Consider the following 57,671-nt stretch of genomic DNA (forward strand, 5'->3'; position numbering starts at 1 on the left):
TCATCGGAGTCGGGATCGACGTCGCCGAGATCGAGCGGTTCGCCGCGTCGCTGGAACGCACGCCCGGACTGGCGCAGCGGCTCTTCGTGGAGAGCGAGCTGCTGCTGCCCAGCGGGGAGCGGCGCGGCATCGCCTCCCTGGCGGCGCGGTTCGCCGCCAAGGAGGCGCTCGCCAAGGCGCTCGGTGCGCCCGCGGGGCTGTACTGGACCGACGCCGAGGTGTGGTGCGAGGACAGCGGGCAGCCGCGGCTGCGGGTCAAGGGGACCGTCGCCGCGCGCGCTGCTGAGCTGGGCGTCCGCTCCTGGCACGTCTCGCTCAGCCACGACGCCGGAGTGGCCTCCGCGGTCGTGGTCGCGGAGGGGTGACCCACGTCTCCGCCGAAATTCTTTAGGCCAAGTGCGTGTAACCCGGAAGTGGGGGTACAGGCAGGGAGCCGGTATCGGAGCGGGGGCACCAATGAGGGAGGGCTTTACTGTGACGTCGACAATGGCGCGGACGGACCAGGCGCAGAGTGTGACCGAGCTGCCGGAGGTCGCGAATCCCGGCCAGGTCGCGCCGCAGGACGCGCGGGAACTGTCCCGGCAGTTCTTCCGGCGGCTGACGGAGCTGGAGGAAGGTACCCACGAGTACCAGTACGCGCGCAACACGCTGATCGAGATGAACATGTCCCTGGTCCGCTACGCGGCCGGCCGGTTCCGCAGCCGCGGCCCGGAGGAGATGGAGGACATCGTCCAGGTCGGCATGATCGGTCTGATCAAGGCCATCGACCGGTTCGAGCTGTCCCGCGAGGTCGAGTTCACCTCCTTCGCGATCCCCTACATCGTCGGCGAGATCAAGCGCTTCTTCCGTGACACCTCGTGGTCCGTGCACGTGCCGCGCCGTCTCCAGGAGGCCCGGGTGCAGCTCGCCCGCGCCACCGAGGAGCTGCGCAGCCGGCTGGGCCGTACGCCGACGACCGCCGAGCTGGCCACGCTGATGAGCCTCACCGAGGCCGAGGTCAACGAGGCCCGGCTGGCCGCCAACGGCTACAACTCCGCCTCCCTCGACGCCGCCATCGGCAGCGAGCCCGACGGCGAGTCCGTCCTCGCCGACTTCATCGGTGCCGAGGACGCGGCCCTGGGCCTGGTCGAGGACTTCCACGCCCTCGCCCCGATGATCGCCGACCTGGACGAGCGTGAGCGGAAGATCGTCCACTGGCGGTTCGTGGAGGAGCTGACCCAGGCCGAGATCGGTGAGCGGCTGGGGTGCTCGCAGATGCACGTGTCGCGACTGCTGTCGCGGACGCTCAAGCGGCTGCGGGCGGGGATGCTCAGCACCAGCTGAGGTGCGGGGCGGTTTTGCTCTGACAGCGGGTTGAGCGGGGTGCGGTGCCTTCGGGTGCCGCACCCCGCTGTGGTGTGCGGGTGTTCAGCAGATGGACTGCGCGCTGTTCACCAGGCGGTTGTTGCGGAAGGTGATGTTCTCGCCGCAGGGGCTCTCGCGGATCGACGAGTTCGTCACCGTCAGGTTCTGGACCGTGATGTCCCTGTTGTTGGCGAACTCCGAACGGGCCGCCAGGCGGATCTCGCCGCCGCCCGTGACCGTGCCGCTCTGCGCCGCGAGGTTCACGTTGTAGCAGTTCTCGATCAGGATCGCGTTGTTGCCGGTGTTCGAGAGCGTGATCCGGTCGATCGTCGCCCCGCCGCTCTCCGACACGCAGAACACGCCCCGGCCGCCGCCCCGTGCGATCACCTCGCCCACGCGGATGTTCGTCGCGTAGCTGCTGCCGATCCGGCCGTTGCGGTTGGCCATGCGGAACGCCGCGTAGCCGGTGCCGGTGCCGGCATTCTCCGCGTCCACCTTCGTCACCGTCGCGTTGACGGTCTGGTTGAGGAGGAGACCGGACTCGCCCACGTTGCGGGCGGTCACGGTGCCGACGGTCAGGCCGTCCACGCCGTACGTCTCCACGGCGTGGCTCGACGCGCCGGACACGTACACGTCGTCGATACGGACGTTGCGCGTCCACCGGCTGGTGTCGCCGCGGTTGTCGATGCGGACGCCGAGGCCTCGGGAGAGGCGCATGTCGATCTGGCCCAGGACCACGTTCTCCACGTTGCGCAGGAAGATGCCGTAGAGCGGGGCGCCGGTGACGTCGAGGTGCTGCACCTCGATGTCGTGGGTGCCGCGCGAGTAGACCGGCGCCTGGTCGCCCGAGCCGCTGCCCGTGACGTCGATCGTGCCGCAGACGTCCAGGACCGTGTAGCTCGGCAGCGAGATGCGGGAGCCGGCCGAGACGGAGCCGGAGCCGCGGACCACCACGCGTTCCTTGCTGGTGCGGTTCGCCGTGAGGGCGCCGATCGCCGCCTGGACGGCGGCGCGCATGTCCGTCCCCGTGTACACCGTGCTGCTGCCTCGGCGGGCGGTCCAGGTGGAGCCGTTCTGGACGGCCTCGGCGTGGAAGGTGCCGTCGCCGCAGGCTGCTGCGTGGGCGTGGGCGTGGGCGTGGGCGTGGGCGTGGGCGTGGGCGGGGGCGTGGGCGTGGGCGGGGGCGTGGGCGTGGGCGGGGGTGGCGGGGGCGGAGACAGTGGCCAGCGCTGCGAGGAGGGCGGTGGCTGCTGCTGAGGCTGGTAACGCGGCTCTGCGTCGCATGGGGGTCCTCGTCCTCGGGTTGTCGGTTGGGGGTGTCGGTCGGGGGTGTCGGTTAGGGGTGTCGGTCGTCGAACCGGTTCGAGTGAATCGATTCACCCTGGTGGGGGCGGGAGTGTGGCAACGGTGGCGGGAGGAGTCAAGGGGGCGGTGGGGGCGGGTGAGGAGAGGGGCGAGGGGGTGGGTCTTGCGGGAAACTCGGAGGCATGCGGACTGCTTACAGCGTGGAGACGGTCAGGGCGGCGGAGCGGGAACTGATGGCGCGGTTGCCTGAGGGGGCGCTGATGCAGCGCGCGGCCGCGGGGCTGGCTGTGGTGTGCGCCGATGTGCTGGGGCGGGTGTACGGCAGCCGGGTGGTGCTGCTGGTGGGCAGCGGGGACAACGGGGGCGATGCCTTGTACGCCGGGGCCCGGCTGGCTCGGCGGGGGGCCGGGGTGCGGGCCGTTCTGCTGGCGCCGGGGCGGGCCCATACGGGTGGGCTGGCCGCGTTGCGGCGCGCGGGGGGTCTTGTGGTCGAGGCGGGGGACGCGGGGGCGGTCGCGCTTGTCGAGGGCGCTGATCTCGTGGTGGACGGGATCGTGGGGATCGGGGGGAAGGGCGGGCTGCGGGAGGCGGCTGTGCCGTTGGCGGAGGCTGCTCGGCGGGGGCGGGGGGTTGTCGTCGCCGTTGATCTGCCCAGTGGGGTCGACGCGGATACGGGGGAGGTGCGGGGGGCCGCGGTTCGGGCGGATGTGACGGTGACGTTCGGGGCGTACAAGCCGGGGTTGCTGATCGATCCGGGGCGGGAGTACGCGGGGGTGGTGCGGTTCGTCGACATCGGGTTGTCGATGCGGGGTTGGGGTTCGGAGTCGGGTTCTGGTTCTGGTTCGGGTTCGGGTTCTGGTTCGGGTTCTGGGGCCGGGGAGGCGGCTGCGGAGGCGTTGCAGCATGCGGATGTGGCGCGGTTGCTGCCGGTGCCGAGGGCTGAGAGTGACAAGTACCGGCGGGGGGTGGTCGGGGTTGCGGCCGGGTCCGCCCGGTATCCGGGGGCCGCTGTGCTGGCGGTGGGGGGTGCCTTGAGGGGTGGGGCCGGGGCCGTGCGGTACGTGGGGCCGGCGAGCGGTGCGGTGTTGGCTCGGTATCCCGAGACGCTGGTGTCCGAGCGGGGACCTTCGCGGGCCGGGCGGGTGCAGGCGTGGGTCGTCGGACCTGGAGCGGGGGACGACGCGGCGACGGTGGGGGAGGTGCTGGCTGCTGATGTGCCGGTGCTGATCGACGCGGACGGGTTGCGGCTGGCGGAGGTCGGGGATGTGCGGGGGCGGGGCTCGAGGGGCGTACCTACGTTGATGACTCCGCACGCGGGGGAGGCGGCCGCGTTGCTGGGGGTCGAGCGGGAGGAAGTGGAGTCGGGGCGGTTGGCGGCTGCGCGGGAGCTGGCGGCGCGGTACGGGGCGGCTGTGCTGCTGAAGGGGTCGACGACCGTGGTGGCTGAGGCGGGGGGTGGGGGTGCGGTGCGGGTGAACCCGACGGGGACGCCGTGGCTGGCCACGGCGGGGAGTGGGGATGTGCTGTCGGGGCTCGGGGGGTCGTTGCTGGCGGCGGGGTTGTCGGCGGTGGACGCGGGGAGTGTGGCGGCGTATCTGCATGGGCTGGCGGGGCGGTTCGCGGCGGAGGGGGCGCCGGTGAGTGCGGAGGGTGTGGCGGGGCGGATTCCGGAGGCTTGGCGGAGTGTGGTGAGGGGGTGAGGGGGTGAGGGGCGTGTGCCTGCGGCGGGGTTCCGGCCGGTGGGGCTGGGGCTTGGGGCGTGTGCCTGCGGCGGGGGTGGTGGTTGCGGTCTGATGCCTGCGGCGCATTCACCTGTCCGGTGGGGGTTGCTGTAGCGCCCAGGGTGGGGTGGTGGTGCGGGGCCGCGGTGGGGGCGGTCGTCCTCGGTCTGGCGCGAGAGTGCGAGCTGATAAGCGGAGGGCGCGGACGCGCCAGCCGCTGCGGGCGCCCACCCCACCCGTTCCCCCCCCCGCCGCGGGCGGCCGCAACCCACCGCCAAGCGCGGGCGCGCGGCCAGCCGACGGCCGTAAGCTGCCGCCCACGCGGGCATTCGTGCCGCTGGGGCGGCACGGGTGGGCGCGGCGGCACCCTGCGGGCGCCAGGTGCGCGAACACCCCCGGCCCGCACCTACCCCGGTGCGACTCACAACACCCCGTGGGCCGCCAACCCCCACGTGACCTGCCCCAACGCCAGTTGACCCGCACCCCGCCCCGGTGCACCCTCCGGACGGAAACCCGCACGGAGGGCAAAAGGTACGCACCCCGGTGCAAGGGCACCCCACGCCCCCTCTGAGAGACTGTCCGGGATGAAAGAGACAGCTGACCCGCACGGCGCCCAGCTCCGCGCCCGCGCTGTGATCGACCTGGCCGCCGTGCGGGCCAACGTCCGCACCCTCCGCGAGCGTGCCCCCAGCGCCGCCCTGATGGCCGTCGTGAAGGCCGACGGATACGGGCACGGCGCAGCCGAATGCGCCCGCGCGGCCGTGCAGGCCGGCGCCACCTGGCTGGGCACCGCCACGCCCCAGGAGGCGCTCGCGCTGAGGGCGCCCGGGTCGGGTGTGCCGGACGGCGTCCGGGTGATGTGCTGGCTGTGGACGCCCGGAGGGCCCTGGCGGGAGGCGATCGAGGCCGACGTCGACGTCTCCGTGAGCGGCTTCTGGGCGCTGGACGAGGTCGTCGCGGCGGCGAGGGCGGCCGGCCGGCCCGCGCGCGTGCAGCTCAAGGCGGACACCGGGCTCGGCCGCGGCGGGTGCCAGCCCGGCGACTGGCCCGAGCTGGTCGCGGGCGCGCTGCGTGCCGAGGCCGAGGGGCTGCTCAAGGTCACCGGACTGTGGTCGCACTTCGCCTGCGCCGACGAGCCCGGGCACCCGTCCATCGCCGCCCAGCTGCTCACCTTCCGCGAGATGGTCGCGTACGCCGAGGCGCAGGGCGTCGAGCCCGAGGTGCGGCACATCGCCAACTCGCCCGCGACGCTGACGTTGCCCGAGAGCCATTTCGACCTGGTGCGGCCCGGCATCGCCCTGTACGGCGTCTCGCCCAGCCCCGAGATCGGCACGTCCACGGAGCTGGGTCTGCGGCCCGCGATGACGCTGGCGGCGTCGCTGGCGCTGGTGAAGAACGTTCCGGGCGGGCACGGCGTCAGCTACGGGCACCATTACGTGACCGCCGGGGCCACGACCCTGGGGCTCGTGCCCCTCGGGTACGCCGACGGGATTCCCCGGCATGCCTCAGGCGGCGGGCCTGTGCTGGTCGAGGGGAAGTGGCGGACCGTCGCCGGGCGGGTTGCCATGGATCAGTTCGTGGTGGATCTGGGGGGTGACGAGCCCGGGCCCGGTGCCGAGGCCGTGCTGTTCGGGCCCGGGGACCGTGGTGAGCCCACCGCGGAGGACTGGGCGCAGGCGTCCGGGACCATCGCGTACGAGATCGTGACCCGGATCGGCAGCCGAGTCCCGCGTGTTCATGTGAACGGGGAACAGAGCGGGTAAGCGCCCTGCGTGGGGTCCGGGGAAGAGGAGCGGTACGTGAGCGAGAGCAGTGCGCCCGGATGGCGTAGGGCGACCGGTGTCGCGGGCCTCGCGATCGGCGTGCTGGCCACCGGCGCCGCCGCCGGCGTGGCCATCGAGCGGATGACCGTCGGCCGGGGCATGCGCCGCAAGGCCCGGCTCGTTCTCGACTCGGCGGGGCCCTATGGGGCTTTGCGGGGGACGCCCGGCAAGGCGTACGCCGACGACGGGACCGAGCTGTACTACGAGGTCGACGAGGTCGAGGCGGACGCCGAGAGCGGCAGGCGGCGGCGGTTGTTCGGGCGGCGGGCGCCCGCGCCCGTGACCGTGGTGTTCAGCCACGGGTACTGCCTCAATCAGGATTCCTGGCATTTCCAGCGGGCCGCCCTGCGCGGTGTCGTGCGGACCGTGCACTGGGACCAGCGCAGTCATGGGCGTTCCGCGCGGGGCGCCGCGCAGGTGGAGCGTGGGGAGCCCGTCAGTATTGAGCAGCTCGGCAGGGATCTGAAGGCCGTCGTTGATGCCGCTGCTCCTGAGGGGCCGCTGGTGCTTGTCGGGCATTCCATGGGTGGGATGACCGTCATGGCGCTCGCCGATCAGTTCCCGGAGTTGGTCCGGGAGCGGTGTGTCGGCGTGGCTCTGGTGGGGACCTCGTCGGGGCGGCTGGGGGAGGTCAACTTCGGGCTGCCGGTCGCCGGGGTCAACGCCGTGCGGCGGGTGCTGCCCGGGGTGCTGAAGGCGCTGGGGCAGCGGGCCGAGCTGGTGGAGAAGGGGCGGCGGGCCACCGCCGATCTGTTCGCCGGGGTCATCAAGCGGTATTCGTTCGCCTCGAGGGATGTCGATCCCGCTGTCGCGCGGTTCGCCGAGCGGATGATCGAGTCGACGCCGATCGATGTCGTCGCCGAGTACTATCCCGCGTTCGACGGGCATGACAAGGCTGAGGCGTTGGCGCACTTCGGTGAGCTGCCTGTGCTGGTGCTGGCGGGCGTGGAGGATCTTGTCACCCCGAGTGAGCACAGTGAGGCCATCGCCGATCTGCTGCCGGGGGCCGAGCTGGTGCTCGTGCCTGATGCCGGGCACCTGGTGATGCTGGAGCATCCCGAGCAGGTGACCGACCGCCTCGCCGACCTGCTCGTCCGCGCGGGCGCGGTGCCCGCAGGGGCTACCGTGGGTGGCTATGGAAGCAGCAGTACCGCACAGCCTCGCTGAACTGACCGTCACCTCCCCCGAGCAGATGCGCGACCTCGGCCGGCGTCTCGCCAAGCTGCTGCGCGCGGGCGACCTCGTGCTGCTCTCCGGTGAGCTGGGGGCCGGCAAGACGACCCTGACGCGCGGGCTCGGCGAAGGGCTCGGCGTGCGGGGCGCGGTGACCTCGCCGACGTTTGTCATCGCCCGGGTGCACCCCTCGCTGGGGGACGGCCCGCCGCTCGTGCACGTCGACGCCTACCGGCTGGCGGGCGGCCTCGACGAGATGGAGGACCTGGACCTCGACGTCTCGCTGCCCGAGTCGGTGGTCGTCGTCGAGTGGGGCGAGGGCAAGGTCGAGGAGCTGGCCGAGGACCGCTTGCACGTTCTCATCCACCGGGCCGTCGGTGACACCACCGACGAGGTGCGGCACGTGACCGTGCGGGGGCTGGGGGCGCGCTGGGCCGGGGCCGAGCTGGGGTCGCTGTCCGCCTGAGCGTTTCCGACAAGCTGTCGGCAAGGTGTTGCGTACGCGGCGTCCCGCGTGGTCACATGGTATCCAGCTCGCGGTTAGGTATACCTAACCGCGTCCCGCCCCCGACGTACAGGAGGCGCCATGCCGGCCGTCCCGAGCACGCGTGAGTCCACGCCGCGACCGGTGCCCATGCGTGACCTGCTCGCCGCGTGCGCCGCGGCCGCCGCCGTCTCCACCCCGCCGCGCGCACCCGAGCCGCCGCGGCAGGAGAAGGCTGCGGAGGGGCGGCGGGAGGCCGCGTAGGGGCTACGGCACCACGACGACCGTGCGGCCGATGGTCGCGAACTTCCACATCGCCGCGCCGTCCGCCCGGGTCTCCCGGATCCCGCCCGTGCGTTCCGTCGGGTCGAGGACGGGCGCCGAGCCGTCGACCGCCGCGCTGAACCCGATCACCGTGCCGTCCACGCTCGCGAAGCGCACCACGTGTTCCACCGGGACGCCGTCCGAGCCGGTGACCTCCCCCGAGCGGGACGTCACCCGGTAGGTGCCCGGGGCCGGGTCGACCGTGCTGGGGCTGACGCCGAACGTGCGGCGCACCGTGTCGCCCTGGTCCACCAGCCACACCCGGTCGCGGCCCAGCGAGTACACGACCCGCTGTCCCAGGCCCGTGCGCGGCGGCAGCGCGGCCGGGTGGTTGCTGCGGGGCGCCTTCGGTGCGGGCGCCGGGGAGCCGGACGCCTGCCGCTTCAGGTCCGGGGGGACCGTCTCCGCCGCCCGGTGGCCGAGGTAGCCGACCGTCGCGAGGGCCGCCGCGGTCAGCCCCGCCACGATCGCCGAGCTGGTCCCCGCCATCGCCGTCACCCCTGTCCTGCTTTGCCCCGCACTGTACGGATGTGACGCGACCGTAGCAGTCCGTGACCGTCCGGCCCGTGCGGCCGTGGCCGGGGCGCGGGAGCCGTAGGCTGTTTGCGTGCTCTTGCTCGCTCTGGATACCGCCACCCCCGCCGTCACCGTCGCGCTGCACGACGGCGACGACGTCATCGCCTCGTCGAGCCAGGTGGACGCCCGGCGCCACGGCGAACTGCTGCTCCCGGCCGTCGACCGGGTGCTCGCCGAGGCCGGTCTGCGGCTCGACGCCGTCACCGGGATCGTGGCCGGCATCGGCCCCGGTCCCTACACCGGCCTGCGCGTCGGCCTGATGACCGCCGACACCTTCGGGCTCGCCCTCGGCGTGCCCGTGCACGGTGTGTGCACGCTGGACGGCCTGGCCTACGCGGCCGACCTGGACGGCCCCTTCGTCGTGGCGACCGACGCCCGCCGCAAGGAGGTCTACTGGGCGCGGTACGCCGACTCGCGCACCCGGCTCACCGAACCGGCCGTCGACCGGCCCGCCGACATCGCCGACCAGGTCGCCGGGCTGCCCGCGGTCGGCGCGGGCGCGCTGCTCTACCCGGACACCTTCCCCCGGGCGCACGAGCCGGAGCACGTGAGCGCCGCCGCCCTCGCCCGGCTGGCCGTGGAGAGGCTGAAGGCGGGCGAGGAACTGCCCGCCCCCCGGCCGCTGTACCTGCGGCGGCCCGATGCCCAGGTCCCCAAGAACTACAAGGTGGTCACCCCCAAGTGACGGGAACCGAGACGGTCGTCCTGCGTGAGATGCGCTGGTGGGACATCGACCCCGTGCTGGAGCTGGAGCGCGACCTCTTCCCCGAGGACGCGTGGTCGCGCGGCATGTTCTGGTCCGAGCTGGCCCACTCCCGCGGGCCCGGGGCGACCCGGCGCTACGTCGTCGCCGAGGAGGGCGGCCGGATCGTCGGCTACGCCGGCCTCACCACCTCCGGCGCGGAGGGCGACGACGGCGCCGCCCCGGCGGCCGACGTCCAGACCATCGCGGTCTCCCGCGACCACTGGGGCACCGGGCTCGGCTCGCGGCTGCTGACCGAGCTGCTGCGCGCGGCCACGGCGTTCGAGTGCGCCGAGGTCATGCTGGAGTGCCGCGTCGACAACGTCCGCGCCCAGAAGCTCTACGAGCGCTTCGGCTTCGAGGTCATCGGAGTCAGGCGCGGCTACTACCAGCCGGGCAACGTGGACGCGCTGGTCATGCGCTTGACCGGCCCGTCCTCCTCCGTGACCCCGGGCCACCCCGTGAACGGCGTACAAGGAACCGAGATCCATGGCTGACGAACCCCTGGTACTGGGGATCGAGACCTCCTGCGACGAGACCGGCGTCGGCATCGTCCGCGGCACCACCCTGCTCGCGGACGCCGTCGCCTCCAGCGTCGACGAGCACGCCCGCTTCGGCGGCGTCGTCCCCGAGGTGGCGAGCCGCGCCCACCTCGAGGCGATGGTCCCCACCATCGAGCGGGCCTTGAAGGAGGCCGGGGTGAGCGCCCGGGACCTCGACGGGATCGCCGTGACCGCCGGTCCCGGCCTCGCAGGCGCGCTGCTCGTCGGCGTCTCGGCGGCGAAGGCGTACGCCTACGCCCTAGGCAAGCCGCTGTACGGGGTGAACCACCTCGCCTCGCACATCTGCGTCGACCAGCTGGAGCACGGGCCGCTGCCCGAGCCGACGATGGCGCTGCTGGTCTCCGGCGGCCACTCCTCGCTGCTGCTGTCCGCCGACATCACCTCCGACGTGCGCCCGCTCGGCGCGACCATCGACGACGCGGCCGGCGAGGCCTTCGACAAGATCGCCCGGGTGCTGAACCTCGGCTTCCCCGGCGGCCCCGTCATCGACCGGTACGCCCGGGAGGGCGACCCTCAGGCCATCGCCTTCCCGCGTGGTCTGACCGGGCCCCGCGACCCGGCGTACGACTTCTCCTTCTCCGGGCTGAAGACGGCCGTGGCGCGCTGGATCGAGGCCAAGCGGGCGGCGGGCGAGGAGGTGCCGGTGCGGGACGTGTCGGCGTCCTTCCAGGAGGCCGTCGTGGACGTGCTCACCCGCAAGGCCGTCCGCGCCTGCAAGGACGAGGGCGTCGACCATCTGATGATCGGCGGCGGCGTCGCGGCCAACTCCCGGCTCCGCGCCCTCGCCCAGGAGCGCTGCGAGGCCGCCGGCATCCGGCTGCGGGTGCCGCGCCCCAAGCTGTGCACGGACAACGGCGCGATGGTGGCCGCCCTCGGCGCGGAGATGGTCGCCCGCAACCGCGCGGCCTCCGACTGGGACCTCTCCGCGGACTCGTCGCTTCCGGTCACCGACCCGCACGTGCCGGGCAGCGCCCACTCCCACGACCACGTCCACGAGACCGCCGGGGAGAACCTCTACACATGACCGTCGCGCTGATGTGGGAGGCCCGCGCGGTGCCCGGCCGCGGCCCCGACCTGCTGGCCTGGGCCGAGGAGCGGGCCCGCGTCCTGCCCCGCCGTCCGGTGCGCCGGGAGGTCTTCCGCGCGCCGCAGGACCGCGTCCTCGTCATCACCTGGTGGAACGCCCCCCTCGACGCCGACCTCCCCGAGCTCCCCGAGCCGGAGAGCACGCTGGTCACGCGGGCGGTGCACCGGTGGCGGTTCGAGTCGCTGGGGAGTGTGTGATCCGACTCGTTTAACACCTCAGTACCGGGATCGACTGAATGGTGTGCTTTTGAGATCCGGAAGCGCCTATGGCGCCGGCGGGGGCCAAGTTCCGTAGTCCAGCCGGCCTGACGTGGCTAAGCTGAGCGCTCGCCGTCATCGGCGCCGGCCACGTCGAGTCCGGGGGGACACGCGCGCATGGACGAACAGCTCCGCCGCCTGCACGAGTTGGCGAAAGCCTCGCCGAACTTCGGAATGCTGTACGGGCATGAGCCGCTGCTCGCACTCTACGGCTCACAGTCCGAGTTGAACGTCTTCACCAACCCCAATGCGGCCTCCGTCAGCGCGCGCCAGTTCGGTGAGGTCCTGGCCGAGGAACTGGTGCGCCGCACGGGCCTCCGCGTCACCGGCACCCGCCAGATCGACCGCCTGCGCGCGCTGACCAGCATCGGTGCGCTCACCGCCCCCGTGCGCGAGGCGTTCGACACGCTCCGCCGAAGCGGCAACGAGGCCGTGCACGCTCACGTCTTCGACACGACCGCCGCCCTCGCCAACGTCCGGCTCTGCTGGGACCTGGGTGTCTTCTTCGACCGCGCGCTGACCGGCTCCCGCACCGTGCGGGCCTTCGTGCCGCCCGCCATTCCCGATGACCTGAGCGACCCGGCCGAGGCGCGGGCACTGCGGGAGGCGCTGGACCGGCACCGGGCGACGCTCGCCGAGTCGCGCGTCCGGCTCAGCGAGACGGAGAACCGCCTGGAGGCGGAGCGCAGGGCCCGGGAGGAAGCCCAAGCGCTGATGACCAGCGCGCAGCAGTCGCAGGCCGCGCTGGCCGAGCAATTGCAGCAGCTCCAGTCGCAGATTGCCGAGTTGCGCAAGGCACAGCAGGCCGATTACGAGAAGGAGCGCCGGCAGCCCCGCAAGGTAGCCGTGTCCGCCCGGCAGGCGATCGTCGAGCGGGCGCAGCGCCCGGCGCCGCTCAACGAGGTACAGGCCCGCGTCCGTATCGACGCGCTCCTCGAGGCCGCGGGCTGGGTCGTCCAGGACCGCGACCAGCTCAACCCGCTGGCCGGACGGGGCGTCGCTGTGCGGGAGTTCACGCTGGCGACCGGCCGCGCCGACTACGTTCTGTACGTAGACCAAAGGATCGTCGGCGTCATCGAGGCCAAGCGCGAGGGCACCCCTCTCAGTAGCGCCCTCTCGCAGAACGAGCGGTACGCGCGTGGCGTGCACCGGGACTACGCGCTCAGCGTGTGGCGCCGGGACGAGCCGTTCGCGTTCCGGTACGCCACCACCGGCACCGAGACGTATTTCGTCAACCGCCTTGATCCGGATGCCCGTTCCCGCGCGGTTTTCGCCTTCCACCGACCCGAGACAATCGCCGAGTGGATGCGCCGTGCCGAGAACGTGGAGGCGGAGGGTGCGACGTTCCGCGCGGCGCTGCGTGAGCGGATGCCGGAGTTGGAGCGGCATGGCCTGCGGGATGCCCAGTTCGAGGCGATCAACAAGCTGGAGGCGTCCCTCGCGCAGGATCACCCGCGCGCCCTGATCCAGATGGCGACGGGTGCCGGAAAGACATTTACCGCGGTGACCGCCACGCACCGGCTGCTGCGGCACGCGGGCGCTGGGCGTGTGCTGTTCCTCGTCGACCGGAACAACCTAGGCCGCCAGGCCCTCGGCGAGTTCCGCCGCTACAAGACGCCCGACGAGGGCCGCACCTTCACCGACCTCTACAACGTGGACCGTCTAGGCTCCGCCGGGATCCAGCGGACGTCCGCGGTGGTTGTCTGCACGATTCAGAAGATGTACAGCCTACTCAAGGGCGAGCCGCTCATGGACGACGACGCGACGGCGGACGCCCAGGACGAGCAGGCCGATAAGGACCGCGACAAGGCGTACGCGCTGGACCACCCTGCGTCGGTCGAGTACCAGCCCAGCGTGCCCATCGAGTCGTTCGACGTAATCATCGTCGATGAGTGCCACCGCTCGATCTACGGCCTGTGGCGTGCCGTCCTGGAGTACTTCGACGCCCACCTCGTCGGCCTCACCGCCACCCCCACCCCGCAGACCCGCGGCTTCTTCGACAACAACCTGGTCTCTGAGTACACCTTCGAGCAGGCGGTCGCCGACGGAGTCAACGTCGACTTCGACATCGCGCGCATCCACACGAACCTGCGGGACGACGGCGGCGCCACCATCGAGGCTGGCACGACCGTCCGCATCCGCGACCGCAAGACGCGCGCGCAGCGGTACGAGGAGCTTGAGAACGACTTCGAGTACAGCATCCGGGAACTCGGCCGATCGGTGATCAACGAGGACGAGATCCGGCAGGTCCTCACCCTCTACAAGAACACCTGGCCCCGCTGGTTCCCGGGCCGCGCCGAGGTGCCGAAGACGCTGATCTTCGCCGTGGGCGAGGATCACGCCGAGGAAGTCCTCAAGCAGGTCAAGGAGGTCTTCGGACGGGGCGACGAGTTCGCCAAAAAGATCACCTACAAGTCCCGGCAGAACGGTGAGAACCCCGATGAGCTGATCAGCGCCCTGCGTAACTCCCCGAGTCTCCGGGTCGCCATCACGGTCGACATGATCGCCACGGGCACGGACGTGAAGGCCCTGGAGTGCGTGATCTTCCTCCGGTCGGTGCGTAGCCCCGTGCTGTTCGAGCAGATGAAGGGCCGCGGCGCCCGTTCCATCGACCCGGACGAGCTGCGCGCGGTCACCCCAAAGGCGGCGAGGGATCTGGCTAAGGACAGGTTCGTCCTGGTGGACGCGGTCGGCGTCACGGACTCGCCCCTGGTCGACGCCCGGCCCCTGATCCCGGCCGGCGAGCGGCAGGTGTCCCTCAACAAGCTCCTGGACAAGACGGCGACGCTGGCCCTGACCACGGACGAGGCCGAGACACTGGCCCGCCGCCTTGCCCGCGTCGACCGCCAACTCACCGACGACGAGCGTCGGCGCATCGACGAGGTCGCGGGCGACGGCACCACGCTGACGTCGCTCGCCCGCAACCTCGCCGACGCCGTCGACGTCGACAGCCAGGACGCGGCACTGAGGTCGGGCGGCGAGCAGGCGGCACGCAAACTGGTCACGGACGCCATTGCGCCACTCACGGGCAACCCGGAGCTGCGCAAGCTGATCGTCGAGATCCGTCACCAGCAGGACCTGACGTACGACGAGACCACGGCCGTGACCGTCACCGACGTGGTCGAGGTGGACCGTGCCGAGCGTGCCCGTGAGGAGCTGGAGGACTGGCGCGAGGTGCTGACCAAGGCCGAGCGGGACCGTCACGCCGCCGTCCAGGTCGCCCTGGGCTCAGGCAGCGGCAACCGTTCGATCGCGGAGAAGCGGGCGGCACTGCGTGAGCTGGAAGGCAAGATCAAAAGCGGCCCGCGTGCGTGGACGCCGACGGTACTGTGGGGTCACTATGAGCAGCTGGGCCGCGCTGCCGCGCATCCGGGGCGCGAGGCGGGCCTCGGTGACCTGATCGCGCTGATCCGCTACGAGCTCGGAGCGGATGATCAGCTTCAGCCATACCGTAACGTTGTCGAGGAGCGCTTCCAGGGCTGGCTGCTGCGTCAGAGGCAGGCAGGCGTGGAGTTCACCGCCGAACAGATGTGGTGGCTGGAACGGATACGCGACGTAATCGCAGACGACGTGGGCATCGAGTCACCCGAGCTGAACATCGAGCCGTTCACCGCACAGGGCGGCCGCGGCGGGTTCGCGGCCACGTTCGGCGGCAGAACGAGAGCGCAAGAACTGTTGGGCGAACTGAACCGGGAACTGGGTTGAGCTGCACGGACTTCTCCGAGGGAGCTGGGCTTCCGGACGGGTGGGTTTCCGTTCGTCTGGCAGACGTACTTTCCGAGCCCCTGAGTAACGGACGTTCCGTTCGCGATCATGTAGGGGGCTTCCCGGTCCTGCGTCTGACCTCGATCAAGGATGGGTGGATCGACCTATCTGAAAGTAAACGGGGTGCGTGGACGGCCGATGAGGCAGCGCCCTTTTATGTGACTGAAGGGGACTTTCTGCTCAGTCGCGGAAACGGATCACTAAACCTCGTCGGGCGCGGTGGAGTCGTCGGGGCCGTTCCGACGCCGGTGGCTTTTCCGGACACGATGATCCGAGTCCGTCCTGATAGACGAGTTCTTGACCCGGCGTTCCTCAGGCTCCTTTGGCAGTCACCCATAATTCGATCCCAGATCGAATCGCGAGTGCGTACCACGGCCGGAATTTACAAGCTCAACCAGAAGATCCTTGAGGATATTCGCCTGTTGCTTCCGCCGCTGAGTGAGCAGGAGCGGATTGTTGAGGCTCTGGACGCCCAACTGTCGCGTCTCCATGCTGCGGTCACTACAGCTCAGCGGGCGCGCCGCAGGCTCGAAGGTCTCCGGAAGACGGTGTTTCTTAAGCTTGTCCCTGAGGAGCCGCCAGGCGACTGGCGTGTGGTCACCGTCGAAGAAGCCGGCACGGTGGAACTCGGCCGCGCTCGACACCCCGACTGGCACAACGGTCCCGAGATGCACCCGTACCTGCGCGTCGCAAACGTCTTTGAGGACCGCATCGACACGTCGGACATCATGGAGATGGATTTCTCCGGGATCTTCGAGAAGTACAAGCTTTATAACGGTGATGTGCTCCTCAATGAAGGGCAAAGCCCTCACTTGGTCGGCCGACCGGCCCTGTATCGAGGTGTTCCCGAAAGTGTGGCATTCACCAACAGCCTTCTGCGCTTTCAGGCCAACGAGGATGTTCTTCCCGAATGGGCTTTGATGGTCTTCCGTCGGCACCTGCATGCCAAGCGCTTCATGCGTGAGGTTCGTATTACGACGAACATCGCGCATCTCTCGGCGAAGCGTCTGAAAGCAGTCGAGTTCCCCATCCCTCCTCTGTCTGTCCAGAAGCAGTTGGTGACGAGATGCGACGAGCTGCTCACCGGTATCGCCGCCGTCGATACCGAGGCTGAGCGAAGCCTCCGTCGAGCTAATGCTCTGCGCAAGGCGCTGCTCCGCAAGGCATTTTCGGGCTGTCTGGCGCCCCAAAAACCCGACGACGAGTCGGCCGCCGCCGTACTCGATCGCATCCGCACTGAGCGGGCCGCTCACCCCAAGCCGAAGCGCACGCGGAAGGTTTCAGCCGCCCGCAAAGCCGCCGAGACCAACCCGGTGCCCGAACCCACCGAAGCCCCCCGTACCTCCGTCCAGCAGGAGAATTCCCTGTGACCGCCGTCGAAGAGACCACCACCGAACCGGCGCCCGAGGTACGGGCCAAGGCGGCCGCGCAGACCAACACCCTCGTCGCGAAGCTCTGGAACTACTGCAACGTCCTCCGCGACAACGGTATGTCCACCATCGAGTACGTCGAGCAGCTCTCCTATCTCCTCTTCCTCAAGATGGTCGACGAGATGGTCGAGGAGGCTTGGGAGGACGACGAGATCACCCAGGTCATCCCGCCGGAGTACGACTGGAAGTCTCTGGTCACCAAGCGTGGTGTGGAACTGGAGCGTCACTACCGAGACGTCTTGGACGAACTCGGCCGCCGCCCGGGCACCACCATCGGCACGATCTTCGCCGAAGCGCAGAACCGCATCACCAAGCCCGCCCTCCTCGAAAAGCTCGTCGTTGAACTGATCGGCCGCGAGCAGTGGATGATCCAGGGCACCGACCTCAAGGGCGACGCCTACGAAGGCCTCCTCAATAAGGGCGCCTCCGACACGAAGACCGGCGCCGGCCAGTACTTCACCCCCCGCGCCCTGATCGACGCCATCGTCGAGGTCACCCGACCCACGCCGGACGACATCATCGCCGACCCTGCCTGCGGCACCGGTGGCTTCCTCATCGCCGCGCACTCCTACCTGCGCAAGCACCACATAAAGGGCCTGAGCAGAGAGAAGCGCACCGCGCTCCAACGGGGCGACCACATCCGTGGCAACGAACTCGTCACCGGCACCGCCCGTCTCGCCGCGATGAACATGCTGCTCCACGGCATCGGCACCAGCGACGGCCCCAGCCTCGTCACGGTCGGAGACGCCCTTGCTAAGAAGCCCAGCGGACGTCACGCCACGCTCGTCCTCGCGAACCCGCCCTTCGGTCGAAAGTCCGCGATCAACGTGATCGGCCAGGATGGGACGGTGGAGAAGGAGGACGTCGAGTATGACCGCGACGACTTCACCGTGACCACGTCCAACAAGCAGCTCAACTTCCTGCAACACATCATGTCGCTGACGGCGGTTGACGGACGAGCCGCAGTCGTCCTCCCCGACAACATCCTCTTCGAGGGCGGCGCCGGCGAGAAGATCCGGCGCCGACTGCTGAACGAGTTCGACCTGCACACGATCCTGCGCCTGCCCACCGGTATCTTCTACGCGGGCGGCGTCAAGGCCAACGTCCTCTTCTTCGACAAGAAGCCCCCGCGAGCGGACGGCAAGCCACAGACCACCAAGACGTGGATCTACGACTTCCGCACGGGCCAGCACTTCACCCTGAAGCAGCGCCCGATGACCCGCGCCCACCTGGACGACTTCGTCGCCGCCTACCGCCCGGGTGAGCGCGAGAACCGCAAGCCCTCCGATTCACCGGACGGTCCCTGGCAGGTCTTCACCTACGACGAGCTGATCAAGCGCGACAAGGTGAACCTGGACATCACCTGGATGAAGGACCCAGCGCTGGAGGACGCGGACAGTGACCTGGAGCCCGAGGTCATCGCCCAGGAAATCGTCCAGGACCTGCAAGCGGCCCTGGACGAGTTCAAGGCGATCGCCGAGGCGCTCGGCGGTGAAGTGATCGAGGACGAGGCCGAGCTGGCCTAACTCGACGAGGTCACCGCCCCCTTCCGTACGCCCTCGCACCGGATGTGGGCAGGACCGCCCACATCCGGGTACCGCCGCTGGGCTGCCGCGCCGCGTCGAACCCCCACGTTCCGCCGCAGGCCCGGACGACCGCCGCGAGGACTCGCAGAGTCCCCTTACGCCGCGCGTCGCAGACCGCGGAGAGACGGGGGTGGGTGTGCCGAGGGTGGCTGTCGTAGGCGATCACCCGGACCGTTCCGTCGCGGTGTCGTAGGGACACATAGATGTCGTCAGCGGCGCTGAAACGGCAGGCGCAGGCGACCAGTTCGCTCACCGTCTGCACCACGGCCTCGGTCGCGTCCCCGAGTCCGTGCAGGTCAAGGGCGGCGCGAGTCGCCGCACGGGCCATCGCCGCGCTGGCCGGGGCGGCGGGCAGGGTGAGGCTGTAGGAGAGGGTGTCGGACGTGGGCTCGATCGCCGGAAGCGAGTCCGACGAGATGGGGCACAGAGTGACGGCTGTCATCGCAGACATGGCGGATCCCCTTACGGCAGAGGGCAGATGAGGGTCAGGTTGCGCGCAGCCGGTGGCCTGTCTCCCTGACGCGAGCCCGCCCCTCCCAGGGCAGGAGGACGCGGGCAGGCTCGCGTGATGCACTTCCAGCTACATAACTGCACGTTGCTTATGCGCTACTAAACGTAGCGCACTATGGAGGTACATGTAACTCCTTGGATGAAATGGCCGGGTGGACCTCCCTGGCCGTGTCCGGGCAGACTGACCCCGTCAAACACCTGAAACGGAGCCGGCTTTGGTAGCGAGAAGTGCCCCGACTGAGCGTCAGCGGCGCCTTGGTGCCGAGTTGCGGAAGATGCGCCAGGCGGCCGGTATGACGACGGAGCATGCGGCCGGATTGCTCGGCGTCCCGCGCACGAACATTCCGAATATGGAGTCCGGACGGGCACCTGTCAGTGGTGCCCGCGTACGGACCCTCGCCAGCAATTACGGTTGTACGGATCAGGACTACGTCGAGGCGTTGGCCGCCATGGCTGGCGATCGCACCAAGGGCTGGTGGAAGGGCTATCGAGGCCAACTCCCCGCAGGCTTGCTGGACATCGCGGAGCTGGAGTGGCATGCGCGGGGCCTGCGCTTCATCCTCAGCGTCCATCTTCCCGGCCTGCTTCAGACCGAGGACCACGCTCGCGCCGTATTCGAGGCGGTCATTCCTCCGCTGCCGGAGGCCGACATAGAGGTGCGTCTCGCCCACCGCGTCGACCGTCAGCGCATCCTCGACCGTACCGACCCGCCGCAGCTCGACGTCATCGTCCATGAGGCGGCACTGCGCATGCAGTTCGGCGGCCCGGCCGTTGCACGTCGGCAGTTGGGAGAGTTGCTGCTTGCTTCCGAGCGGGAGAACGTCACTCTGCGGGTGATTACGTTCAAGGCCGGCGCCTTTCCTGGCGCAGGCCAATCGGTGACCTACCTCCAGGCCGACGTTCCCCAGCTCGACACGGTCGAGTTGGACAGCACGCATGGGCCGGAGTTCATCGACTCGGAGATGCAACTGCGCAAATACCGCGCGCACTTGGTCGCTGCGGAGTCAGTTGCCCTCGCTCCTGGCACATCACGCGATTTCATCCGCTCCCTCGTTAACGATCTCTAGGAGGCGCCATGCCGGACATCCAGTGGGAGGATCCCTTCTGCGGTGAAGGTGCCAACTGCTTCCGTCTAGGCACCGACGCTGAAGGCAACGCCTACATCGCCATAGCCGGCCAGGAGGACCACCCCCTCACCGACACCCGGGAAGCCCTCGTGCAGCTCATCCGGGGCATCAAGGCAGGCAAGGCCGACCACCTCCTCTAGCTTCAGCGGCCTGCCCGGTGCAAGCTTGGTACGGGGGAAACGATCACGAAGGCCCGGGGGGCGCGTTGCTGGAGAACCTGATCCAGAGCAAGGCAATGACGATCGAAGAGGTGTTCACCGGCCGTCGCTACCAGTTAGACACCTATCAGCGCGACTTCACTTGGGGACGTACAGATGTGCGTCGCCTCATCGAAGACCTGCGCAAAAAGTTCATGCAGAACTGGAAGCTCGAGCACGACCGGGAGCAGGTCGCCCACTACCAGCCTTACTTTATGGGCCCGTATGTCTATCACGAGGATGCGTCCGTCACCTACCTCGTGGACGGACAGCAGCGCATCACGACACTGCACCTGATGCTGGTCTATCTCCGCGAACTACTGCGGGCCCAGGATCTCGACCACGATGCGGACGGACTGACCAGCCTGATCGAGACTCGTAAGTACGGGAAATCCGTCCACACCCTCGACATCCCGGAGCGCCGGCAGTTCCTGGACGAAGTCTTCAAGGACCACGACTACGTACTCCCCGAAGGCGCTTCCGGCGCCCTGCGCAGGCTGTGGGACGCGTCCCGGGTTCTCCGGGAGGAGTTCCCTGACGACCTGCGCGGTGACGCGCTGCCCTACTTCGTCGACTGGCTCCTCGACGGCGTCTGCATGGTGGGCATCCGGGCCGCCACCTCTGAGCAGGGGTGGGAGATGTACGAGTCGATGAACGACCGGGGGGTGCGGCTCGGCCCGATCGACCTGCTGAAGAGCTTCCTGCTGTCCGAGGTCGGCCCCGAGCACGCGAGCGGCGCCGCGAACGTCTGGCGTCAGATGATCTCTGAGCTGGCCGGCGTCGACGTGAACGCTCCCAGCGAGTTCATCAAAACCTATCTAATTGGCCGCTGTGCGAACGTCGGCACAGGTAAGGGCTCGGACGAACTCTCCCCGGACGTGGAGAGAATCAACGGTCCGTTCCACACCTGGGTCAAGGACAACGCCGCGCGCCTGGAACTGACACGCGCGTCGGATCACCGCAGGCTTATCGACGATCTCGCGGAGAACGCCAGGCGGTACCTCGCGCTCGCAGCGGCAGCCACCAGCTACGTTCCTGAGCTCAGCAGCGTCTACTTCAACGCCTACAACGGCATCTCCATGCAAGCTGCACCCATCCTTGCTGCAGTCAGTCCCGGCGACGACATCAGCACTTTCAAGGCGAAGGCGAAGATCATCGCCGACTACCTCGACCTCGTGTTCGTACGCCGCCTCGTCAACGACCTGCCGGCCTCGAGCACCGACCTCGACCGCGAGGCCGTCAGGCTGGTCGGCCTCCTGCGCGGTGGCACCGACGTGGACAGGCTTCGCGATGTGCTCGCCCGCGAAGTCGCTTCCCTGGATTACGACTTCACCAGCATGAGCACCTACGGTCTGCGCTCCAACAACCGCCGTCAGGTGCGCTACCTCCTGGCCCGCCTTACCGGCTACGTCGAGACAGGCTGTGGTCGGGGCGACGACATGAGCAGGTACCTCGACAGTCGACGCCCCTTCGAGATCGAGCACATCTGGGCCAACCACTTCGACCGGTATCAGCCCGAGACGCCTACTCGAGCCGAGTTCGACTCCTACCGCAACCGTCTCGGCGCGCTGCTGCTGCTCCAGAAGTCGGACAACGCCAGCTATCAGGATCTTCCCTACGAAGAGAAGCTCGACTACTACCAGCGGCAGAACCACCTCGCCGGCGCGCTGCACCCCAAGCACCGGGAACGGAACGCCCCCTTCAACAAGTTTGTGAAGCAGCACAAGCTCGACCGGCCGCTCCGCGCCTTCACCAAGTTCGACAAGGCGGCAATCCGCACGCGCCAGGAACTCTACCGACGCCTGTGCGAGATCATCTGGAATCCGGCGGCCTCCTTCGGCGCGTCAGTCGTCCCCGCGCAGCGTCCTGACCGCTCCCGCACACGCACCCGAGCGCGGTACGACGTCGCGGTCACCGACCTCATCGCCAAGGGCCTGCTTCCGGAGCGTGCCCAGCTCGTGGGACGGCGTCGCGAGGAAGAGTTTTATGCCCAGGTGCTCGACGACGGCCGTATTCAGGTGGCCTCCGGCGAGAGCTTCGGGTCCCTGTCCGCAGCCGGGGAGTTCGTCCTCCAGACAAAAGCGTGCCCCGGATGGAACTTCTGGCGCGCCCGGATCGGCGGCCGAGAGGTGCGACTCGTCGAGGTCAGGCGTGAGGCGCTGGAGAAGGGACTCGTCTGAGGGTTGGCTCATGCCCGTGGCCCCCTTGGTGGGGGCCACGCCCTGACTCTCAGGGCGACGAGCGTGTCCTGGGTGCGACGGTTCCCTTAAAGCCCAGCCAGACCCTCATGCGCCTGGATTCAGCGAACATTTCGATGTCGAACTCGAATGTTCCGAAGGCGTAGGACCGTCTGGAGGGTTCGCCATGTGAGCTCGCGGAGATACGATCGCCGCCATGACTTCCCCGCAGCCCGCTGACACCCGGACCCACGGGCGCAGCACGCAGACCGCGACGCTCGCCGAGATCGCCCGCGAGGCGGGTGTCTCCGCGCCGACTGTTTCGAAGGTGCTCAACGGCCGCGCCGACGTCGCCCCCGGCACCCGTTCCCGGGTCGAGGAGCTGCTGCGCACCCACGGCTACCGGCGCCGCCGCGCCGAGGCCAGCCGTTCGCCGCTGATCGACCTGGTCTTCCACGAGCTGGAGAGCGCCTGGGCGATGGAGGTCATCCGGGGCGTGGAGAACGTCGCCCGGGACGCGGGGCTGAGTGTCGTGCTGTCCGAGAGCGCGGGGCGGCTCACACCCGGCCGCACCTGGGCCGATCAGGTCGCCGCCCGCCGCCCGCACGGCGTGATCCTGGTGCTGTCCGGCCTCGACGAGTCCGGGCGCGCGCTGCTGACCAGCCGTTCCATCCCGTTCGTGGTGATGGACCCGGCCGGCGACCCGGGCACCGACGTGCCCTCCATCGGCGCGACCAACTGGCAGGGCGGGCTCGCCGCGACCCGGCACCTGATCGAGCTGGGGCACACCCGGATCGGTGCGATCAGCGGACCCTCTCGGATGATGTGCAGCCGCGCCCGCGTCGACGGCTACCGGGCGGCCCTGGAGACCGCCGGGCTGCCGGTGGACCCGTCCCTGATCGTGTCCGGCGACTTCCACCACGACGCCGGCTACCGGCAGGGGCTCGCCCTGCTGCGCCGCGAGGACCGGCCCACCGCCGTGTTCGCCGGCAACGACCTCCAGGCGCTCGGGCTGTACGAGGCCGCGCGCGAACTGGGGCTGCGGATTCCGGAGGACCTGAGCGTGGTCGGCTTCGACGACCTGCCGGTGGCCCGCTGGGTCGGCCCGCCGCTGACGACCGTACGGCAGCCGCTGACGGAGATGGCGGAGGCGGCGGCCAAGCTGGTGCTCGACCTCGGCAAGGGCGAGGACTCGGCGTCGGCGACGCGCGTGGAGCTGGCGACCAGCCTGGTGGTGCGGAGCAGTACGGCGGCACCGGCGGGGCGCTGAGCTCTCCGGCGGGCAGGTCGTCGCGAATCTGAGAATTTCGCGAGAAAGACGTCCGGGGAACGCCTCCCGTCATGATTCGGACGTAAGTTCCCGTCTGTGACGGGACATCGGGGGGCAAGCGGGGACAACGGCACGGGGGACGCCGGGGGCGCGGACATACCGCCCGGCCGGCGGAGGAGACGCACGCTGAAGGCCGTCGGGGGTGTGCTGGCCGGGCTGCTCGTGCTCGGCGCGGGCGCGGCGGCCTGGGCGTATCTGCGGCTGGACGGGAACATCCGGGGCGTCGACATCGACCAGGCCCTGGGCGACGACCGCCCCGCCCGTGCCACGGCCACCCCTGCCCCGTCGACGTACGGGGACGCCTCGCCGCTGCCGTCCGGGGCGCTGAACGCGCTGGTGCTCGGCTCCGACTCGCGCACCGGAGCGGAGAACCGGGAGCTGGGCGGCGGGCCGGAGGGCGGCGCGCGGTCCGACACCGCGATGGTCGTGCACCTCGACGCCGGGCGGACCTCCGCGACGGTGGTCAGCATCCCCCGCGACACCCTCGTCGACCGGCCGTCCTGCCCGCTGGAGGACGGGGGCGCGACGACGCCGGCGTCCGGGGTCATGTTCAACACGGCCTACGAGGTGGGCGGTCCGGTGTGCGCGGTGAAGACCGTCGAGGCGCTCACCGGTGTGCGTATGGATCACTACGTCGAGATCGACTTCGCCGGGTTCGCACGCCTGGTCGACGCGCTCGGCGGGGTCACCGTCACCACCCGCGAGGACATCGACGACGACCGCAGCCACCTCACGCTCGACGCGGGCACCCACCACCTGGACGGCGAACAGGCCCTCGCGCTCGCCCGCACCCGGTACGACGTCGGCGACGGCAGCGACCTGAACCGGATCACGCTTCAGCAGGACCTGGTGAAGGCGCTGGTCCGGCAGATCGGCGAGCGGGATCTGCTGACGAACCCGGCCGCGCTGTTCGGGGTCGCCGACGCCGTCACCGAAAGCCTCACCACCGACACCGGTCTGGACTCCCTCGGCGAACTGGCGTCCTTCGCGGGCAGCCTGGACGGCCTGACCGCCGACCGGATCACCACTGTGACCATGCCGGTGCTGCCGGCCCCCTCCGACCCCAACCGGGTGGTGCCGGACGAGCCGGAGGCGGGGAAGCTGTGGGCCTCGCTGAAGTGAGGCGAGAATTTTTTCTTCCGGGTGTCGATTTCCGTCCGCGCCGTTCGACGCAAAGGTGAGAGGCCGGGAAGGACCCGGCCCGCACACCCCGAGGAGCCGACATGCCGCGCTATCTCTCCCTCATCCGCATCGACGAGAACAACGCCCCCGAGGGCGGACCCAGCCCCGAGCTGATGCAGCGGATGGGCGAGCTGATCGAGGAGATGACCAAGAACGGCGTCCTGCTGGACACCGCCGGACTGACCCCGACCGCCCAGGGATCCAGGGTCCACTACGAGGGCGGACAGCTGTCCGTGACGGACGGGCCGTTCACCGAGACCAAGGAGGTCATCGGCGGGTACGCCCTCCTCCAGGCCAAGGACAAGGCCGAGGCGATCGAGTGGACCAAGCGGTTCCTGAAGGTGCACGAGCCGCACTGGACGGTGACCTGCGAGGTCCGGGAGATCGAGGAGGGCTGACCGGGCCGGCCTCGCGGGCCGCACTTGGCCCGGCCGCCGTACGGGTGTCTGATGGTGGGCTGTGACACCACAGCCCACCGCCGGACCGGACGGGGCCGTCGAGACGGTCTTCCGCATGGAGTTCCCGCGGGTGGTCGCCGCGGTGGCCCGGGTCGTCCGTGACGTCGGCATCGCGGAGGAACTCGCGCAGGACGCCCTGGTCGCGGCCCTGGAGCAGTGGCCGCGGGACGGGGTGCCGGACAACCCGGGCGCCTGGCTCACCGCCACCGCCCGGCACCGCGCCGTCGACCTGGTGCGCCGCCGGGAGACGTACGCCCGCAAGCTCGCCGAGATCGGCCGGGACGCCGACCTGGTGACGACCCCGCCCGAGCCGCCCGCCGACCCGGACGACATCGACGACGACCTGCTGCGGCTCGTCTTCACCGCCTGCCATCCCGCCCTGTCCGCCGAGGCGCGCACCGCCCTCACGCTCCGGCTGCTCGGCGGGCTGACCACGGCCGAGATCGCCCGCGCGTTCCTCGTGCCCGAGGCGACCGTGGCGCAGCGGATCGTCCGCGCCAAGCGCACGCTGGCCAGGAAGAACGTCGCCTTCGAGGTGCCGTACGGACCCGACCGCGAGGCCCGCCTCGGCTCGGTCCTCGACGTCATCTACCTGATTTTCAACGAAGGCTACGCGGCCACCGCCGGCGGCGACTGGCTGCGGCCCACGCTGTGCGAGGACGCGCTGCGGCTGGCCCGGGTGCTGTCCGGGCTGATGCCGAAGGAGCCCGAGGTGCACGGGCTGACGGCCCTGCTGGAGTTCCAGGCGTCCCGGACCGCCGCCCGCACCGGCCCCGACGGCGAGCCGGTGCTGCTCGCCGACCAGAACCGCGCCCGCTGGAACCGCCTGCTCATCGCCCGCGGCGCCACCGCCCTCGCCCGCGCCGACGCGGTCGCCTCCGGCCCCCCGGGCCCGTACGTCCTCCAGGCGGCCATCGCCGCCTGCCACGCACACGCGTACCGCTACGAGGAGACGGACTGGCGCCGCATCGCCGCCCTCTACGCCCTGCTCGCCGCCCGCACCCCGTCCCCGGTGGTCGAGCTCAACCGCGCGGTCGCCGTCTCCATGGCGGAGGGCCCGGAGGCGGCGCTGCCACTGGTGGACGCGTTGTCGGCGGAACCGGCGCTGCGTGAGTACCACTTGCTGCCGAGTGTGCGGGGCGACCTGCTGGCCCGGCTGGGGCGTCGGGAAGAGGCGCGGGAGGAGTTCCTGAGGGCGGCGGAGCTGACGGGGAACGCGCGGGAGCGGCAGATGTTGCGGGGGCGGGCGGAGGGCGTGGGGGGTTGAGGGGGCGCGGCCCGGCTTTTTCGGGGAGGGGCTGATCAGCGCACCGGATGCCCCAGCAGCATCGTCGGTGCGCCGGCCACCCGCGTCAGGAAGACCGTGACCGATGACGTGCCGTGCGGCTTCGGGAGGGCCTTGCGGCGGAGTTCCTCCGGTTCGACCGCCGAGCCGCGCTTCTTGACCGTCAGGACGCCCACCTCGCGCTCCCTGAGCAGCGCCTTCAGCTTCTTGACGTTGAAGGGGAGCTGGTCGGTGATCTCGTACGCCGTGGCGTACGGGGTCGGGGTCAGGGTGTCCGCGGTGATGTAGGCGATGGTCGGGTCGATCAGGCCGCCGTCGAGGGGTTCGGCGGCCTCGGCCACCAGGTGGGAGCGGATGACGGCGCCGTCGGGTTCGTACAGGTAGCGGCCGACGGGGCGGACCTCGGGGTCGGGCAGGCCGCGGGAGACCAGGGTGCGCGGGCCCGGGAGCAGGGTCGCGCGGACCGTGCCGGGCGCGGTGCCGAACCACAGGACCGCCTCCTTCACGTCCCCGCCGTCGGAGATCCACTCCGCCTCGGCCTCGGCCGGGACCGCCTCGTGCGGGACGCCCGGCGCGATCTTCAGCGCGGCGGCCTTGGGCGCCTTCAGCGCGGCCCCCACCGCCCAGGACAGGGGCGGCGAGTACGCCTCCGGGTCGAAGATCCGGCCGCGTTTCGACGAGCGCCGGGCCGGGTCCACGAACACCGCGTCGTAGCCGGACGTGTCGACCTCCGTCACGTCCGCCTCGCGCACCTCGATCAGGCCGGCGAGGCCGAGCGCCTCCGCGTTGGCACGGGCGGCCGCGGCCGTCTGCGGGTCCCGGTCGACGGCCAGGACCCGGATCCCGGCCCGCGCCAGCGCGATCGCGTCGCCGCCGATCCCGCAGCACAGGTCGGCGACCGACCGCACGCCCGCCGCCCGCAGCCGCTCCGCCCGGTACGCGGCGACGCTGCGCCGGGTCGACTGCTCCACCCCGTTCGGGGTGAAGAACATCCGCGCCGCGTCCTCCGCCCCGAACTTCGCCATCGCCCGCTGCCGCAGCCGTGCCTGGCCGAGCGCCGCCGAGACCAGCTCGGCGGGGTGGTCGCGGCGCAGCCGGGTCGCGACGGCGAGTTCCTGCGCGGGGTCGGTGTCGCGCACCTCGTCGAGGAGGGCGCGGCCTTCGGGGGTGAGGAGCGGGGCGAGGTCGTTCACCGGGTCATTGTGGGCCAGTCGGAGGACCGTGCGCCTCCGGCCGCGGTGTCGGGCCGGGCGCGGGCCGGGCGGCTGCGAGGATCCGACTCCATGCGACTAGTAGGACAAAACGATAAGAAGCGGAGGCGGCGGCTGGGGGTGCGGACCGGTCTCGCCGCCCTCGCGCTCGCCGCCCTGGCCTCGGGCTGCGGCAGGGACGGCGACGCGGTCGAACCGGCGGGCGGCCAGCCCCTCCAGGCGCCCCCGGCGCGCGCCCTCGACTCCTACGCCGACAAGCTGCGCGCCGCGCAGGCCGCACGCGCCGCCGCGGCGAAACGCTGGGGCCTGAAGAAGGTCCCGCTGACCGCCCCGCCGCCTCCGGCAAAGAAGCCGCACATCACCACCCGCGACGGCTTCGAGGTCGACGGCCACGAACGCCTCGGCCTCCCCCCGGTCTTCACCACCGTCCCGGTGAAGGAGAAGGTCGTCTTCCTCACCATCGACGACGGCGCCGAGAAGGACCCCGAGTTCCTGCGGATGATGACCGAACTGAAGGTGCCGTACAGCGCGTTCCTCAGCGACTACCTCGCCGAGGAGAACTACGGCTACTTCAAGGACATGCAGAAACGCGGCGTGGCCCTGCACAACCACACCCTCCACCACCCGTACCTGCCGGGCCTGTCCCGCGCCGAGCAGGAGCGCGAGATCTGCGGCATGCAGGACGTCGTCGAGAAGCGCTACGGCACCCGCCCGGTCCTCTTCCGCCCGCCCTACGGGAACTACAACAAGGCGACCCTGCGCACCGCGAAGAGCTGCGGCATCACCCACGTCCCGCTGTGGAACGAGGAGGTCTTCGTCGACCACTGGGAGTACCGCGAGTGGGACCGGAAGATCCATCCCGGCGACATCGTGCTGTCCCACTTCCGGGGCCGCGAGGACTGGGACGGCACCATGCGGGACATGATCCGCCGCTTCCTCGACAAGGTGACGGCCGAGGGATACGCCGTGGCCAGGCTGGAGGACTACCTGTGAGGCGCCGGCGCGGCACTCCGGGCCCCCTCCCGGCGGCCCTCGCCCTGCTGCTCGCCACCACCGCGGGATGCGCGGCCCCGTCGGGCGCGGGACATCTCTCCTCCCGCGCCGGCGGACCGGCCACCGCCGTCGCCCCGGCGCCGCTCCCTCCGGTCGTCGACCACGTCACCACCGACGACCCGGTCGTCTTCCTCACCTACGACGACGGCGCCGAACGCGACCCCCGCTTCATCGACCTGGTGCGCGAGCGCGGGCTGCCGGTCAGCATGTTCCTCACCGACAGCGTGATCGGCCCCGGGTACGGCCATTTCGCCCGCCTGCGCGCGGTCGGCGCGAACCTCCAGAACCACACCCTCGACCACCCGGCCCTGCCCGGCCTGCCCCTCGCCGCCCAGCGCGCCCAGATCTGCGGCCAGCAGCGCAAACTCGCCGCCCGCTTCGGCGTCCGCGCCCGCCTCTTCCGACCGCCCTACGGCCGCCACGACACCGCGACCCTCCGCGCCGCCGCCGAGTGCGGCATCGCCGCGGTGGTCCTGTGGCGCGTGACCCTGGAACCCGACGGCCACCTCACGTACACGCATGGCCCCCGCCACCTGCGCCCCGGCGACATCGTCTCCGTACCGTCGGGCGAGGCCCCGCCTTTGTCCCTGGCGGAACGCACGACGAGGCTCCTGACGGAACTGGAGGAGCGGGACTTGAGGGTGGGCAGGCTGGAGGAGTACCTCCCTGGCCGTACGCGCCCGGCCGCTCCCGGCCCGTCCGCGGCCGCTCCCAGCCCGTCCGGCGCTTGAAGACGAGGCCGTCAGGCCGACGGCGGGGGTCCGGGGCGCAGCGCCCCGGGCGTTCCGAGCAACACCGCCCACCGCGCAACCGCGCCCCGAAAAACACCCCCACCCCCCGACGCGCCGCACGGCAATTGGCACTCCGCTTGACCGAGTGCTAATCGCGGTCATAGTCTCGGGTCTGGCACTCCCCCCTGGAGAGTGCCAAAAAAGCGACGGGCAGGTCCGGCACCCGCGACGACGGATCGACCTGGTCGCCACCTCAGACAGTTAACCCCGTGAGATCTCCGAAGGGGGAGGTCGGATCGTGACGACCGCCAGCTCCAAGGTTGCCATCAAGCCGCTCGAGGACCGCATCGTGGTCCAGCCGCTCGACGCCGAGCAGACCACGGCTTCGGGCCTGGTCATTCCGGACACCGCGAAGGAGAAGCCCCAGGAGGGCGTCGTCCTGGCCATCGGTCCGGGCCGCTTCGAGGACGGCAAGCGCGTCGAGCTCGACGTGAAGGTCGGCGACGTCGTTCTGTACAGCAAGTACGGCGGCACCGAGGTCAAGTACAACGGCGAGGAGTACCTCGTCCTCTCGGCCCGCGACGTCCTCGCGATCGTCGAGAAGTAAATCGTCGAGAAGTAGTCGAGACGTAAGGGGACCCCGGGGCCTGCCCCCGGAGAACTCGACCTCGTAGCAAGTACTTCTGCTCGAACACTGCGCCCCTGGCCCCAGCATCCGACAAGGAGCCGGGCGGCCCAGGGGCGCAGTGATTTCATCTAGATTTCCGAGAGGGCTCCCGCTGCCATGGCGAAGATCCTGAAGTTCGACGAGGACGCCCGTCGCGCCCTCGAGCGCGGCGTCAACAAGCTTGCCGACACGGTCAAGGTGACGATCGGCCCCAAGGGCCGCAACGTCGTCATCGACAAGAAGTTCGGCGCCCCCACCATCACCAACGACGGTGTCACGATCGCCCGCGAGGTGGAGATCGAGGACCCGTACGAGAACCTCGGCGCGCAGCTGGTGAAGGAGGTGGCGACCAAGACCAACGACATCGCGGGTGACGGCACCACCACCGCCACCGTGCTGGCCCAGGCCCTGGTCCGCGAGGGCCTGAAGAACGTCGCCGCCGGCGCCTCCCCGGCCGCCCTGAAGAAGGGCATCGACGCCGCGGTCGCCGCCGTGTCCGAGGACCTCCTCGCCACCGCGCGCCCGATCGACGAGAAGTCCGACATCGCCGCCGTCGCCGCGCTGTCCGCCCAGGACCAGCAGGTCGGCGAACTCATCGCCGAGGCGATGGACAAGGTCGGCAAGGACGGTGTCATCACCGTCGAGGAGTCCAACACCTTCGGTCTGGAGCTGGACTTCACCGAGGGCATGGCCTTCGACAAGGGCTACCTGTCGCCGTACTTCGTGACGGACCAGGAGCGCATGGAGGCCGTCCTCGACGAGCCGCAGATCCTCATCACGCAGGGCAAGATCTCCGCCATCGCGGACCTGCTGCCGCTGCTGGAGAAGATCATCCAGGCCAACGCCTCCAAGCCGCTGCTGATCATCGCCGAGGACGTCGAGGGCGAGGCCCTGTCGACCCTGGTGGTCAACAAGATCCGCGGCACCTTCAACGCCGTCGCCGTCAAGGCGCCCGGCTTCGGTGACCGCCGCAAGGCGATGCTGCAGGACATGGCCGTCCTCACCGGCGCCACGGTCGTCTCCGAGGAGGTCGGCCTCAAGCTCGACCAGGTCGGCCTGGACGTGCTCGGCTCCGCCCGACGCGTCACCGTCACCAAGGACGACACCACGATCGTCGACGGCGCCGGCAAGAAGGAGGACGTGGAGGGCCGCGTCGCCCAGATCAAGGCCGAGATCGAGGCCACGGACTCCGACTGGGACCGCGAGAAGCTCCAGGAGCGCCTCGCGAAGCTGGCCGGCGGCGTGTGCGTGATCAAGGTCGGCGCCGCCACCGAGGTGGAGCTGAAGGAGAAGAAGCACCGTCTGGAGGACGCCATCTCCGCGACCCGCGCCGCGGTCGAGGAGGGCATCGTCTCCGGTGGTGGCTCCGCGCTGGTCCACGCCGTCAAGGTCCTCGAGGGCAACCTCGGCAAGACCGGCGACGAGGCCACCGGTGTCTCCGTGGTCCGCAAGGCCGCCGTCGAGCCGCTGCGCTGGATCGCCGAGAACGCCGGCCTCGAGGGCTACGTCATCACCTCGAAGGTCGCCGAGCTCGAGAAGGGCCAGGGCTTCAACGCCGCCACCGGCGAGTACGGCGACCTGATCAAGGCCGGCGTCATCGACCCGGTCAAGGTCACCCGCTCCGCCCTGGAGAACGCCGCCTCCATCGCCTCCCTGCTGCTGACGACCGAGACCCTGGTCGTCGAGAAGAAGGAAGAGGAAGAGCCGGCCGCCGCCGGCCACGGCCACGGGCACGCCCACTGACGGCCTGAGGCCGCCAGAGCCTGGAACGCAGGCCCGGCGCCCCGTCCACGAGGACGGCGGCGCCGGGCCTTCGCCGTACCTCACCAGGACCATGGAACCGCACCCCGCCGGTCCGCACTCTCAGCAGACGACGGCCGCGGCGGGAGGGGGACGGCGATGGACCAGGTGCTGTACGGGGAACGCTCCCGCAACCCCCTCGCGCGCACCGTGCACCTCGGCGAGAGCGGACTGCGCAGGGGCGGCCGGACGACCCCGCTGGAGGAGCTGAACCTCGCCGCCGTCGCCGACGCGTTCCTGCGGGGCGCCTGGCTGGGCGGCGGAGGCGCCGAACGCCCCCTGGCGTCCCTCCCCGAAGGCGCCGCACCGGTCCCCGTGACCCGGGCGACCGGCAGCTGCGTCCCCCTGAAGGTGCGTCAGGCGTCCGCCTTCGCCCGCGCGCTGGGCGAGCTCGCGGTACGCCGCTGCGGCGGCCCTGAGCAGGTCGCCGCCCTCGCCGCGCGAGCGCAGCAGGAGGGCGTCCCGCTGTGGATCGCCCGCCGCTACGCGCACGGCCCCGCCGGTCCGGTCGCGGTGGCCGTGGACCGCCGCCAGGTCCGCGTCGACGTCTGGGGCCCGCACGCTCCCGCCGTGCGCCTGCGGGCGCCGTACGGCTTCCTCGGCCACGGCGACGGTGGCACCGGTCTGGTGCTGACCGTGGGGGACGCCGTGGCCCGTCTGGTCCTGCGCAAGAGGTTCCGCAAGTCGAGGAGCACGGTGGAGATCGGGCTCCCCGACCGGCAGTGGACCCTGCGTCGCGCGGACCCGGAGGCCTCCCGGCTGTTCCGCGGCGACACGCCGGTCGCCCTGCTGATCCGCCCGCCGCGAAGATCCGCACCGGCCCCCGGCACCCTGCTGCTGCCGCTGGCCGAGGTCCGCCACGAGAGCCCCGACCCGCTGGACGCGGTCATGGCCCACGCGGTCGCGGTCTCCTTCGGCCTCGGCGACGCGACAGGCCTGGCCCGCTTCCGCCCGGCCCGCCACCACCGCGACACCGGCGACGGCTGGGACCAGCCCTGGTTCAGCAACCTCGGCCGGGGCCGCGACGACAACGAACCCGGCGGCAACGACGGCTGGGGCAACGACGGAGGCGACGCCGGAGACGGAGGCGGGGGCGGCGGCTGGGACGGCGGGGACGGCGGCGGGGGAGACGGCGGCGGGGGCGGTGACTAGCCGGGACACCGCCCCCGCCGGATCCGTGCGGCTGGGGCATCATGTCCGGACCGGCGGTCGAGGAGTGGAGGGCGAGAGGTGTCGTTCCTGAGGTTCGCCAGTGACGAGGTCCTGTGGATGGCCGGCACGCTGGAGAGCAGCGGCGGCCAGATGAAGTCGGCGTCCAAGGAGCTGAAGCACGCCGACGCCCGCCAGATCGGCCACAGCGGTCTGGAGTCGGCCTGCGACGACTTCGCCGAATCCTGGGACTACGGCTTCGGGGAACTGGCGAAGCTGACCAAGGGCGTGTCGAAGTTCGCGCGGAAGGCGTCCGACGAGTTCCTCGGACTCGACGGGAAGCTGTCGGAGGAGCTGCGCAAGAAGCGTGCCGAGGGCGGCACGTGAGTCCTCGTCAGCCCGTGGCCTGACCTGGCTCGTCCGGCCCGTCGAAGCTGAAGGTGCGCCCGATGCGGGCCAGCCGCGCACTGTAGGAGTCGAGCAGGAACACCGACGGCGTCGAGATCGTCACGTACACGCAGTAGTCGCGCGGGGCGGGAACGACCAGCTGCAGCGTCGCCATGGGGAGCTGCGGGCGTACGTCCTCCCCGGCGGCGAGGTCGCCGAGGCCGGCCTCGGCGATCAGGCGGGACGGCAGGGTGACCATCCGCAGCGACGTCGACATCACCCCCGGGCCGCAGGGCAGCTTGGCCGCCAGCACCATGTCCTGGCGGCCCTGCACCCCCTTGCCCAGGGGGAAGTCCAGCTCACGCAGGTCGCTCTCCCCGGAGAAGAACCGCCGCTCCTTGGCCCGGTAGACGCCCTCGGCGGTCAGCAGCCGGTCGCGGTGTCCGCTCGGCCGGACGGTCACCGCCAGCAGCCCCATCGACAGGCGCTCCTCGCCCCCGACGTCCTCGGTGCCCAGGCACAGCGCGGTCATGTCGACCGTCTCCTCCCCGCCCCGGGACAGCCCCGGCAGGGCGGCGCGCAGCTGCTGCGCGACCGCGGCCAGGTGCGTCTCGTCGGCGTCGGGGACCAGCCGGACCAGCGACTCGTACCAGCCGTCGACGGCGCCGGGGTCGGGAAGCCGCACGAACTCGTCGGGAACCGTGCAGCGGAACGCGTAGGGCACCTGCCGGCCGTCCGCCGCCTCGACGGGGCTCCGCGTCATGCGGCGGTCCCGAGGTCCGACTGGCCCAGATGCCTGCTGAAGCTGTCGCCGGCCGAGGTGAGCGTGCCGGCCGGGTCGAACCGGGTGCCCAGGGGGCCCGGCGCCAGGGTGGCGGGCTCGTCGTCCGGCGGCTCGTAGGCGGCGAAGCCGGCGATCGGGCCGACGACGGGGATGTCCGAGACGTTCCAGTCGCCGTCCGTCCAGCGGCTGTCGTTGGCGTTGGAGCCGGCGGCGAGGCCGACCCCGGTGACGGTGCCGGTGAAGTCCAGTGCCGTCCCGGTGGCGACATGCACCCAGCCGCGGCCCGCCATGGCGAGACCGCGCATCGAGTTGGCCATGCCGCTGGGGATCTTCGCGATGTTGCCCCAGCCGCCGGACCCGATCTTGCCGAGTGTCGCCATGAAGCCCTCTGCCGCCCGCAGCGACCTGCCGGACTGCACCAGCAGCCGTCCTCCCTGAGCGAGCTTGGCCCCGGCCAGGCCCACCCCGCCCGCGACCACGCCGAGCGCGTCCCAGGCGAGGGTCTCCCAGGTGACGCCCTCGGCCCCGCCGGCCATGGCGGCGCCGTGCGCGGCCAGCGCGCCCAGGCCGACGAGGAAACCGATGAGGCCGAGCGCGCCCACACCGGTGCCGAGCAGCATCGCGACCAGGCACACCACACCGATGACCATGGCGATGTCGGCGAGGAGGTCGCCGACGAGCTTCCAGAAGTCGGGGTCGGTGATCGTGTCCCACGCGTCGGAGAGGAACTCGGTGAGACCGTCGACGAGGTCGTCGAACCAGCCGGGCTCGGGCGGGGCGTCGTCCGCCGCGTCCTTCAGGGCGCGGGCCGTGGTGTCCGCCGCGGTGACGTACTCGGAGTGCAGCGTGCGGGCGCGGCTCCGCACGGCCTCCAGCTCACCGTCGGCCGTCTCGTACGCGCGTCGCTTGTCCTTCGCGGACTTGTCGTGCTTCTCCTTCTCCTCGTCCGACATCCCGGAGGTGTCGTCCGGCAGGCCGTCCAGGGCGCCCTTGGCGGCGCTCACCTTCTTCGCCGCGGCGACGGCCTCCTCCTCCAGGGCGCGGGCCCGCGTCTGGAACCGGTCGAGGCTGGTCTCCCAGGCGGCCAGCGCCCGGTGGGCGGAGCCGAGGGAGTCGAGCGCGCGCTTCAGGTAGGGCGGGATCTTGTCGACGGACTTGACGAAGGTGTCGGCGGCCTTGCCGTCCCAGATCCCGTCGGACGTGCCGATCCGGCCCAGCTGGGTCTGCGCGGTACCGCTCTCCCGGTTGACCCGGCCGATCGCCTTGACCATCAGCCGGACCGTTTCCAGGTCCCCCGGTGCCGGGTCGAAACCGAGAGTGGGGTACTTGGAAGAACCCACTGGGACGTCCCCCTTGAGCTGTGCCGTCGTGCGCCGGACCGGTCCCGAGCTGGGGAACCGGTCCGATCAGGTGATAGGAAGCTATCCGTGCGGCGCACGGACGCGCCACCGCCGACGTCACATCGTCACGCGTTCACGACATAGCGGCGCGGCACGACGGCCCGGGACCGACCAGGAGGCGAGATGCTGCTGCAGGCGCAGCTCAAGGCGCTGCTGCGGGAGGGCGCGCGCGGCGCCGAGCGGTACGACGTCCGTCACACCCAGCGGTCGTGGCGGCAGTTCGCGGCGTTCGCGTACGTCGTCGAGCAGTACGGCTACCGGTACGCCGGGCTGTCGCCGCTCTCGCCCAAGGGCAGCCCGAACCCGTACTTCGCGTTCCGGAGGATGCCGGACGCGGCGGAGCGGGCGGCGCGCACCGCCGCGCTCCACCCGGACGCCTTGAACGGCGGTCCGCTGCCGGGCATGCGTCCCGGCGGGCGCCGCCTGGAACCGCTGCCGGAGGCGCGACGCGAGGTGGACCTCCTCCACGCCCGCATCATGGTCGACCACAGCCGCACGCACCGGCGGCGCGGGCTGATCCTGCTGCTGGTCCTGCCGCTGGTCATGCTGATCCCGCTGTCCCAGACCGGCTTCTCCGGGGGCGCGCTGCTGGTGTGCGCGGGCGTCTGGCTGTTCTTCGCCGTCCTGTGGGGGCTGGGCCTGCTGATCGCCCGGCGCCGGCGCCGCAGGTACGGCCGCGTCCTCGAGGAGGCGGGCATCGTCTGGCCGCCGGCGTGAACCGGGCCGGCCCTCAGCCCGCCCAGACCTCCGCGTCGTCGGCCGGGACGGTGGTGGCGAGGCCCAGCTCCTCGCGGGCGGGGACCGTCTTGTTCGGGTCGATGAGGGTGAACGCCCGGTCGTAGGCGAGGTAGAAGGCGTCGGCGTCGGGGGCGTTCGCGGCCTTCTCCCACTGCTCGGCCGCCTTGGTGAGCGTCGTCCGGAGCTTGCCGGCCTCGGTGCCGTCGATGCCGGCGAGTCCCTCGACGTGCGTGTCGAGTGCGGCCGCGACGGCCTTGGCCTGCGCCTTGTAGTCCTTCAGGGCGGCCTCGACGTCGTCCGACACGGGCTGGTGGGCCCACATCGCCTCGTAGACGGCGTTCGACCCCTTCAGAAAGGTGAGCTGGTCGGGCTCGAAGGACTTCGCGGTGTTCAGCGAGCCCTTGAAGGTGCCCTTCTCCACGGTGTACGTGCAGCTCACGGCGCGGTCGCCGGTCGCCCAGCTCTCCCGGGTGGGCGTGTAGTGCGACAGGCCGACGCCCTGGGGAGCGCCCAGGTGTCCGGTGCGTACGTCTGCGCCTCGACGGCGCAGCGCCCGTCGGCGATCTCGACGACCTTCTCGTCCCCGGGGTACTCGGAACCGCCGTCGAGCGCGAACTCGCCCACGACCTCCCCCTGGTGCGCCTCGTCGCACGGCACGACCTCGGCGAGATACGCCTCGCCCTCGACCTTGCCGCCGTTCGGGTTGTAGCAGTCCCCCACGTCGAGCGAGAACACCGACCGCTGCCGGGCGGCCTTCTTCGCCCCGTCCTTGGCGTCGTCGACGACCTCGGACGCCTCGGAACAGCCGACGGCCGCGAGCGCGAGCAGCGCGGTGACGGCGGCCAGGCCGCGCAGCGAACGGTACGGGGCACGGGTCATCATTGCTTCCCCCCTCTTTTCTGTGAGCTGTGACCTGTGAGCAGGGGAGAAGGTTGCAAGGCGCGTACGGGTGCGTGCCGTTGGCGGACCTAGGATGCGTGCATGCCGGACCCGGCACGGAGGACGTCAGCCCGGTCAGGAAGTACGACGTGCTTCAGCGCGCGGGGCCCTGATGGGGACGTATCAGCCGTCCACCCTGGTGAGCCGCACCTTGGCGTCGCGGCCGTGGGTCACCGTCGCGGACCGTGCCTGCGCTGCTCTCGCCGACCCTGAGTCGGTACCGGGCGTTGTGCCCTCGGAGGGCCGTCACATCGACCGCCGACGGATCCCCCCTGTCCGTCGCCTGAGCAGGGCGGCCATCTCTTCGAGCGAGACCGATCCGTCGGTTCCCACGGACTCTGCCTCATCGGCCAGCCGGTTGAGCCATGCCTCTTCGGCGTCTTCGGCGAGCCGGCGCACCCCGTTGTCGTCCGTCAGCTCCGGTGCCCCCGCTGCAGCCGTACGGGATCGTTCCCGGCTCCGTCGGACCGTGCACCGGCCGGCGATGAGTAGAGACAGCGTCGGCAGAGGGTTTCGTCGCCGGTCGGCCGGAAGAGTGTCGCCTGTACGTGGTCGCCCTCGCATTCGCGGAGAGCGGCGAGGCGACCGGACGGGCGTCCGGGAACGGGCCGCTCGGAGGCCGGGGCACGGCCGGCCGGGGTGGGCACGGGCGGGACGTCCCGGAGCAGGTAGCGCAGAAGGCCGCCGGGGCGGTGGACGGGGGTGCCGTCGTCGGGGAGGCCGCGCAGGATGTGGGTGCGGACGGCGGTGGGGGTGTGACCGGCCGCGAACCAGGCGGAGACGAGCTGGGCCAGTTCGTCGTGCATGCCCCGGGGGATGCGGCGCAGGTCGGGGGAGAGGCGGGGGAGGGCGGCGACGAGGGCGCTGGCGGATTCGGGGACCTCGGTTGTCTCGGGGGCCGGTTCCCGCTCCGGCTCGGCGGGACGGTGAGAGGTGTCTTCCCCGAGGTCTTTCCTTGGATGACCGTCGGTGGACGGAGGGGTCGGAGTACCGACGGCCGGAATGCGGGGACTCGGAGCGACCTGCGGTGACGCATCGGCAGAGGGTGCGTGGACGGGCATCCGCCCGAGGAGCTTGGCGGCCTCGGCGGCAGCCAACGGCACCTTGGAGACGAGTTGTTGGGTGACCCAGTGACCACCGGGCCCCTGGAGCCGCCGCTCGTGCACGAACCCCTCTTCCTTGAGCTGCCGTTTGGCCCTCGTGAAGGCGCACGCCCCGATACGGGCGCGCTCGGCGGTGCGGGACAACGACTCACGCGCCCCCTCCGGGAGGGAGAGCTGCCAGGTCAGCAGCCGCACGGCGTCGGAGGAAAGCCGGGGGTGCCGGATGAGGTCGTGGGAGAACTGCGTGAAGGCGCGCGGGGGCGCGATATGGTGCCGGTAAATCACTGTGGGAGCCCTACTTCCACTGGTGGTCCAGGCCCTCGCGGACGGCTGCAACCGTCGCGGGGGCCGTCTTCGTTCCGTGCCCGGCGTGGCACGCGGAAGACGTGATGTCGAGGCGACGCTACCGCACGCAGCGTGCGCACGTGGACGCGTTGAGTGAAGGTCTGTGCGAGAAGTGGATCGCGTTGTCAGCGGGGTCCGTTAGCTTCGGGCCATGTCGATCACCGCACAACTGCGCGATTCGGTGAGGCTGCCGGGCGGACGCGAGCTGGTCAGCGGCTTCGCGCTCGAAGACCGGAGGGACGACCCGTATCGCGCTCTCCTCCGGAACGGGCACGAACTGGAGGTCTACGACCTCCGCGAGCTGTTCTCGGGGGAGCGCGCGCCGAAGGCCGTCTTTCCCCTTCCCTGGCCCAGGTGGGACCAGGGCGTTCACTCGGTGAGCCCCGACGGCACGTTCGCGGTGTTCTCGGGACAGCGCTCGGTACGGGCCATGGGGGCGGACGGGAAGACGCTGTGGGAGTACCGGCACAGCTGCTGGGGCCCCGAGCTCGATCACCCGCACACAGGTGACGAGCAGGAGGTGTGCCGCGGTTCGGAGCACGGCTCCTGCCGGATCTCGGACGACGGCCGGCTCGTGTGGGCGCACGTCGTGGGGCAACCGGAGCCGGGTGACTGGCAGGAGCGCTGGGTGGTCCTGGACGCCCGCGACGGACGGGAATTGGCGAGGCTGCCACTGGACAGCGCGGCGGCCGGTTCGAACCACCTCTCCCATCCGGACGGTGTCCACATGGGGCTGTGCATCGGCATGGGGCAGGACGGCATCCTGCTGTACTGGGCACGCTGGGACAGGGAGATGCTGACGAGCTGGGACCTGAACGAGGACCGGAACCGCATTCTGACGGACGTTCACCCGGGGTACCCCGGCTTCCTGACGGTCGAGCAATACGGAGCGGACCTGCGCCTGCACGCCCCGGACGGCGCGGTGATCGCCGAGCGGAAGGAGCCCGAGCCGGCCGTGGGCGAGGACGAGGCTTACTGGGACTACGGCTGCGGCTTCGTCGACTCCGACACGGTCATCGCCTCGACGGCCGACTCCGACAGGGACCCGGAGCGGGCCCGCCACTGGTTGCTTGATGCCCGCACCCTGCGCATACGCGGGGTGGTCACGTACCCGACGGGCCCTGTCGACGGAGACGTTCGCCCACTGGGCGACGGCACGTGGCTCACCTACGACGACGAGAGCGAGACACTCAACCGCTGGGCGCGGGCGGACGCGTCGTCCTTCCACAGCCGTTTCCGGTGAGGGAAGGGCCGGTTCGGGACGGTCACAGCTCCGGCGGCTCCAGCACCCCCAGCTGCCCCAGCAGCCCCAGCCGGTCGTACTCCCACCACCCCTCCGCGATCTTCCCGGAAGGGCTGAAGCGGAGGACTGTCATTCCGGTCATCGTGGCCCGCTTGCCCGTGGCCGGGATGTCGAGGAAGTCGCCCTTGTGGATGCCCTCCCAGGTCCAGCGGGTGCAGACCCGGTCGCCCTGGGCCATGCGGTCCTCCACGCGGAACCTGAAGTCGAAACTGGCGCGCCATCCGTCCAGCTCGCGGGTCAGCGCCTTCAGGCCGACGACATCCTGCTCGTTCTTCGGGTCGTGGTCGTGGTAGTCCTCCTCGACCAGGTCCGCCAGCGGGGACAGGTCGTAGGAGGCGGTCACGACCTCGAAGAAGCGGCCGGCCGTGTCCGCGTTCAGCCGCGCGTCGCGCACCACGTCCAGATCGGTGAAGGTCGGCGTCCCCTCGCACAGGGCGGTCATCTCCCGGAAGATCCGGTCGGTCTCCGGCAGTTTCGAGTTCCGCATCGCCTCCTCGTACGAGGGGAACTCCACGATCTCCACCAGGTGCGACGTGTCGCCGCGGTCCCTGCCGACCACCGCGTGCGTCGCCGTACGCCTCCCCCTGGTCTGCTCCACCCACTGGTCCATGAGCCGGTCCAGCTCCTCGAACCGGTCCGTCCTGCAGTCGATGAGCTGTACGAAGGTCATCACGTCACCTCCGGCACCCGGGCCAGGGTCGGCTGGTCGTGTCACGCCCATTGTCCTCCGGGGCGCGGCCCGCGTCCCGGCGTGTCAGCGGGGCCCGTACTTGCGGCCGGTCTTCGAGGAGATGCCGCCCAGCAGGTTCCGCGGGACCAGCTTCGACGCGCCCATCAGCACCTTGTACCGCGGGTCGGGGACGGACAGCGACTTGCCCCGGGCCAGGTCCGCCAGCGCCGCCGCGGCGACCTTGTCTGCGTCCAGCCACATCCACCGCGGGATGTTGTCCGTGCCCATGCCGGCCCGCTCGTGGAACTCGGTGCGCACGAAGCCGGGGCACAGCGCCATCAGCCGTACGCCGTGACCGGCCAGGTCCTGCGCCGCGCCCTGCGTGAACTGCACGACCCACGCCTTCGACGCCCCGTACGTCCCGCGCGGCACGAACGCCGCGGTCGAGGCGACGTTCACGACTCCGCCGCGTCCGCGCTCCCGCATCGCCTCCACCGCCGCCGACGTCAGCCGCAGCACGGCCTCGCAGTGGACCTTGAGCATCGTCAGCTCGTCGGACATGGGGACCTCGAGATAGCGGCCCTTGTGACCGAACCCGGCGTTGTTGATCAGCAGGTCGACCGGGTTGCGGCGGTCGGCGAGCCGGCGCTCCACCGCCTCGATGCCCTTGTCCTCGGACAGGTCGGCGGTCAGCACCTCCGCCTCGATGCCGTGGCGGTCGTGCAGCTCGGTCGCCTGTTCCCGAAGCCGGGCGGTGTTCCGGGCCACGAGCACCAGGTCGTGGCCGTCGGCCGCCAGCCGCCGCGCGAACGCGGCACCGATCCCCGCCGTCGATCCCGTAATCAGAGCCGTTGTCATGGCGCAAGAGTAGTGACCCGGAGCGGAGCCGTCCGCTCTGTGGTTCGGGCCGACACCGGTCCTCCAGGACACACGCCGACGTACGGTCAGACCTCCACGCCCGCGCCGTACTTCTCCACATGTTCCCGCGCCTTCCGCAGCGCCTCCGGGTGCAGCGCGTCCCCCGCCGCCAGCAGCCGGGGGAGCAGGGCCCGCTCCGTCGTCACCGCCCGGAATTGAAGAGCCACGGTCACGTCGTGGTCCGGCCGGTGCACGACGCGTACGGCGTCCCCCGCGCGCACCTCGCCCGGCGTGATCACCCGCAGGTACGCACCCGGCGCGGCCCGGTCGGTGAAGCGCCTGACCCAGCCGTCCTCACCCAGATGGCCCTGGAAGGTGCGGCAAGGAATACGCCCGGACGTGACCTCCAGGACGACCTCGGGCCCCACGGCCCAGCGATCGCCGATCAGCGCCCCGGAGACGTCGACGCCCACGGTGGTGAGGTTCTCGCCGAACGAGCCGGCGGGCAGCGTGCGCCCCAGCGCGCGCTCCCACTCGTCGAGGTCCTCGCGGGCCACCGCGTACACCGCCTGGTCGTCCCCGCCGTGGTGCCGCGTCTCGCACACCGCGTCCCCCGCCAGTCCGCTCCCGCCGATGCCCTTCGCGCCGGGCGCCGACACCCGCACCGGCCCCTCCACCGGACGCTTGTCGATACCGGTCAGGCCGTCGCGCTGACCGGTGTAGGGGACGGGCTTCGGGCGGCCCAGGTTCACAGACAGAAGCTTCATGCGGTGCACGGTAGGGCATGCATATCAAAGCGTCGACGCATTAATTCCCGGTTGATCAAAGGCAGGCTTATCCCTGTGCGTATCCTGGCGGTGTGATCGAAGCCCGCCACCTCCGCGTGCTGCGCGCCGTGGCCTCCACCGGTTCCTTCTCCGCCGCCGCCCGTGAACTGGGGTGCACCCAGCCCGCCGTCAGTCAGCAGATGAAGGCCCTGGAGGCGTCCGCCGGCACGCCGCTGCTCGTCCGCACCGGCCGCGAGATGCGGCTGACCCAGGCCGGCGACGCGCTGGTGCGGCACGCGGCGGGCATCCTCGCCGGGCTCACCGCCGCGGAGGAAGAGGTCGCGGCCATCGCAGGGCTGCGCGCCGGACGGGTCCGGCTGGTGTCGTTCCCCAGCGGCAGCTCCACACTCGTGCCGACCGCCCTCGCCGCCCTGCGCGACGCCCACCCCGGCACCCGGGTCTCCCTGGAGGAGGCCGAGCCGCCCCGCTCCGTGCGGATGCTGCGCGACGGCGACTGCGACGTGGCCCTCGCCTTCCGCTACGAGGGCGCGAGCGGCGCGGAGGAGTGGGAGGACCTGGTGGTGCGGCCCTTGCTGTCGGACCGGCTGGTCGGGCTCGTGCCGGAACGGCACCGGCTGGCCCGCGCGGGGTCGGTCGCCATCGGCGACCTCGCCGAGGAGCCGTGGATCGCGGGCTGCCCGCGCTGCCGGGGCCAGCTCGTCGAGGTGTGCGAGACGGCGGGTTTCACCCCCCGCATCGACTTCGCGACCGACGACTACCCGGCGGTCGCCGGTCTGGTCGGCGCGGGACTCGGGGTCGCGGTCCTGCCGCAGCTCGCGCTGGAGTCGCTGCGGCCGCGCGGCGTACGCACCGTGGACCTGGAGCCCGCCGTGCGGCGGGAGATCGTCGCGCTCACCCTGCCGGACCTCGCCCAGGTCCCCGCGGTCACCGCGACGCTGGAGAAGCTGGCGGCGGCCGCCGCCAGGTGAGGGAAGCCGCCTGGGCCGCCGCGGCCGCCGCGGCCGCCTGAGCCGCCTCGGCCGCCTGAAGGCGCCGAGTGACCGGCGTGCGGCTGACAGAGCGTGGGCACGCGTGCGTGCCTGGGGTTCTTTTCCGGAGAAACGTTCCTTCAGGTGTTCGAGGCGGTGGCGTGTCCGCCGGCGCCCGACGCCGACACCAGCCGGTTGCGCGCCCGCCCCATCAGTTCTTCGCGTTCGTCCTCGGTCAGGCCGCCCCACACGCCGTACGGCTCGCGCACCGCCAGCGCGTGTGCGGCGCACTCGGCGCGTACCGGGCACCTCATGCAGACCTCCTTGGCCGAGTTCTCGCGTGCGCTTCGGGCGGCGCCCCGTTCGCCCTCCGGGTGGAAGAAGAGCGAGCTGTCCACCCCGCGGCAGGCAGCCAGGAGCTGCCAGTCCCACAGGTCCGCGTTCGGTCCGGGAAGGCGGGAGAAATCTGCCATTGCGTGACCCCTTGTAGCCGTTACTGGGCGGATCCGGTGTCCACGACCGTACAACTACGATCAAAGGAGATGAAAATATGACTCATTGCGAATCTAGCTCCGGACACCATCAAAGGGGAAGAAAAGGGGCTGAATGGGGCATGGGTTGTGATGAAAGTTCGGGGGTATGTCGCGCGTGTCTCCACCGTGAGCGCCTCCTCACGTAGAGTGCCGAAGATGGCAGACGGCCCCGTAACTCTTTCGAGTGACCGTCGTTGAGAGTGCGAGGCGGTTGAAAGAACAAGCGCTCGGGCGGGCGTCCGAGACGGTCGACCGCAAGGTGACGATTTCGTACCAGCCTGGAGGCTCAAGGTGACGCGCATCAGCTGCGGAGGGCGGCCATGACTTCCGTCCTCGTCTGCGACGACTCCCCGCTTGCCCGAGAGGCGCTCCGCCGCGCGGTCGCGACCGTGCCCGGCGTCGAGCGCGTGACGACGGCGGCCAACGGCGAGGAAGTCCTCCGCCGCTGGGGCGCCGACCGCTCGGACCTGATTCTGATGGACGTGCGCATGCCCGGTCTGGGCGGCGTCGAGACAGTACGGCGGCTGCTCTCCGCCGACCCCGGAGCACGCATCATCATGCTCACGGTCGCCGAGGACCTGGACGGCGTCGCCCTCGCGGTGGCCGCCGGCGCCCGCGGCTATCTGCACAAGGACGCCTCCCGCGCGGAGCTGCGCGCCACGGTCACGCAGGCGCTCGCCGACCCGACCTGGCGGCTCGCCCCGCGCCGGCTGCGCTCGGCCGAGATGGGCGCGGCGCCCACGCTCACCGCGCGTGAGATCCAGGTGCTTGAGGGCATGAGTCACGGCCGCTCCAACGCGGAGATCGGCCGCGAGCTGTTCCTCTCCGAGGACACGGTGAAGACCCACGCGCGCCGTCTCTTCAAGAAGCTCGGCGCCTCGGACCGGGCGCACGCGGTGGCGCTCGGGTTCCGGTGGGGCCTGGTGCGCTAGGCCGTCCCGTCCTGCGGGCCGTGCAGGCCGGGGCACGGGGCGCCTTACCGGCGCGGGGTCCGGGTGCGTGCCCGGGCCCGGGTCCGGTACGCGTCGGCCTGACGGGACGCGGTGGTTGGTGCCCTTCGGCGCCGAGGCGTCGGCCGTGCGTATTTCTCGTACGGACATCCGTGTCTCTGCCGAGCGGCTGCGGCCCCGGTCCTCGTGATGCTCCGCATGGCCGCGAGCTGTGCCGGCAGCGGCGAACCCCGGGCGCGGGCCCCGTACACGCGGGTCCGCCAGGGGCTGCACGCGTGGGCCGGCGCACACGGCGGACGTGGTGTTCGCCGCGGCCGGGAGGGACCCGCTGCTCGTTTCGCGGCGGATGCCGCATCCTTGAGGTGTGGAGTTCCTCGGGGACGAGTCGGTCGAGCGGAAGGGGAGGGCGCAAAGGATGACTTCCGGCGCACCTGCTCATAACGCTTCGGTGCACAACCAAGGACACGGTGCTACGGACCCCGCGTCCGCAGGGCACCATGGACCGATGCGCGACGACGAGGCGGGCACGGCCCAGGGGGCGATCGGTGCGCTCGTCCACCGCGCGGTCGACGGAGACGAGCAGGCCACGCACGACCTGCTCGCCCACGTCCATCCCCTCGCCCTGCGCTACTGCCGCACCCGTCTCTCCCGCCTGCCGGGCGACGCCCGGCACTTCGTCGAGGACCTCGCCCAGGAAGTCTGCGTGGCGGTGCTGCTCGCGCTGCCCCGCTACAAGGACACCGGCCGGCCCTTCGAGGCGTTCATCTTCGCGATCGCCTCCCACAAGGTCGCCGACCTCCAGCGCGCCGCCATGCGGCACCCCGGTTCGACCGCCGTGCCGTCCGACGAGATGCCGGAGCGGCCCGACGACTCGCTCGGCCCCGAGGAGCGCGCCCTGCTCAGCAGCGACGCGGAGTGGGCCAAGAAACTGCTGGCCAGCCTGCCCGAGAACCAGCGCGAGCTGATCCTCCTGCGCATCGCCGTGGGGCTCACCGCGGAGGAGACCGGTCAGATGTTGGGAATGTCACCCGGCGCGGTCCGGGTGGCGCAGCACCGCGCGCTGAGCCGGCTGCGGGCCCTGGCGGAGCAGTAACACCCGTCCCCGCACCGCCTCTTCGCGCACGCGTCACATGCGGATGAACGGACGATCAGCCGTTCCCGTACGAACATACGAAGCCGGGGACCGTGCGGAACCGTGGAATGAGACACCCACGCTTCCCGTTAGCATGGACATCCGCACCGATCAAGGCCATTTGGGGAAGGTGTCATGACTGCCAACGTCGACGGAGTGCCCGGAAAATTCGCGACACTCGGGCTGACCTACGACGACGTGCTGCTGCTGCCGGGCCCGTCGGACATGGCACCCGACGAGATCGACACCGCCTCGTACGTCTCCAAGAACGTGCGGGTCAACATCCCGCTGCTGTCCGCCGCCATGGACAAGGTGACCGAGTCCCGCATGGCGATCGCGATGGCCCGCCAGGGCGGCGTCGGCGTGCTGCACCGCAACCTGTCCATCGAGGACCAGGCCAACCAGGTCGACCTGGTGAAGCGGTCCGAGTCGGGCATGGTCACCGACCCCATCACGATCCACCCGGACGCCACGCTCGCCGAGGCCGACGCGCTCTGCGCGAAGTTCCGCATCAGCGGTGTCCCGGTGACCGACGGCAACAAGAAGCTGCTGGGCATCGTCACCAACCGTGACATGGCCTTCGAGACCGACCGCTCCCGTCAGGTGCGCGAGGTCATGACGCCGATGCCGCTGGTGACCGGCAAGGTCGGCATCTCCGGCCCGGACGCCGTGGAGCTGCTGCGCCGCCACAAGATCGAGAAGCTTCCGCTGGTCGACGACGCCGGCGTCCTCAAGGGCCTCATCACGGTCAAGGACTTCGTCAAGGCCGAGAAGTACCCGAACGCCGCCAAGGACGGAGAGGGCCGTCTGCTGGTCGGCGCCGCGGTCGGCGTCGCCGGTGACGCGTTCGAGCGCGCCCAGGCGCTGATCGAGGCGGGCGTCGACTTCATCGTCGTCGACACCGCGCACGGTCACTCCCGGCTGGTCGGCGACATGGTCGCCAAGATCAAGTCGAACTCCTCCGGCGTCGACGTGATCGGCGGCAACATCGCCACCCGTGACGGCGCCAAGGCGCTCGTCGACGCGGGCTGCGACGGCATCAAGGTCGGTGTCGGCCCGGGCTCCATCTGCACCACGCGTGTCGTCGCCGGCGTCGGCGTCCCGCAGGTCACGGCGATCTACGAGGCCGCGCTGGCCGCCAAGGAGGCCGGCGTGCCGGTCATCGGCGACGGCGGTCTGCAGTACTCCGGCGACATCGCCAAGGCGCTCGTCGCGGGCGCCGACACGGTGATGCTCGGCTCGCTGCTCGCGGGCTGCGAGGAGTCGCCGGGCGAGCTGCTGTTCATCAACGGCAAGCAGTTCAAGTCGTACCGCGGCATGGGTTCGCTGGGCGCCATGCAGACCCGCGGCGACCGCAAGTCCTTCTCCAAGGACCGTTACTTCCAGGAGGGCGTCGCCTCCGACGAGCAGCTGGTGCCCGAGGGCATCGAGGGCCAGGTGCCCTACCGCGGTCCGCTGTCGTCCGTCGTCCACCAGCTCGTCGGCGGTCTGCGCCAGTCGATGTTCTACGTCGGCGGTCGCACCGTCCCCGAGCTCCAGGCAGGCGGCCGCTTCGTCCGGATCACCTCGGCGGGCCTCAAGGAGAGCCACCCGCACGACATCCAGATGACGGTCGAGGCACCGAACTACAGCCGTCAGTAGCGGCGGGCTTCCCGAGGGCGGCTCCGGACCACCGGGGCCGCCCTCGCCCCGCGTCCGGGGCGGTGGGCGCCGCGGCCGTCGGGGATACTGGAAGGCGCTGCAACGCAACAGGGAAAGGCCACAGACGTGACTGAGATCGAGATCGGGCGCGGCAAGCGCGGCCGCCGGGCGTACGCCTTCGACGACATCGCGGTCGTCCCCAGCCGCCGTACGCGGGACCCGAAGGAGGTCTCGATCGCCTGGCAGATCGACGCCTACCGCTTCGAGCTGCCGTTCCTGGCCGCTCCCATGGACTCGGTCGTCTCGCCGGCCACCGCGATCCGCATCGGCGAGCTCGGCGGCCTCGGCGTGCTGAACCTCGAGGGCCTGTGGACCCGCTACGAGGACCCGCAGCCGCTGCTCGACGAGATCGTGGGCCTGCCGGACGAGGCGGCCACCCGCCGACTCCAGGAGATCTACGCCGCTCCGATCAAGGAGGAGCTGATCGGGCAGCGCATCAAGGAGGTGCGGGACTCCGGCGTCGTCACCGCCGCCGCGCTCTCCCCGCAGCGCACCGCCCAGTTCTCCAAGGCCGTCGTCGACGCGGGCGTGGACATCTTCGTCATCCGCGGCACCACGGTGTCCGCGGAGCACGTCTCCGGCTCGCACGAGCCGCTGAACCTGAAGCAGTTCATCTACGAGCTGGACGTCCCGGTGATCGTCGGCGGCTGCGCCACCTACACCGCCGCGCTGCACCTGATGCGCACCGGTGCGGCCGGCGTGCTGGTCGGCTTCGGCGGCGGCGCCGCGCACACCACGCGCAACGTGCTGGGCATCCAGGTGCCGATGGCCACCGCGGTCGCCGACGTGGCCGCCGCCCGCCGCGACTACATGGACGAGTCCGGCGGCCGCTACGTGCACGTCATCGCGGACGGCGGCGTCGGCTGGTCCGGCGACCTGCCCAAGGCGATCGCCTGCGGCGCGGACTCCGTGATGATGGGCTCCCCGCTGGCCCGTGCCACCGACGCGCCGGGCCGCGGCCACCACTGGGGCATGGAGGCCGTCAACGAGGAGCTGCCGCGCGGCAAGAAGGTCGACCTCGGCACGGTGGGCACGCTGGAGGAGATCCTCACCGGCCCGTCCCACACCCCCGACGGCTCCATGAACCTCTTCGGCGCCCTCCGCCGCGCGATGGCCACCACGGGCTACAGCGAGCTGAAGGAGTTCCAGCGGGTCGAGGTCACGGTGGCGGACAGCCAGCACCGCCGGTAGTCGCTGGGCGGTTCTCCGTACTGCACGGAAAGGGGCTGGTCACCTGAACGGGTGACCGGCCCCCTTCGTGTGTCCAACGGCGCGTGTGGTGGCCGGGGGCGCCCATGGGGACGCCACCGCAGGCCCACCCGCTGGGACCGGATCCGTTTGTGGACGGTGAAGTCCGTACCCGCGCGGCGTCCCGCCCACCAGCAGCCTCCGTGACACGGAAGCCCGCCGCGCGCCCCCTCTCACAACCGGTGCGCCGCCCCCGTAGGTGTCGCGCCGCGCGTGTCCAGGAGGAGCTGGGCCTTCACCGAGAGGCCCTGGAGGTCGTACGTGCGGTGTTGCTGGAGGAGGATCGTGAGGTCGGCGTCGGCGGCGGCCTCGTAGAGGGAGTCGGCGCGGGGGACGGGGCGGTCCAGGACGTTCCAGGACGGGACGTGCGGGTCGTGGTAGCTGACCGAGGCGCCCAGTTCCATCAGGCGGACCGCGATCTCCTGCGCGGGGCTGCCCTGGAGGTCGGCGAGGTCGGCCTTGTAGGTGACCCCGAGGAGCAGCACGCGCGCCCCGCGTGCCGATTTGCCGTGCTCGTTGAGCAGGGCGGCGGCGCGCTGCACGACGTAGCGGGGCATGCGGCCGTTGACCTCCTGGGCCAGTTCCGCCATGCGCAGGGTGCGGCCGGCGTGCGCGGTGAGGTCCTGGGGGACGGTGTGGCCGCCGACGCCGGGTCCGGGGCGGAAGGCGAGGAAGCCGAAGGGTTTGGTCTCCGCGCAGCGCAGCACGTCCCACAGGTCGATGCCCAGGTCGTGGCAGAGGGCGGCCATCTCGTTGACGAGGGCGATGTTGACGTGCCGGAAGTTGGTCTCCAGCAGCTGCACGGTCTCGGCCTCGCGGGGGCCGCGGGCGCGGACCACCTTGTCGGTGATGCGGCCGTAGAAGGCCGCCGCCGACTCGGTGCAGGCGGGGGTGAGGCCGCCGATGACCTTCGGGGTGTTGGCGGGGGTGAAGTCGCGGTTGCCGGGGTCGACGCGGCTGGGGCAGTGGGCGAGGTGGAAGTCGCGGCCCGCGCGCAGGCCGGAGCCCGACTCCAGCAGCCGCAGCAGCGGGCCCTCCGTGGTGCCGGGCGGCACGGGGGACTCCAGGATCACGGTGGTGTGCGGGCGGAGCTGCGCGGCGAGGGTGCGGGCGGCCGCCTCGACCTGCCCGAGGTCGAGCCCGCCGTCGGCGGCGGGCGCGGTGGGGGCGCAGATCACGGCGGTGCGCACCCGGCCCAGCTCGGCCGCGCTGGTGGTGACCCGGAAGCCCTGCGCGAGCATGCGCCGCTGCTCGGCGGGGCTGAGGGAACCGGGCTCGGGGCCGGTCCGGTACCCGACGGTGGGGATGCCGGCGGCGACGGCGGCCTGGGCCAGGGGCAGTCCGAACGGGCCGAGTCCGATGACGGCGAGATCTGCGGGCATGGCGTGGACCGTCCTTCCCAATAGCCGGAGTACGACAGGTGCGCAAGCGCTGAGGACTGGACAGGCGAGCGCAATGTCAGACTAGGAGTAAATATGACCGATATGCGGGATTGATCCGCTGGTTTTCGGTGAGTCGTCCTGCGGGTCGCCCAGTGGTGTCTGTGGCGGGGTGTCCGGTGGGTGTGCGGGCGCGAGGTTGTCCACAGCCTGTGACCCGCGGTTGTCCACAGGCCGAGGCGGCGTGTGGCCGAAGTCGGGCAACCCGGTCAGAATCTGGGCATGAGGGTGGGAGACCGGGCTTCGCCCGACGGGTGCGGCCGATGCGACCGACGAGCGGGAGGCAGCGGTGAGGACAGCGACACTGGGGCCGGCGCGGCGCGCCGAATCACTGGCGTCCATGGCGGAGCGCGAACTGGACGTGCTGGTGCTGGGCGGCGGAGTGGTCGGCGCGGGCACGGCGCTCGACGCGGTGACACGCGGCCTGTCCACGGGACTGGTCGAAGCGCGCGACTGGGCGTCGGGCACCTCCAGCCGCTCCAGCAAGCTGATCCACGGCGGCCTGCGCTATCTCGAGATGCTGGACTTCGGCCTCGTCCGCGAGGCGTTGAAGGAACGCGGGCTGCTCCTGGAGAAGCTCGCCCCGCACCTCGTGCGCCCGGTGCCGTTCCTCTACCCGCTGCAGCACAAGGGCTGGGAGCGGCTCTACGCCGGGACGGGCGTCGCGCTCTACGACGCCATGGCGATGACTCACAGCCACGGACGGGGCCTCCCCGTGCACCGCCATCTGAGCCGCCGTCACGCCCTGCGTGTCGCGCCCTGCTTGAAGAAGGACGCGCTGGTGGGCGCCTTGCAGTACTACGACGCCCAGGTGGACGACGCACGGTTCGTCCTCAACCTCGTGCGCACGGCGGCGGCGTACGGCGCCCGGACGGCCAACGGCACCCGCGTCACCGGGTTCCTGCGTGAGGGCGAGCGGGTCGTCGGCGCCCGCGTGCAGGACGTGGAGGGCGGCGGCGAGTACGAGATCCGCGCCAAGCAGGTGGTCAACGCGACCGGGGTGTGGACCGACGACACACAGGCGATGGTCGGCGAGCGCGGCCAGATCCACGTGCGGGCCTCCAAGGGCATCCACCTGGTCGTGCCCAAGGACCGCATCCACTCGAGCACCGGGCTGATCCTGCGCACGGAGAGGTCCGTGCTGTTCGTCATCCCCTGGGGCCGGCACTGGATCGTCGGCACCACCGACACGGCATGGGATCTCGACAAGGCGCACCCGGCCGCGTCCAGCGCCGACATCGACTACCTGCTGGAGCACGTGAACTCCGTCCTCGCGGTGCCGCTCACCCGGGACGACGTGGAGGGGGTGTACGCGGGCCTGCGCCCGCTGCTCGCCGGCGAGTCGGACGCCACCAGCAAGCTGTCCCGCGAGCACACGGTCGCCCACCCGGTCCCCGGCCTGGTCGTGGTCGCGGGCGGCAAGTTCACGACGTACCGGGTGATGGCCAAGGACGCCGTGGACGCCGCGGTGCACGGGCTCGACCTGCGCGTGGCGGACTGCGTCACCGAGGAGACTCCCCTGGTGGGCGCCGAGGGCTACCACGCCCTGTGGAACGGCCGGGCCCGCACGGCCGCCCGTACTGGCCTCCACCCGGTCCGGGTGGAGCACCTGCTCCAGCGGTACGGGTCGCTCTCCGAGGAGGTGCTGGACCTCGTCGCCTCCGACCCGTCCCTGGGCGAGCCGCTGCGGGCCGCGGACGACTATCTGCGCGCCGAGGTCGTCTACGCCGCCTCGCACGAGGACGCGCGCCACCTGGAGGACGTGCTCACCCGGCGCACCCGCATATCCATCGAGACGTTCGACCGGGGCACGCGCAGCGCCCGCGAGGCCGCCGAGCTGATGGCGCCCGTGCTGGGCTGGGACAGCGACCAGATCGACCGCGAGGTGCAGTACTACGAGAAGCGGGTGGAGGCCGAGCGGGAGTCGCAGCGGCAGCCCGACGACCTGACGGCGGACGCGGCACGCCTGGGGGCGCCGGACATCGTGCCGTTGTAGCCCGCCCGCGGGCCGCTTGCCCTGTCGGCGGGGAGGCGGGGTCGTGGCCCGCTGCGCGTCGGGCCGCCACCCGGCGGGTGTGGGGTCGCCGTCGGACGCGTCCCGGGGGCCCGCCCGCCGGGCCCGGCAGCGTAACTCGGCCATGTGCGCGGCCGGTTCCGGGGCGGCGGCCGGTGAGGGCCGGCGCACCCGCACCTCCGCCGACCTGGGCGACGGCCCGTCACAACCGACCGCTCTCGACCGAATCCGCACGCTTCGGATTCCGGCTTTGTCGGGACCCGTCCTGCAGAGTGGAGGAACGCTTCGTTCCCTCACTTCTCCGCCCGCCGTGTCCGGTGGGCGGACAGGGGCACCCTGGGCGTCGGGCGCTTGTCGGGTGAGGGACAATGAAGGCTCTGTCAGGGCGGGTTGCATGAGGGGACGCATGTCGGAGGCGGAGCGGGCGGGGACATCCCGTCAGGACAAGAGCGCACGTCTCCTCGCCGGGCGGTACCGGCTGGGAGACGTGCTCGGCCGCGGCGGCATGGGGACGGTGTGGCGGGCCGAGGACGAGACCCTCGGCCGTACGGTCGCCGTCAAGGAGCTCCGCTTCCCGTCGAACATCGACGAGGAGGAGAAGCGGCGGCTGATCACCCGGACGCTGCGCGAGGCCAAGGCGATCGCGCGGATCCGCAACACCAGCGCCGTGACCGTCTTCGACGTGGTCCAGGAGGACGACCGTCCCTGGATCGTCATGGAGCTCGTCGAGGGCAAGTCCCTCGCCGAGGTCATCCGGGAGGACGGCCTCCTCGAGCCGCGCCGCGCCGCCGAGGTCGGGCTCGCCGTCCTCGACGTGCTGCGGTCCGCGCACCGCGAGGGCATCCTGCACCGCGACGTGAAGCCGTCCAACGTGCTGATCGCCGACGACGGCCGCGTCGTCCTCACCGACTTCGGCATCGCCCAGGTCGAGGGTGACCCCTCCATCACCTCGACCGGCATGCTCGTCGGCGCCCCCTCCTACATCTCCCCGGAGCGCGCCCGCGGGCACAAGCCCGGCCCCGCGGCCGACCTGTGGTCGCTCGGCGGCCTGCTGTACGCGGCGGTCGAGGGCACCCCGCCGTACGACAAGGGCTCCGCGATCGCGACGCTCACCGCGGTGATGACCGAGCCGCTGGAGGAGCCGAAGAACGCGGGCCCCCTGCGGGACGTCATCCACGGTCTGCTCAACAAGGACCCCGCCCAGCGGCTCGACGACCGCGCCGCGCGGGCCATGCTGACCGCCGTCCTCAGCGCGCCCGACACCAGGGACGCCGGCGGCCGGCCGGCCGACGCGACCCGCGTCGTGCCGCTGCCCGAGCAGCCCGGCACGCGGGACGGCGGCGCCAGGCGGGGCGAGGAGGCCGCGGAGAAGCTGCGCGGCGCGCTGCGCTCCGTGCGCAAGGCAGCGGTGGCGGCCGGTGCGGCGTCCGGCGCGGCGACGCGCACCCGGGACGCGAAGCCGGCCGCCGCGCGGTCCGCGACCGCCGCGAGCCCCGCCGCCGGGACGCCCGGAAGCACGCGTGACACCAACGCGGCCACGGGCGGCCGTAGTTCGGGCTGGCCCGTGATGACCCCGCCGGACCTGCCCGCCCGGCCCGCCCCGCGCGCCTCGATCACCGACGTGGTGCCGCGCCGCACGCTGGTCGTCATTGCACTGGTCGTCGTGCTCGCCGTGATCGGCACCGTCCTCGCCCTCACCCTCGGCGGCGACGACGAGGACGGCAAGGGCGCCCAGGGCTCCGGCGGCGGCCCGACCGTGGCCGAGAGCACCCCCAGTGCCGAGACCAGGAACGACGACGAGGACGGCACCAGGACCGACGGCTCCGCCACCGCGTCCTCCGGCACCGGCACGAGCGACGGAGCCACCCCCGGCTCCACCGGAACCGGCGGCGGCGCCGCGCCGGGCAGCTCCGGGGACGCCGGGAACGGCGGGGCGGGCAAGGCCAGGGTGGCCACGACGCACCGGGGCCAGCAGGGCTACTCGATCGGCCTGCCCGCGGGCTGGAAGTTCAAGTCGTCCGACGCGGCCGGCGACCGCTTCACCGGGCCGAACGGCCAGAAGCTGCTCATCGGCTGGACCACCACGCCCAAGGACGACCCGGTCGCCGACTGGACGAACCAGGAGCGCGCCATGGTGCGTCCCCAGTACAAGCGCATACGGATCGCGGCGGTGGAGTACCGCGGCTGGAAGACGGCCGACTGGGAGTTCACCTACGTCGACGGCGGCGTCACCTACCGGTCCGTGGACCGGGGAACCGTCGTCAACGACGGTCTGGGGTACGGGCTGATGTACACGGCCAGGGCCGACGCGTGGGACGGCGCGCAGCGCAAGAACACGTGGCGGACGCTGACGAGGACGTTCCGCCCGAAGTCCTGATCCGTCCGGCCCGCTGATCGGGACTCCAGATGTGGCATCCCCTCTCTGCGGGTTGCCTCCGGCACGTATCGTGAGTGGTTGCGGACCGTACGGAGCGGGAACGGGCCGTCCGGAGAACGGAACTGACCGACCGTAGTGCCGGGGGAGGCAACGTGGACGACTATGCGGGACGGGTTCTCGCCGACCGCTACCGCCTGCCCCTGCCCCCCTCCGACGAGTACGAGCTGACCGAGAGCCGCGCCTTCGACACCTACAGCGGCCAGGAGGTCCTGGTCCGGCAGGTGCCGCTGCCGGAGGTCGTCGAGGCCGAGGTGCTGGACGCCGAGGGGCTGCCCGAGGGGTTCACCGCCCGGGACGGCGCGCGGCGCGGCAGAGGCGTGCCCGGCGGGGGCCGGGGCGCGGTGCGCCGGCCCGCCGACCCGGTCGTGCGGCGCGCGGTGGAGGCCGCGCAGGCCGCGGCGGCCCTGCCCGACCATCCGCGCCTCGACCAGGTCTTCGACGTGTTCGCGGAGGGCGGTTCGCTGTGGATCGTCAGCGAGTACGTCGCCGCGCGCCCGCTGGCCGCGCTGCTCGCCGAGAAGCCGCTGTCCCCGTACCGGGCCGCCGAGGTCGCCTCCGACGTGCTCACCGCGCTGCGGGTGCTGCACTCCCACGGCTGGGTCCACCGCAACATCACCGCGCGCACGGTGCTGGTCTGCGACGACGGCCGGGTGATGCTCACCGGGCTCGCGGTCGGCGCGGCCGAGGAGGCGCTGTGCGGCTACGACCCGGTGCCGCCCGCCGACGACGAGGAAACGGAGCCGGGCACGGCGCTCGAGGCGCTCGGTCCCGGCGCCGGAGTGGACGGCGGGCGCGGACCCGCCTGGCCGCCCGGGTTCACCTCCGACCCCGACCCGGACGCGGCCCGCCGCGCGGCCATCGAGGCCCGCGCCAAACGGCTCCCGGGCGGCGGCGGGACCGGCGGACCCGGCGACCTCTCGCCCGTGGTGGCGCCCCGCGCGCTGGACAGCGCGGGCGACGTGCGGGCGGCGCGGGCCGGGGCCATCGCCGCCTACCGCGCCGCGCCCGTGCCGCCGCCGCGTCCAGGAGGCAGCAGGGCTCCCGCGCGCTGCCCGGCGCACGGCCCGCCCCTGAGGAGGCGCCGAGCAGCGGCCGTCGTCACTCCGGGCCAGATAGCCGACCCGTACGGGGTGGCCGCCTCCGGCTGGCACGGAGCCACACCCGCATCGCGCCCAGGCGAGCGGCACACCCGAAGCCGCCCCCGAACCAGCGGCGCACGCCCCCGCCCGCCGCGGCCCCGCCACCGCGCTGGCCGCCGAGCGCGCCCGCCAGGCCCGGATGGCCGTCGTCGGCCCCGTCACCGAACGCTGGGCGCCCGAGCAGGCAGGACCCGTCCACGAGAACTGGCAGCTCGCGCCGCCCATCGGCCCCGTCACCGACCTGTGGGCGCTGGGAGCGCTCCTGTTCCGTGCCGTGCAGGGGCACGCCCCCTACCCGGAGGAGTCGACGGCCGAGCTGGTGCAGATGGTGTGCGCCGAGCCGCCCGCCTTCGCCGAGGAGTGCGGCCCGCTGCGTCCGGTCGTGGAGTCGCTGCTGCGCCAGGACCCCACCGAGCGGCCCGACTTCGAGGAGCTGCGCGGCTGGCTGCGGTCCCTGGTGCGCTCCGCGCCCGAGCCGGAGGCGGGCCTGAACGTCGTCACGGCCCCGCCGGTCGACGCGGGACGTCTGCCGGTCATACGGCGCCGGGGCGAACTCGTGCGCAGGCGCCGCGCCGGGCTGCCCGCACGGCACGGACGGCACAAGAAGGCCGCCCCGCGCGCCGGTTCACCGCGTCGCCTCGGCCGCACCCTGCTTCTGCTGGTGCTGCTCGCCCTGGCGGCGGCTGTCGCGTACGCGGTGCTGTTCATGCCGAAGGCCGGCGAGGAGACCACCGGGTCGCCCACCGCCGACCGCACGAGCGCCGTCGGAGGGGCGGCGCCGAGCCCCTCGGGGGACGCGCACCCGGACAGCAACAGCTCCCCGAGCGGCGGCGACGGGCAGCAGAGCACACCCGAGGAGTCGGCCGCGTCCACCCAGACACAGACCACCGGCCCCGAGGTCGCCGACGGCTTCACGCTGCGCAAGGACCCGGTGGGCTTCGAGGTCGCCGTCGCCGAGGGCTGGCAGCGCGCCGGCAAGAACGGCAGCGGCCAGGTCGTCTACTCCAAGGGCGACTTCGAGCTCATCGTGGTGCCCGGCCGGGACGGCGCCCAACAGTTCGGCGGCGACCCGATGGCCTACCAGCGGGACGCCGAGCGCGAGCTGCAGCCGTACCGCGACTCGAGCTGGGCCACCTCCACCGGCCTGAAGACCATCGAGGTCGGCGGACGGGTCATGGCCGAGGGCCAGTTCACCTGGACCGGCGACAAGGGCGAGCTGTACGTGCGCAACCTCGCCGCGCTGATCGACGGCCGCTACCACGTGGTGCAGGTGCGCGGCCCGGCAGGCGAACGGGACGAGGTGACACGGCTCTACGAGCAGGCGGCCGCCACGTACCGGCACACCGGCTGACCACCGGCGCGGCCGTGAGGGAAGACGCGACGCGGGGGGCGCGACAAACCATCACAGTGCGGTCTCTCTGGCACCCCCTCGGTTCCCAGGACGGGCCGGGGTACCTACCCTGACCCTGTCAAGACCATTGCGGGGCAACGTGAATCAGATGCAGGGCTCGCTCGTCGCGGGCCGCTACCGACTCGGTGAATCCATCGGGAGCGGTGGCATGGGCCGGGTGTGGCGCGCACACGACGAGGTGCTGCACCGTTCCGTCGCCATCAAGGAACTCACCGCCGCGCTCTACGTCTCCGACAGCGAACAGGCCACCCTGCTGGCCCGCACCCGCGCGGAGGCGCGGGCCGCCGCGCGGATCAACCACTCGGCCGTCGTCACCGTGCACGACGT

Annotated in this window: 49 protein-coding genes and 2 pseudogenes (2 of these 51 only partly in view); 38 read left to right on the plus strand and 13 right to left on the minus strand. The window is 71.5% G+C overall.

Annotation, left to right across the window (positions count from 1 at the left end; all coding sequences use genetic code 11):
• Both AY578_RS19865 and AY578_RS19870 read left to right on the plus strand, forming a co-directional pair.
• A protein-coding gene (locus AY578_RS19865) for a holo-ACP synthase (protein ID WP_019527765.1) crosses the window boundary here: on the plus strand, positions 1–365 show its 3' portion. The gene continues 7 nt to the left of window position 1, outside the view; only the last 365 of its 372 coding nucleotides appear in the window; the start codon falls outside the window, past its left edge; the stop codon is at positions 363–365.
• Positions 366–486: 121 nt separating this feature from the next.
• Positions 487–1,323, plus strand: a complete 837-nt coding sequence (locus AY578_RS19870) for an RNA polymerase sigma factor SigF (RefSeq protein WP_019527764.1) — start codon at positions 487–489, stop codon at positions 1,321–1,323.
• A gap of 84 nt (positions 1,324–1,407) precedes the next feature.
• Here the strand turns inward: AY578_RS19870 and AY578_RS19875 are convergent, their stop codons facing one another.
• On the minus strand, positions 1,408–2,628 hold the full coding sequence (locus AY578_RS19875) for a hypothetical protein (protein WP_258903475.1): 1,221 nt from the start codon (positions 2,626–2,628) through the stop codon (positions 1,408–1,410).
• Positions 2,629–2,831: 203 nt separating this feature from the next.
• On the opposite strand from AY578_RS19875, the gene AY578_RS19880 reads away from it, so the two are divergent.
• From AY578_RS19880 to AY578_RS19900, 5 genes are all read left to right on the plus strand, one after another.
• On the plus strand, positions 2,832–4,349 hold the full coding sequence (locus tag AY578_RS19880) for an NAD(P)H-hydrate dehydratase (protein ID WP_136238191.1): 1,518 nt from the start codon (positions 2,832–2,834) through the stop codon (positions 4,347–4,349).
• A 605-nt stretch (positions 4,350–4,954) separates the two neighbouring features.
• Positions 4,955–6,133 carry an alanine racemase gene (gene alr, locus AY578_RS19885; protein WP_258903477.1) on the plus strand — a complete coding sequence of 393 codons (1,179 nt, stop codon included), beginning with the start codon at positions 4,955–4,957 and terminating at the stop codon, positions 6,131–6,133.
• A gap of 36 nt (positions 6,134–6,169) precedes the next feature.
• Positions 6,170–7,360, plus strand: coding sequence for an alpha/beta fold hydrolase (locus tag AY578_RS19890; protein WP_258903479.1), 1,191 nt, complete (start codon positions 6,170–6,172; stop codon positions 7,358–7,360).
• Positions 7,329–7,832 carry a tRNA (adenosine(37)-N6)-threonylcarbamoyltransferase complex ATPase subunit type 1 TsaE gene (tsaE, locus tag AY578_RS19895; protein ID WP_026244295.1) on the plus strand — a complete coding sequence of 168 codons (504 nt, stop codon included), beginning with the start codon at positions 7,329–7,331 and terminating at the stop codon, positions 7,830–7,832. Before AY578_RS19890 ends, tsaE begins: the two co-directional genes overlap by 32 nt.
• A gap of 120 nt (positions 7,833–7,952) precedes the next feature.
• The gene (locus AY578_RS19900; RefSeq protein WP_215048722.1) at positions 7,953–8,114 is read left to right on the plus strand and encodes a hypothetical protein; all 162 of its coding nucleotides are present in this window, start codon (positions 7,953–7,955) and stop codon (positions 8,112–8,114) included.
• Between the two features lie 3 nt (positions 8,115–8,117).
• Here AY578_RS19900 and AY578_RS19905 read toward each other — a convergent pair whose 3' ends face one another.
• A complete protein-coding gene (locus tag AY578_RS19905; RefSeq protein ID WP_215048721.1) occupies positions 8,118–8,663 on the minus strand; it encodes a hypothetical protein in 546 nt (181 codons plus the stop codon).
• A gap of 118 nt (positions 8,664–8,781) precedes the next feature.
• On the opposite strand from AY578_RS19905, the gene tsaB reads away from it, so the two are divergent.
• The 7 genes from tsaB (at position 8,782) to AY578_RS19940 (ending at position 18,120) form a co-directional block, all read left to right on the plus strand.
• Positions 8,782–9,435 (plus strand): tRNA (adenosine(37)-N6)-threonylcarbamoyltransferase complex dimerization subunit type 1 TsaB, encoded by a 654-nt coding sequence (gene tsaB, locus AY578_RS19910; protein ID WP_019527945.1) that lies wholly within the window; start codon positions 8,782–8,784, stop codon positions 9,433–9,435.
• Positions 9,432–9,989 carry a ribosomal protein S18-alanine N-acetyltransferase gene (gene rimI / locus AY578_RS19915; RefSeq protein WP_028960234.1) on the plus strand — a complete coding sequence of 186 codons (558 nt, stop codon included), beginning with the start codon at positions 9,432–9,434 and terminating at the stop codon, positions 9,987–9,989. The genes tsaB and rimI overlap by 4 nt, the downstream gene beginning before the upstream one ends.
• Positions 9,982–11,079 (plus strand): tRNA (adenosine(37)-N6)-threonylcarbamoyltransferase complex transferase subunit TsaD, encoded by a 1,098-nt coding sequence (gene tsaD / locus AY578_RS19920; protein ID WP_136238192.1) that lies wholly within the window; start codon positions 9,982–9,984, stop codon positions 11,077–11,079. The genes rimI and tsaD overlap by 8 nt, the downstream gene beginning before the upstream one ends.
• Positions 11,076–11,339, plus strand: coding sequence for a hypothetical protein (locus AY578_RS19925; protein ID WP_019527942.1), 264 nt, complete (start codon positions 11,076–11,078; stop codon positions 11,337–11,339). The genes tsaD and AY578_RS19925 overlap by 4 nt, the downstream gene beginning before the upstream one ends.
• Positions 11,340–11,516: 177 nt before the next feature.
• Entirely contained in the window at positions 11,517–15,104 is a 3,588-nt protein-coding gene (locus AY578_RS19930; protein ID WP_136238193.1) for a DEAD/DEAH box helicase family protein, read from the plus strand.
• Complete coding sequence (locus tag AY578_RS19935) at positions 15,101–16,534, plus strand: restriction endonuclease subunit S (RefSeq protein ID WP_136238194.1); 1,434 nt, start codon at positions 15,101–15,103, stop codon at positions 16,532–16,534. Before AY578_RS19930 ends, AY578_RS19935 begins: the two co-directional genes overlap by 4 nt.
• Complete coding sequence (locus tag AY578_RS19940; protein ID WP_240801029.1) at positions 16,531–18,120, plus strand: type I restriction-modification system subunit M; 1,590 nt, start codon at positions 16,531–16,533, stop codon at positions 18,118–18,120. The genes AY578_RS19935 and AY578_RS19940 overlap by 4 nt, the downstream gene beginning before the upstream one ends.
• Before the next feature lie 10 nt (positions 18,121–18,130).
• Here the strand turns inward: AY578_RS19940 and AY578_RS19945 are convergent, their stop codons facing one another.
• Positions 18,131–18,631 carry an ATP-binding protein gene (locus tag AY578_RS19945; protein WP_240801030.1) on the minus strand — a complete coding sequence of 167 codons (501 nt, stop codon included), beginning with the start codon at positions 18,629–18,631 and terminating at the stop codon, positions 18,131–18,133.
• Between the two features lie 352 nt (positions 18,632–18,983).
• On the opposite strand from AY578_RS19945, the gene AY578_RS19950 reads away from it, so the two are divergent.
• The 7 genes from AY578_RS19950 (at position 18,984) to AY578_RS19980 (ending at position 26,428) form a co-directional block, all read left to right on the plus strand.
• Positions 18,984–19,757: a DUF5753 domain-containing protein gene (locus tag AY578_RS19950; protein WP_370879060.1), complete on the plus strand. Its 774-nt coding sequence runs from the start codon at positions 18,984–18,986 to the stop codon at positions 19,755–19,757.
• 8 nt (positions 19,758–19,765) lie between these two features.
• Positions 19,766–19,957 carry a hypothetical protein gene (locus tag AY578_RS19955; protein ID WP_136238196.1) on the plus strand — a complete coding sequence of 64 codons (192 nt, stop codon included), beginning with the start codon at positions 19,766–19,768 and terminating at the stop codon, positions 19,955–19,957.
• A gap of 65 nt (positions 19,958–20,022) precedes the next feature.
• Entirely contained in the window at positions 20,023–22,194 is a 2,172-nt protein-coding gene (locus tag AY578_RS19960; RefSeq protein WP_136238197.1) for a GmrSD restriction endonuclease domain-containing protein, read from the plus strand.
• Positions 22,195–22,408: 214 nt separating this feature from the next.
• Entirely contained in the window at positions 22,409–23,461 is a 1,053-nt protein-coding gene (locus tag AY578_RS19965; protein WP_019527941.1) for a LacI family DNA-binding transcriptional regulator, read from the plus strand.
• Between the two features lie 96 nt (positions 23,462–23,557).
• Positions 23,558–24,643, plus strand: a complete 1,086-nt coding sequence (locus AY578_RS19970; protein ID WP_437000325.1) for an LCP family protein — start codon at positions 23,558–23,560, stop codon at positions 24,641–24,643.
• Between the two features lie 101 nt (positions 24,644–24,744).
• Positions 24,745–25,101, plus strand: coding sequence for a YciI family protein (locus AY578_RS19975; RefSeq protein WP_019527939.1), 357 nt, complete (start codon positions 24,745–24,747; stop codon positions 25,099–25,101).
• 61 nt (positions 25,102–25,162) lie between these two features.
• On the plus strand, positions 25,163–26,428 hold the full coding sequence (locus AY578_RS19980) for an RNA polymerase sigma factor (protein WP_206310375.1): 1,266 nt from the start codon (positions 25,163–25,165) through the stop codon (positions 26,426–26,428).
• A 35-nt stretch (positions 26,429–26,463) separates the two neighbouring features.
• Here the strand turns inward: AY578_RS19980 and AY578_RS19985 are convergent, their stop codons facing one another.
• Positions 26,464–27,639: a THUMP-like domain-containing protein gene (locus AY578_RS19985; RefSeq protein WP_019527937.1), complete on the minus strand. Its 1,176-nt coding sequence runs from the start codon at positions 27,637–27,639 to the stop codon at positions 26,464–26,466.
• A gap of 138 nt (positions 27,640–27,777) precedes the next feature.
• Here AY578_RS19985 and AY578_RS19990 point away from each other — a divergent pair, with 138 nt between their 5' ends.
• The 6 genes from AY578_RS19990 to AY578_RS20015 all read left to right on the plus strand — a co-directional run bounded on the left by AY578_RS19990 (position 27,778) and on the right by AY578_RS20015 (position 33,444).
• Complete coding sequence (locus tag AY578_RS19990) at positions 27,778–28,650, plus strand: polysaccharide deacetylase family protein (protein WP_019527936.1); 873 nt, start codon at positions 27,778–27,780, stop codon at positions 28,648–28,650.
• A complete protein-coding gene (locus AY578_RS19995; protein ID WP_037953650.1) occupies positions 28,647–29,441 on the plus strand; it encodes a polysaccharide deacetylase family protein in 795 nt (264 codons plus the stop codon). The genes AY578_RS19990 and AY578_RS19995 overlap by 4 nt, the downstream gene beginning before the upstream one ends.
• A gap of 298 nt (positions 29,442–29,739) precedes the next feature.
• Positions 29,740–30,048: a co-chaperone GroES gene (gene groES / locus AY578_RS20000; RefSeq protein WP_006130737.1), complete on the plus strand. Its 309-nt coding sequence runs from the start codon at positions 29,740–29,742 to the stop codon at positions 30,046–30,048.
• Positions 30,049–30,225: 177 nt separating this feature from the next.
• Positions 30,226–31,851 (plus strand): chaperonin GroEL, encoded by a 1,626-nt coding sequence (groL, locus tag AY578_RS20005; RefSeq protein WP_019527934.1) that lies wholly within the window; start codon positions 30,226–30,228, stop codon positions 31,849–31,851.
• Between the two features lie 156 nt (positions 31,852–32,007).
• Positions 32,008–33,060, plus strand: coding sequence for a hypothetical protein (locus AY578_RS20010; RefSeq protein WP_168713408.1), 1,053 nt, complete (start codon positions 32,008–32,010; stop codon positions 33,058–33,060).
• 78 nt (positions 33,061–33,138) lie between these two features.
• Positions 33,139–33,444 (plus strand): hypothetical protein, encoded by a 306-nt coding sequence (locus AY578_RS20015; RefSeq protein ID WP_019527932.1) that lies wholly within the window; start codon positions 33,139–33,141, stop codon positions 33,442–33,444.
• A gap of 7 nt (positions 33,445–33,451) precedes the next feature.
• Here the strand turns inward: AY578_RS20015 and AY578_RS20020 are convergent, their stop codons facing one another.
• Both AY578_RS20020 and AY578_RS20025 read right to left on the minus strand, forming a co-directional pair.
• Positions 33,452–34,207, minus strand: a complete 756-nt coding sequence (locus AY578_RS20020) for a hypothetical protein (protein WP_258903495.1) — start codon at positions 34,205–34,207, stop codon at positions 33,452–33,454.
• Positions 34,204–35,568 carry a putative T7SS-secreted protein gene (locus AY578_RS20025; protein ID WP_161106996.1) on the minus strand — a complete coding sequence of 455 codons (1,365 nt, stop codon included), beginning with the start codon at positions 35,566–35,568 and terminating at the stop codon, positions 34,204–34,206. Before AY578_RS20025 ends, AY578_RS20020 begins: the two co-directional genes overlap by 4 nt.
• 183 nt (positions 35,569–35,751) lie before the next feature.
• Here AY578_RS20025 and AY578_RS20030 point away from each other — a divergent pair, with 183 nt between their 5' ends.
• Complete coding sequence (locus tag AY578_RS20030; RefSeq protein ID WP_161106995.1) at positions 35,752–36,345, plus strand: hypothetical protein; 594 nt, start codon at positions 35,752–35,754, stop codon at positions 36,343–36,345.
• Positions 36,346–36,358: 13 nt separating this feature from the next.
• Here AY578_RS20030 and AY578_RS20035 read toward each other — a convergent pair.
• Both AY578_RS20035 and AY578_RS20040 read right to left on the minus strand, forming a co-directional pair.
• Positions 36,359–37,248, minus strand: a pseudogene (locus AY578_RS20035) (septum formation family protein).
• 470 nt (positions 37,249–37,718) lie between these two features.
• Positions 37,719–38,693 carry a hypothetical protein gene (locus AY578_RS20040; protein ID WP_258903498.1) on the minus strand — a complete coding sequence of 325 codons (975 nt, stop codon included), beginning with the start codon at positions 38,691–38,693 and terminating at the stop codon, positions 37,719–37,721.
• A gap of 211 nt (positions 38,694–38,904) precedes the next feature.
• Here AY578_RS20040 and AY578_RS20045 point away from each other — a divergent pair, with 211 nt between their 5' ends.
• Positions 38,905–39,996, plus strand: a complete 1,092-nt coding sequence (locus tag AY578_RS20045) for a hypothetical protein (RefSeq protein ID WP_028960229.1) — start codon at positions 38,905–38,907, stop codon at positions 39,994–39,996.
• Between the two features lie 22 nt (positions 39,997–40,018).
• On the opposite strand, the gene AY578_RS20050 is transcribed toward AY578_RS20045, so the two are convergent.
• From AY578_RS20050 to AY578_RS20060, 3 genes are all read right to left on the minus strand, one after another.
• Positions 40,019–40,726 carry an ester cyclase gene (locus AY578_RS20050; protein WP_019527925.1) on the minus strand — a complete coding sequence of 236 codons (708 nt, stop codon included), beginning with the start codon at positions 40,724–40,726 and terminating at the stop codon, positions 40,019–40,021.
• A gap of 84 nt (positions 40,727–40,810) precedes the next feature.
• Entirely contained in the window at positions 40,811–41,584 is a 774-nt protein-coding gene (locus tag AY578_RS20055; protein ID WP_258903501.1) for an SDR family NAD(P)-dependent oxidoreductase, read from the minus strand.
• A gap of 86 nt (positions 41,585–41,670) precedes the next feature.
• The gene (locus tag AY578_RS20060) at positions 41,671–42,351 is read right to left on the minus strand and encodes an MOSC domain-containing protein (protein WP_258903503.1); all 681 of its coding nucleotides are present in this window, start codon (positions 42,349–42,351) and stop codon (positions 41,671–41,673) included.
• Positions 42,352–42,443: 92 nt separating this feature from the next.
• On the opposite strand from AY578_RS20060, the gene AY578_RS20065 reads away from it, so the two are divergent.
• On the plus strand, positions 42,444–43,340 hold the full coding sequence (locus tag AY578_RS20065; protein ID WP_019527922.1) for a LysR family transcriptional regulator: 897 nt from the start codon (positions 42,444–42,446) through the stop codon (positions 43,338–43,340).
• Positions 43,341–43,480: 140 nt separating this feature from the next.
• Here AY578_RS20065 and AY578_RS20070 read toward each other — a convergent pair whose 3' ends face one another.
• Complete coding sequence (locus AY578_RS20070; RefSeq protein WP_006130727.1) at positions 43,481–43,813, minus strand: WhiB family transcriptional regulator; 333 nt, start codon at positions 43,811–43,813, stop codon at positions 43,481–43,483.
• 380 nt (positions 43,814–44,193) lie between these two features.
• On the opposite strand from AY578_RS20070, the gene AY578_RS20075 reads away from it, so the two are divergent.
• The 4 genes from AY578_RS20075 to AY578_RS20090 all read left to right on the plus strand — a co-directional run bounded on the left by AY578_RS20075 (position 44,194) and on the right by AY578_RS20090 (position 48,847).
• Positions 44,194–44,805, plus strand: a complete 612-nt coding sequence (locus AY578_RS20075) for a response regulator transcription factor (RefSeq protein ID WP_003948568.1) — start codon at positions 44,194–44,196, stop codon at positions 44,803–44,805.
• A gap of 523 nt (positions 44,806–45,328) precedes the next feature.
• Positions 45,329–45,916 (plus strand): sigma-70 family RNA polymerase sigma factor, encoded by a 588-nt coding sequence (locus AY578_RS20080; protein ID WP_006130726.1) that lies wholly within the window; start codon positions 45,329–45,331, stop codon positions 45,914–45,916.
• A 174-nt stretch (positions 45,917–46,090) separates the two neighbouring features.
• Positions 46,091–47,596 (plus strand): IMP dehydrogenase, encoded by a 1,506-nt coding sequence (guaB, locus tag AY578_RS20085; protein ID WP_019527921.1) that lies wholly within the window; start codon positions 46,091–46,093, stop codon positions 47,594–47,596.
• A 126-nt stretch (positions 47,597–47,722) separates the two neighbouring features.
• Complete coding sequence (locus AY578_RS20090; RefSeq protein WP_019527920.1) at positions 47,723–48,847, plus strand: GuaB3 family IMP dehydrogenase-related protein; 1,125 nt, start codon at positions 47,723–47,725, stop codon at positions 48,845–48,847.
• Positions 48,848–49,077: 230 nt separating this feature from the next.
• On the opposite strand, the gene AY578_RS20095 is transcribed toward AY578_RS20090, so the two are convergent.
• Complete coding sequence (locus tag AY578_RS20095) at positions 49,078–50,286, minus strand: nucleotide sugar dehydrogenase (RefSeq protein WP_019527919.1); 1,209 nt, start codon at positions 50,284–50,286, stop codon at positions 49,078–49,080.
• 346 nt (positions 50,287–50,632) lie between these two features.
• Here AY578_RS20095 and AY578_RS20100 point away from each other — a divergent pair, with 346 nt between their 5' ends.
• The 4 genes and pseudogenes from AY578_RS20100 to AY578_RS20120 all read left to right on the plus strand — a co-directional run.
• Complete coding sequence (locus AY578_RS20100) at positions 50,633–52,339, plus strand: glycerol-3-phosphate dehydrogenase/oxidase (RefSeq protein ID WP_161231823.1); 1,707 nt, start codon at positions 50,633–50,635, stop codon at positions 52,337–52,339.
• Between the two features lie 424 nt (positions 52,340–52,763).
• Positions 52,764–54,734 carry a serine/threonine-protein kinase gene (locus AY578_RS20105; protein WP_258907454.1) on the plus strand — a complete coding sequence of 657 codons (1,971 nt, stop codon included), beginning with the start codon at positions 52,764–52,766 and terminating at the stop codon, positions 54,732–54,734.
• Between the two features lie 152 nt (positions 54,735–54,886).
• Positions 54,887–57,284 (plus strand): annotated as a pseudogene (locus tag AY578_RS34110) (protein kinase domain-containing protein).
• Positions 57,285–57,432: 148 nt separating this feature from the next.
• A protein-coding gene (locus AY578_RS20120; RefSeq protein ID WP_026244291.1) for a serine/threonine-protein kinase crosses the window boundary here: on the plus strand, positions 57,433–57,671 show its 5' end (the start). 1,408 nt of this gene lie beyond the right edge of the window; 239 of the gene's 1,647 nt are visible here — the first part of the coding sequence; its start codon is at positions 57,433–57,435; its stop codon lies beyond the right edge, outside the window.

It is taken from the genome of Streptomyces thermocarboxydus (genome assembly GCF_024760485.1).
GTDB lineage: Bacteria > Actinomycetota > Actinomycetes > Streptomycetales > Streptomycetaceae > Streptomyces > Streptomyces cellulosae.

Coding starts and splice junctions, on each gene's coding strand:
- AY578_RS19870 (WP_019527764.1), top strand. CDS start 487: ATGGCGCGGACGGACCAGGCGCAGAGTGTGACCGAGCTGCCGGAGGTC.
- AY578_RS19875 (WP_258903475.1), bottom strand. CDS start 2,628: ATGCGACGCAGAGCCGCGTTACCAGCCTCAGCAGCAGCCACCGCCCTC.
- AY578_RS19880 (WP_136238191.1), top strand. CDS start 2,832: ATGCGGACTGCTTACAGCGTGGAGACGGTCAGGGCGGCGGAGCGGGAA.
- alr (WP_258903477.1), top strand. CDS start 4,955: ATGAAAGAGACAGCTGACCCGCACGGCGCCCAGCTCCGCGCCCGCGCT.
- tsaE (WP_026244295.1), top strand. CDS start 7,329: ATGGAAGCAGCAGTACCGCACAGCCTCGCTGAACTGACCGTCACCTCC.
- AY578_RS19900 (WP_215048722.1), top strand. CDS start 7,953: ATGCCGGCCGTCCCGAGCACGCGTGAGTCCACGCCGCGACCGGTGCCC.
- AY578_RS19905 (WP_215048721.1), bottom strand. CDS start 8,663: ATGGCGGGGACCAGCTCGGCGATCGTGGCGGGGCTGACCGCGGCGGCC.
- tsaD (WP_136238192.1), top strand. CDS start 9,982: ATGGCTGACGAACCCCTGGTACTGGGGATCGAGACCTCCTGCGACGAG.
- AY578_RS19925 (WP_019527942.1), top strand. CDS start 11,076: ATGACCGTCGCGCTGATGTGGGAGGCCCGCGCGGTGCCCGGCCGCGGC.
- AY578_RS19930 (WP_136238193.1), top strand. CDS start 11,517: ATGGACGAACAGCTCCGCCGCCTGCACGAGTTGGCGAAAGCCTCGCCG.
- AY578_RS19945 (WP_240801030.1), bottom strand. CDS start 18,631: ATGTCTGCGATGACAGCCGTCACTCTGTGCCCCATCTCGTCGGACTCG.
- AY578_RS19950 (WP_370879060.1), top strand. CDS start 18,984: ATGACGACGGAGCATGCGGCCGGATTGCTCGGCGTCCCGCGCACGAAC.
- AY578_RS19955 (WP_136238196.1), top strand. CDS start 19,766: ATGCCGGACATCCAGTGGGAGGATCCCTTCTGCGGTGAAGGTGCCAAC.
- AY578_RS19965 (WP_019527941.1), top strand. CDS start 22,409: ATGACTTCCCCGCAGCCCGCTGACACCCGGACCCACGGGCGCAGCACG.
- AY578_RS19975 (WP_019527939.1), top strand. CDS start 24,745: ATGCCGCGCTATCTCTCCCTCATCCGCATCGACGAGAACAACGCCCCC.
- groL (WP_019527934.1), top strand. CDS start 30,226: ATGGCGAAGATCCTGAAGTTCGACGAGGACGCCCGTCGCGCCCTCGAG.
- AY578_RS20010 (WP_168713408.1), top strand. CDS start 32,008: ATGGACCAGGTGCTGTACGGGGAACGCTCCCGCAACCCCCTCGCGCGC.
- AY578_RS20020 (WP_258903495.1), bottom strand. CDS start 34,207: ATGACGCGGAGCCCCGTCGAGGCGGCGGACGGCCGGCAGGTGCCCTAC.
- AY578_RS20030 (WP_161106995.1), top strand. CDS start 35,752: ATGCTGCTGCAGGCGCAGCTCAAGGCGCTGCTGCGGGAGGGCGCGCGC.
- AY578_RS20045 (WP_028960229.1), top strand. CDS start 38,905: ATGTCGATCACCGCACAACTGCGCGATTCGGTGAGGCTGCCGGGCGGA.
- AY578_RS20050 (WP_019527925.1), bottom strand. CDS start 40,726: ATGACCTTCGTACAGCTCATCGACTGCAGGACGGACCGGTTCGAGGAG.
- AY578_RS20055 (WP_258903501.1), bottom strand. CDS start 41,584: ATGACAACGGCTCTGATTACGGGATCGACGGCGGGGATCGGTGCCGCG.
- AY578_RS20060 (WP_258903503.1), bottom strand. CDS start 42,351: ATGAAGCTTCTGTCTGTGAACCTGGGCCGCCCGAAGCCCGTCCCCTAC.
- AY578_RS20070 (WP_006130727.1), bottom strand. CDS start 43,813: ATGGCAGATTTCTCCCGCCTTCCCGGACCGAACGCGGACCTGTGGGAC.
- AY578_RS20075 (WP_003948568.1), top strand. CDS start 44,194: ATGACTTCCGTCCTCGTCTGCGACGACTCCCCGCTTGCCCGAGAGGCG.
- AY578_RS20080 (WP_006130726.1), top strand. CDS start 45,329: ATGCGCGACGACGAGGCGGGCACGGCCCAGGGGGCGATCGGTGCGCTC.
- guaB (WP_019527921.1), top strand. CDS start 46,091: ATGACTGCCAACGTCGACGGAGTGCCCGGAAAATTCGCGACACTCGGG.
- AY578_RS20095 (WP_019527919.1), bottom strand. CDS start 50,286: ATGCCCGCAGATCTCGCCGTCATCGGACTCGGCCCGTTCGGACTGCCC.
- AY578_RS20105 (WP_258907454.1), top strand. CDS start 52,764: ATGTCGGAGGCGGAGCGGGCGGGGACATCCCGTCAGGACAAGAGCGCA.